Origin of the sequence: Bremerella volcania (genome assembly GCF_007748115.1) — a bacterium.
Taxonomy (GTDB): domain Bacteria; phylum Planctomycetota; class Planctomycetia; order Pirellulales; family Pirellulaceae; genus Bremerella; species Bremerella volcania.
This window is the reverse complement of sequence record NZ_CP036289.1, coordinates 3,862,072-3,919,742: the sequence shown is the minus strand read 5'-3', so window position 1 is coordinate 3,919,742 and position 57,671 is coordinate 3,862,072. Positions and strand designations below refer to the sequence as shown.

Genomic DNA, 57,671 nt, shown 5'->3' with positions numbered 1-57,671 from the left:
TGTTGAAGAAACCGGAATATCGGTGTTTATCCAGTCGCCTTAGTTTTCCTAATCTTTGATTCGGCCCAGGCAACGAGTTCGGGCAGGCGTCCATAAGTCAGCAGGATCGTCGCGGTAGCCATCCCTAAAGCGGCCCCCAGGAAGACGTCACTGGGAAAATGCATGCGGAACGCCACACGTTGAAAACAGGCCAACGCTGCAACCAGAAGGAAATACCAGCGGGCATGGGGATAAAGGAAACAAAGTCCGACGCAAAGTCCGGCGGCGGTTGCCGAGTGCCCTGAGGGGAAGCTCTGCAGGGCCGACTGGCGGAGTTCTTCCTGGGACAGCCAACCCAGGAAAGGGAACCATTGGTAAAAGCTGTCCCAGATCGACAGTGAAAAATCGAATGCATGTGGGCGATATCGGGCAATTCCAAAGAACTTGGCAACATTCGCCATCAGACCAGCACCGAAGGCCGTTCCCAATAGCAGGCCAACTTTCCATCGGTTTGCCAAATCGAGCGCAAATACGGCCAGGACCACCATAATCACACCGGTTCCATGCCCGAAGACTTCCGACAGTGCGACCAACTTCTTTAAGTCACCCTCAATGAAACGAAATTCGTGTGGGGGAGCTGCTAATTGACCGCTGACCGCATGATCGATGAAGAAGGAAAGCATGCCACAGGTGACCAGTGCTCCCGATAGAACGAAGAAGAATCGAGCGGGAAACAACGCTTTCTTTGAGTCCATCAAGCTAGGGGAAGGCGCTGGGCGAGCGTAGGAGCTTTCTTCCTCCTGCGGGGACTCCAGTTCTGCTTTTAGGTGGTATGCGGTCACAGTTCTGTATGTATTCCGATCCGATGGCAAATATCGTGCTATCGCCAAATTAACGCTTTTTGTCCTAATCACCAATGGCAGACTCACGACGGCGAAGTGCCATTGGCTGCGGGGCTTGGCTTCAGGTAAACTGCCCGCTTGACCCGTGTGCAAGCAAAGGAATGCTGCCATGTTCTCCGCGAACAAAAACCTGGGGCTGCTGATTGCCCTCTGCCTGATCGTATTCTTCACCAATCTCGGTGGTCCCAAATTGTGGGATCGCGATGAGCCGCGCAATGCAGGTTGCGCTATGGAGATGATCGAGGCCGCGGATTGGGTCGTTCCGCGATTCAATGACGAACTCCGCACGCACAAACCGGTGCTGCTTTACTGGTTGATGATCGCGTCCTACTCCGTGTTCGGAATCAGCGAGTTTAGTGCCCGCTTCTTCTCCGCGTTTCTCGGAATGCTGACCGTTCTGCTGACTTACGACATGGGCCGACGCCTGTTCAACTCCACCGCAGGTCTATGGGCCGGCGTTTGTCTGGCAACCACACTGATGTTTACGGTCGCTTCGCGCGCGGCGACCCCCGATGCACCGTTGATCTTCTTTGTCACGTTGGGGCTTTGGATCTACGTCCTCTTCAGCTTCTCGGCAGACGAGGAGAGTGCGAACGCTAATCCTGGTTACTATCCGACCCAGTGGTGGCAAGTGGCACTGCTGTATGGAGCGTTGGGCCTGGCAGTCTTGTCGAAGGGCCCGGTCGGACTGATCCTACCGACGGCGATTATCGGCATGTTTCTGCTGATCATGCGATTGCCGCCTGCCCAACCGGCGACAACGTGGCGGCAATGGGGCGTTTCCCTCTTGCGGCCATTCTTTCCGATCCACTTTTTGAAGACCGTTTGGTTCATGCGCCCAATCCTGGCGATCGTGGCCTGTTTGGGCGTAGCGCTACCTTGGTATCTCTGGGTTGCGGCTCGTGACTTTCGTTGGATCGAAGGTTTCTTTTTCGACCACAACCTTAATCGCGCGGTGACCTCGTTTGAAGGACACTCCGGGCCGCCGGTTTACTACCTGGTTGCGATTTGTGTTGGCTTTTTTCCCTGGTCGGTCTTTTTCGCACCGATGCTGTGGGACTTGAGCCAGCAACTGCGAACCGGTACGAAGTCGAAGGCCGCATTGATCTTCTGTTGCTGTTGGGTTGCCGTGTGGATGGGCGCGTTTTCGATCGCTCAGACGAAACTTCCCAGCTATATCACGCCGCTCTACCCTGCTTTGGCATTGATCACTGGTGTGTTTGTTTCGCGTGTGACTGAGAAGCGGACGCAGTTGTCGGCCCGTTGGTTGGACCTCGGGTTCGGCCTGACGACGGTGGTCGGCGTCGTTCTCGTGGTCGCACTAGCGATTCTGGCGGCGAAGTTCATGCCCGGGGAAGAACTGGTCGCGCTGGTCGGTTTGCTTCTGGTCGTCGGCGGAGGTCTGGCCTGGTGGCGAAAATCGCAGCAGAACTATCAGCAAGCATTCCGTGTGTTCGCGGTCACTTCGATGCTGTTTGTCGTCGGATTGTTCTCGGTAATCGCCCAGCGTGTATCGGATCAACAAGAGATCAGCCGGTTGCTGGCCGAGATCCAGGCAGCCGAACCTGGTGCTCGCCTCTGTTCGTTTGGGGTGAGCGAGGCGAGTTGGGTCTTCTATGCCCGGCAGCCGGTGAAGTTTATTCCCGAAGACCAAGGCGATCTTCAGGCCGAATTTGCCGAGGCACCCAATACCGTCGTGTTAACGACGCCTGAGAAGCTCGCCGAATTGCCGCCAGAGCTACGGGGGCAACTGACGGAAGTCGCTCAGGCCCCGTATTTCTTGAAGGATTATCCGCTGATCGCGCTGCGGCCTACGCCTCCGTTTGCTGAATTGGCTGCGAAGAAGCAGGCCCCCAGCCAGCGATGATCAGCCGTTTCGCATGAACCGTTTATAGCGGTTATGCGGGCTCGTCTCCCTTTTCAATCTCCATGGATTTGCTTGCCTTCGAGGGAAAGCTAAGGTTGTGCGTCCCATAGCGACATCCGAAGCTTCATTTCGAAGGACGCGACCATGCGTAAAAACAAGCACTTCATTCTCGTCGTCGAAGACGATCCGCTTTTGGCGGACATCACGGCTTTCCGCTTGGAACTGCTGGGTTTCGAGGTGCATACGGTTGAAAACTCCGAAGCGGCACTTGCGCAGGTTGAAGAGAAGCAAGTCGACTTGGTGATCGTCGATCTGGAATTAGCCGGCATGAAGGGCTTGGACCTGATCCATCAGCTTCAAGTCCACGAAAAGAGTTTTCAGACTCCGGTCTTGGTTTTCTCGACCGATCCCAGCCTCGACGTCGTTCAAAAGGCATTCAAAGCAGGGGCCAAGGATTACCTGGTGACCCCGTATGATCCGGCCGTCTTAGAGCACAAGATCGAACTGCTCTTATCGCCTCAGGCGGTAAGCTAGTCTGACGGACGCATAGACAGAGATTCACGATGGCAGGAAGACTAGGTGACATTCTGGTAGCCCGCGGGCACATCACTCAGGAACAACTCGAATCGGCACTCCGCAGTCAGGGTTCCGAGCGAGGTATGCTGGGGGCCATTCTGCTGCGCCGAGGACTCGTCACGCGTGAACAAGTCGGTTCGGCGCTATCGGAACAGTTTGAAGTCCCCTTCGAGACGATCGTCGCCGAGGCCGTGAATCCGCAACTGGTTCGCCTGTTGCCGGAAGAGTTCTCACGCAGCCGTACGACCGTTCCAGTCGGCTTGGTGAAGCGACGTTTGCAATTGGCAATGGCCGCTCCGGACGACATCGAAACGATTTCCGAAGCCGAACTGATCACCGGCTACCCGATCGATCCGATCGTGAGTTTTACCGCCGACATCCAAGATACGCTCGATCGTGGGTTTGACGACAAGATCGTCGCCCGCCAGACGATCGTTGATATGAAGCTGCAGGAGCTCGAACAGCACGAAGATCAAGACGACCAGGCCGAGGAAATCGCCGCACTCAATGAAGAAGAGTCGGCCCCGGTGGTTCGCTTGGTGAAGTCGATCTTGTCGGGCGCGATCAACTCGGGCTCTAGCGATATTCACCTAGAGCCGCACAAGCCTGAAATGCGAGTTCGCTACCGCGTGGATGGTCAGTTGCAGCAAGTGATGACGATTCCCAATCACATTGAAGAGGCGGTGATTGCCCGTATCAAGGTGATGGGAGACATGGATACAACCGAAACACGCCGGCCTCAAGACGGCCACATCAGCATCGAGGATGGTGGCAAGAGCGTGAACTTTCGTATCAGCACCATCCCTACCGTGCTGGGCGAGAAGGTCGTGATGCGTCTGATTGACGAAAGCTCGAAGGTCTTCCGCATGGACCAACTGGGCTTCAGTGACGTCGATCGGGGACGCCTGCAGGAATTGATCGACAAGCCGCACGGAATGCTCGTGGTCACCGGGCCGACGGGTTCCGGTAAGTCGACGACGCTTTATGCAATGCTCACCGAACTGAACCAGGTCCACCGCAATATCGTCACCGTGGAAGACCCGGTTGAATACCGATTGCCAGGAATCACCCAGGTTCACTCCGACAACGAATTTGGGCTCGGTTTTGCCAACGCGCTCAAATACATCATGCGGCAAGACCCGGACGTGATCATGGTGGGTGAAATCCGCGATCACGAAACGGCGACCACTGCCGTTCAAGCCGCACTTACCGGGCACTTGCTGATCAGTACGCTGCATACCAACGATGCGGTCGGCTCGGTCGCGCGATTGAATGACTTGGGAATCGATCACTTCCGGATTGGTGGATCGCTGTTGGGAAGCGTTGCGCAGCGTCTGCTGCGTACGATTTGTCCTTTCTGTAAAGAGCCAGCCAAGCCGAATCAGACGATGCTCGAGACCATCGCTCGACGCTGTACCATTCCCGCAGATGCGGTGTTCTACCACGGACGTGGCTGTAACAAATGTCTTGGCAGCGGTTACCAGGGACGCGTGCCGGTCTTCGAGATCATGGTCAACACCATGCGGATGGCTGAGGCGATCGATCAGGGAATGCCTCAGGCAAAATTGCGCGAGATGGCTGTCGAGGAAGGAATGACCGATCTTCTGACGGCCGGTATCCGGATGGCCGTTGCTGGTCGTACCACGCTGGAAGAAGCGTACTTCAAGACGATGGGTTAGGCCAAAGCCATGAAAGCAACCACAGTTCGATCAGGCACAGCAAGCTCAGGAATTGGCGGCTTTTTTCACTGGCTGCATTCGATTCAGTTGACGCCGGGGCGTCGACGTAAGGGGGTTTCGCCGCGCCGTCTGGGTGAGGTGTTCTCGCACCTGGCAACGCTGCTGGAAAACGGCGTCACGCTGCCCAAGGCAATCTTGACGATCGCCAACGAATCGACGATGCGTTGGGGACGAAGCTTGCTGATGTCGCTGCATACGGCCATTGAACGCGGCGACAGCTTTTCCAAAGCACTAGCGAGCCAAGAGGGTGTCTTCGACGAAATCCTCATTCAACAGATTCGCATCGGCGAACGTTCTGGCAACGTGCCGCAGGTACTTCGCCGAATCTCGGACAAGTTGGAAACCGATAACGACCTTCGCGGTCGCATCATGAAAAAGCTCAGCTATCCGGCGATCGTTACGCTCGCTGGCAGTGGCGTTTGTACTTTCATGATCTTGTTCATCCTGCCAGTCTTCGAGGAGACCTATCGCAAGTCAAAGATTCCGCTCCCATTGCCGACGCAGGTGCTGGTGAATGTCGGACACTTCGCCACATCGTACGGATGGATCATTCTGCTGGCCGTCATTGGCCTGGCGATTGTTATCCGCCAGTTGCGGAAGAAGCAAGCCTTTGCGATCTCCATGGACCGGAGGATGCTTCGCTTGCCGCTAGTAGGACCTTGGCTGGTGGACATGGCCATGCTTCAGTTTATGGATGCCCTGGGAACGATGCTGGAAAGTGGATTTCACCTGGCCGATGCATTGGCTCAATGCCAGGGAACGGTCAGCAATCGAGCCGTCGATCAGGCCATCGGATCGCTGGGTAAGGCAGTGCGTCGCGGAGAACGGCTAAGTCGCGAAATGGATCGCCATCAACACCTGTTTCCTCCGGTGGTCAGCCAACTTGTTATCGTCGGCGAACAGACAGGCAACCTTGGGCCGGCAAGTCGTCAAATTCGCGACCACCTGAAGAAGGATGTCGAACGCAAGACGGACAACTTCGTTCGCGTCGTCGAGCCGATCACAACCATTATGATGGCTTTGCTGGTGGGAGGGATTTTACTTGCGATTTATATGCCAATGTTTGGAATGTTAGATCTTGTCGAAAAGTAAGCTCGCTCTTGCAACCTACAGTTTTTTGGCGGAAGTGACAGACCAACTGAGTTTGTCGCCAACGTCAAAACTGGAGTGGGCAGCTTGGACAGAATGTTTTCAACCCGTTAGATAGTAAAGACAATGTACCAATCCAAGTTGAATCGTAAGCGTCGTGGGTTCTCCCTGCTAGAACTGTTGGCTGTGGTCGTCATTCTGGGCATCATCGCAGCGATTGTTGTTCCCCGCGTGAGCACCTCGAGTGCGTTGGCAAAACAACGCGTCAACGAGCATAACATTGCGACGCTCAATGCAGCTGTTGAACGCTACTACGTGAACGAAGGTAGCTGGCCATCGGCATTGACCGACTTGGGAACGGACTACTTGCCTGATGGCGTTCCTGCCGTTCCTACCGATAACTCCTTGACCTACACGCTCGACGGCACGACGCATCGCGTTAGCGCACTGTAGGATCGATGACCTGTCTTGATGCATCTCGAAGTGACCGCGCTGCTACCAAGTTGCGGTCACTGGCACGTCGGCATCAAGGTTTCAGTCTGTTGGAACTCTTGGCCGTGGTCATCATTCTCGGACTGTTGGCAGCCATTGGCGCAGCTCGGTTGGCTCCTGGAATTCAAGGAAACGTCGCCAGGGGAACGGATTCCTTTCGCACGTTGATGGCTTTGCGACAAGCCCGTGCTTCGGCCATCGCGACCGGCGACGATCATCGCCTCCGCATGCTCACCACTAGTGGTGTCATTACTGGCTTTCAAATCGAACGTGTGGGCGGATCGACCACGATTGTCGAAGGTCCTCATGCGTTCTCAGGTGAAACGACCATTTTGCAGACCGGCAGCCATGCGACCTTCAACTTCCAAGGGGAAGCCACCGTGACGCCGGTGCTGACGTTCGCCGGCCCTGATCGAACCGACCGCATTACCGTGGTCTCCGCGACCGGTTGGGGGTTGTTGGAAGAACTATAAGCCGGCCAGCTCGTTGGACTTCCGTCCATTTCTTTTTGACGTCCATTCTGGGTGACCTATTCTTACGCGTCCCCATGCGCACGTGGTGCACCGTAATTGGACGAACTCGCCATGAAGAAGTCGAACAACGCCTACAGCCTGTTGGAAGTGGTTATCGCCACATTCCTGATGGGATTAGCGATCATTCCCGCGATGAACTTCATGACGTCGGCCATTCATGCGGGCCAGGAATTGGAGACATGGAACCAGATGAATCTGCTAGCGGTGAGCAAGCTGGAAGAACAGCTATCGATCGCGGCGGCAGATTTTCTGGAAGGATCGGATAGCGGGACGTTTGCCGATCCTGGTTTGGAAGGAATTCGTTACACCGCCACGCGATCGACTTCGGCCGCCAATGGAGGCATTGCCGATCAGCTCATGGTACTGACGGTAACGGTTTGGGACGACGAAAACGGAAACTCGGCAGTCGACAGTGGCGAGCCTCAGGTCTCGTATGCGACCAAGCTGGCCAGTATGACGCTTTATCAAGATGGCACGTAAGACACGTACAATTCGACGCGGCTTTAGCCTGCTGGAACTGCTGGTGGCGGTGACCCTTTTGGTGTCCGCGGTAACCGCAGTCTCGGTGCTGTTGCGTGTGAATTACGATACCTGGCGGCAATATCAGACAGACAACCTGCGGCACGAAGCGGCCGTTGGAGTCTTGCGACATATGGTACGCCAGGTTCGGCAATGCGAAGAGATCACGGCGATTAGTTCAGCCGGCGATCATTCCGGTTCGCTGTCGGCGTTGAAGTCGGATGGCTCAACGGTTGTTTGGGATCACACCGGAACCAACGTTTACTACGGCACGACTACGGCAAATCAGTTGCTGGGAAACCATATCACCGGCTTGACGCTGGTTGGCTATGAAGCGGACGGCACCACCACAACAACGGTTGCCAGCGACGTGCACTGCGTACGAATCACCGTGAGTTATACGCTTCCGGACCGAGCAACGGCCAGTCGTACCCTGACGGCGTATGCCTGGATTCGAGCCTTTTAACAAGTCGCGGTCATACGATGCCCTTACATCAACACAAACCGAACCAGCCAAAGCGTTCTCCGAAACGCGGGTTCGCGCTGTTGTTGGTGCTGGTGGTGATGGTGCTTACTTCGCTCATCCTGGCGGGGATCGGCAATGGTTTAACGACGCAGTTCTCGGCCTATCGCAACACGGCGGACTACGACCAGGCCCTGTATCTCGCCGGAGCCGGGGCGCATCATGCCATAGCAATGCTGGAAGAGGACAACGCGTGGCGCGGCAGCATCAGCAACATTGAGCTGCCAGCGGGAAGCGGCAATCGATATAGCGTTACGGCAGCCGACGGTGACCCGGGCGAAATCGTCATCACGGCGACAGGGGAAGCTGGTGACGTGACGCGGCGTTTAGAGTGTGTCGTCAGTACGAGCGGCTAAAAACTATGGCAGAAAAACGCAACAACAAGAAAATCGACAACCGCCACGTGCTGGCCCTGCAGATTGGTCACACGAAGGTTCGCGCCGTTCTCTATCAATTACGAGAAGGGAGGCCCATCGCTTGCGAGTCGCTTGAAGAAGCGTGGCAAGAAGGTGGAATCAAGATTGCGACCGAAGAGGGCATGCAAGGCCTGCGGAGAGCGCTACGATCGTTGCTTGCCAACGTTCCGCGTACCGTCGACAAAGCCTATGTCGCCCTCTCTGGTGAATTCTGCGTTACCCGAGTGGTGAGTGACACCAACGACAACGTCTCGCACGAAGTACGTGAAATCGAATCGCGCAGCCGCCTTTATCTTTCATTGGGGCACGGTCCAAAGGTTGTTGCCGGGAGCATTGTGCAGCAAGACCCTCGCCATCAACACGCAACGGTCTCGGTGGTTCACCGGCAGACGATCGAGGCGATTCTCGATGTGGCCAAGTCCGCAGGGCTTTCGGTGATCGCGGTTGAGCCAACGGTTATTTCCCTCTGCCGCCTGATGGGGGCGATGGGGCTAGACCGGGAAGCCCCCTCGCTTCTGGTTTGTCCCGGTCAGTCTGGCGTGGAAATCGCTGTCTCGTTTCAGGGCCAGCTTTACCTCGATTACCGGCCCGCAGGGATTACTCGGCAAGAGGAGATCGCAGAGATTCTCGTTCATCATCTCGAGCGTCTGCAACGTTATTGTCGACGCCATGCTCGAGTTCTGAAAAACTCGATTGCTTCGGTCTACTTGACCGGCGAGCAGTATCGAGCGGAGTCGATTCGTGAGCAACTCGGCGATCGCTTGAACATGCCGGTTCAGATTCTGGAAACCATCGCCGCGGAAAGTGAACTGACACCTCTGCTGAGAAGTGTCCCCATTTCACACTATCCAGCCGCAGGCATGGGGTTATTGGCCATTCGCGAGTACGCCACCCCAGGCCCCAACCTGATGGAGCGGCTCAAGTCGGACCACGAAGAGCACTTGCTGCGGCGGGCCGCGAAAGTCCTAGGACCCATCGCGGCGGTGATGTTGTGTGCAGTGATCGCGTGGGGGTACTTGATTGAACAACGCTGGCACGTGCAACAGTTGGAGAGTCAAGCGGCCGAATTGGATCCCATCCACCGCGAGTCTCTGTTGTTACGCGGTGCCATGAGGCGAGGCCGTGAGACGCTAAACGTTCACCAGCAGATTGGTCGCCAACTACGGCAGCCCGATGTCGCTGAGTGGGTGCATGCACTGGGAAGCAAGGTGCCCCAAAACATATGGCTTACCAGTATTTCATTGGACAACGAAGGTGACCTGACGATCGAAGGAAACACCACGACGGAAGCGAGTATTTACACGTATTCCGAAGAGATCGGCCACCTTCCCTTCGTCAATCGAGCAACGGTGGACGGAGCCATCCCCAGCGCAACCAAGGCCGGACCGGCTATCAAGTTTACGATTCACTGCGATATTGACGCCTGGGAAAACTTGGAGGGAAAGAACGATGATAGCGTTTAAAAAGTCGTTTACCCGCCTTCTGAGGCATCCATCCGCGTTTATGGTCGGCATAATCGTAACTTTTGTGGTAGCACTTGTGACGCTTATTCCGGCCGCCGATGAATATTCGGTATTACGAGAACGATCAGGGGAAGCGGTGCGTCGATTGGAATCAGCAACCAACGATCGCGACGAACTTTCACAGATCAAAACCAAACACGCGGAAATTCAGGAGGCACTCAAGACTCATCAAGAGCGTATGATCGACGAAGATGCGGCACATGCCATCCGTTCTTCACTCGTTCATTTTGCTCGCGGATCCAACTGCCATTTGCGACGCGTCGACTTGGGGCCCGTGCGAATTCGCCAGTGGCACGAAAAGGATCATCCCGTTGAGACGGTGACAACCGCCGAGCGTGGGAAGAAGACTGACTTCCGCCTGGAAGTTCGGGAACTTCGACTGACTTTGACAGGCAGCATTGATGAGATTGAAAGTTTTCTAGAGAAGTTCGAGACACTCGATGTGAATCTGAGCCTTCAGGATATGAAACTGAAGTCATTAGATGCAGAAGGTGATCAGATTCAACTCGAACTTGCTCTGCAACTTTTCGGTGTTCGACGGGCAACCAAGGAAGAATCGATGAAGTCCTAAGCAAGAGCCACCGCTCAGCTTGGGATATCATCAGCAAGATTTGGTGAAAGCAACGGAATGTCAAGAAGCCAGGACGGCATAAGACACGCCAAAACACACAGCTTACGTACCGCGCATTGCCGCGGCTTTTACTCTGCGCTGCGCAAGGGGATGTTGTCGTTTGTTCTTGGCCTGTTTCTTGTCATGGCCCCGACCGTCTTGCGGGCAGAAGGTATCAGTCCGCGAATCGAAGCCGCTTTGAAGCAGCGGGGCGATCTCACGCTTCGCGACACCAGCTTGCCTCATGCATTGCAGACGATCAGCGAGATCTGGAACATCAACGTCGTTCTCGGTAGCAAGGTCGAAGGAACCATCAACGGTACGTTTCGCGATGCTCCGCTATACGACATTCTCGATTCGCTTTTGCTACTGAACGGGTACGGATATCGGCCGGTCGGTGATAGCCTGGTCATTGTCCCCCTGACCGAACTGGGCACGTCGAATCCTATGTTTCGATCCGAGACGATCCCGCTCGAGCATGCTAGCGCCGTCGAGATCATCCCGGCCGTTGAATCGCTGAAATCGCGAGGTGGTTCGATTCAGGCGATTGCTTCGGCCAACAGCTTAACCGTCGTGGACTATCCCGATCACCTGGAAATGATTCGAAGTGCCGTCAAGAACATCGATCAGGTCGCAGCCGAGTCAGGGGCCGCGCCCGGTACGCGGGTCATCACCGACGTTTTGAATTACCGTCCAGAATACATCAACGCCAAAAGCCTGCTGGAAGCGATCCAGTCGCTAATCAGCGCCGACGGTCGTGCTGCCATCGTCGAATCGGAAAACCAGGTCGTGGTGATTGATCGTCCGGAAAACCTGCGCATGATCGAAGGGATGCTGCATCGGCTCGACGTTCCCAAGCCTCAGGTACGTATCACTGCGTTGATTTACGATATCGACCTGGACGACATGGAAAGCCTGGGGGTCGACTGGAGTTCGGTGTTTAAGGGACGTCCCGATGCCGATGGCGTTCCTCAGAACCTGTTTGGCCTGGAGTCTGCCATTGCCATACCGGCGGCTGCCGGCGATCCGACCGGCGTCATGACTTTCCAGACTCTCAATAGCAGTTTTGACCTGAAAGCGGTTGTCGATGCGGTGCGGCAAATGGACGACTCACGTCTGCTGGCCGACCCAAACGTCGTCGTCGTCAATCGTGAAAAGGCCATGATTCAGATCGTCACTGAGATTCCCTATCAACAACTCACGCAAACATCGGCTGGTGGCAACATCGGTACGACCGCGTTTCGGGAAGCCGGCGTGATGCTGACGGTCACGCCGCGAATTGCCGCGGATGGGACCATCGAGATGGATGTGGTCCCATCCTTTAGCCGTCTGACAGGCTACAGCGATGGCGCCAATCCCCAGCCAATTATCGACAAGCGAGAGACGAGCACGACTGTTCGCGTGGCCGACGGACAGGTCCTGGTCATCGGTGGATTGCGTCAACGGGTCGACATCAGCAACGACAATGGAATTCCTTATCTGAAGGATATCAAGTACGTCGGCAAGCTGTTTCGCTATCGCCAAACTCAGGTTCGTGAGAGCGAACTGGTGGTCTTTCTAAGAACGGAGATTTTGCCCTGTCCGACCACGGGCTTGAATTGCCGGCACACCGATGCGTACGAGGAAGGGTTCACGAAACTTGACGCCATCCCGGTGGCGTCGCAGTACCCGTGGCCGAAGATGAGCCCTCCGCCTCCGGGGAAACGCCCAACATCCTTTGGACCTGATCCGCGTCGTGGAATGTCTGTCGAAGCAAATATGCCAGGGGTTGAGTCTTCGCCCCAGTGGTTCGACGAGGGACCGATCCAACCGCCTGCCAATCAGGCGGAACCGATGATCCGAGAATCGCACGTGATCCGGCGATTCCCCATGGTTCGCTAGCGGATGCGAAGGGATATCTGTTCGAGGCCACGACGCAAGGTGGCCTCCGATTCGGTCACGCTGAGGACTTCCCATTGATCAATAAAGTCGCCAACGACTGCTTTGTGAAAGTCACCAGCCGTCTCCAGCAGGGCAATGTGCTGAGAATCTCGTTTGGCGATGCCCAGCAGCCGGATGTTAGCCGACTCGGCTTGCTCGGGCGTTAATGTTCGGGCCTTGACCGTCGGTGGGCGAAACGGATTGCGGTAGGTTTGATTTGACTCAGGTGGACTCGTAACGGGTGACGGTTTAGCAGTCGGTGCCACCGCGGAAGTTGCTGCTTCGGCACTCGCTAGATGCTCCATTGACGGCGCCGTCGCTTGCGTCTGGTGTGCCGGTTCCGGCGCGGTCGCGGCAGGGGTAAAACCACAGCCTGGGCTCGCCAGAATCAGCACGCTTGCGGCGATGGCGGCCGATGGATGTCGGGATAGGAAAGTCATGGTCAGGCTTCTTGCAGTCTAAGACGAAAGATCTCTTCGCAAGAATAGGTCGCGGCATGGCATCTTTCGAAGATGCCACAGAAGCAACACGGCAAGTCGCCCGGCAGTGATCGTCACAATCGCCATAACCTGACCTAAGCCAAGGGATCGGCGGCGTTGTCGACCTTGGGAGGGAGAAGCTCTGGCTGGAATCGGGGATCGTTCTCTCGATTGGGTAGGAAGTTGCGAGATCCCAGGAGAAGGTTCAACAGGAAGAGGAACGAGCCCATAATCATCAGAAAAAAGATAAAGATGCCAATCAGCGGCGTCGTCACGAACGAGCGGTCATCGAATCCTTCGTAGAAAAACCAGAAGGGGTTGGTCCAATGATTGAAATTAGGATCTAGCGTCCGATTGGTAAGTACCTGGAAGCCGAGAGGCAGCATGACACCACCCATCAAAAGGATCAGGTGCAGAATTACCGAGACAAAAATATCTGCCCGGAAGATCATATTCAATAGTTGAAGGATTAGCTTGCCCATGCTCAGGTAGCAGATCGTGTAGCCAATCAGCCCGGCGGAATAAATCACGGCAAGCCACGCATCCGCGGTCGATAGCGAGTTGAGGGTGTTCACCCAGGCCACCCCAGAAATAATCAACAGGCCGCTCACCAGAGACGTGACGACGAAAAAATAGCCACGCTCCGGACCAGGCAAAAGCCAGTTTCGCCAGATTCGATCCGCCAGAAGATTGGGAATGGATCGCTTGATGCGTGGTGAAAGCACCGGCGACTCTCCATTGATGAACGCCCCCATGATAAACCAGTGCAGGCACAAGATCGTCGTCAACGTCATGAGGATCGCTTCTTCACGCGGAAATCGGAGTGCAAGATAGCCGAACCAGCCAATGGCGAGAAAGTGCTGAAGAAGGATTCCACGACGAATGCCAGCCGAACGGTTTTCGCTCTCGAACGTGATCTGAGCTGAAGCGACTTCGATGATCAGGTAGAGGTAACTTGCATAGACCGAGAAAAACGCGGCGGTCGCGCTCCAGAAATCGGGGTTGTCGTACTCACGCCAGCTTGCATCTTCATACACGCTGGCGTAGCTGATGATCAGCCCGATAACGAAAAGAAAGATGAACAGCAAGATCACGATTACTGACAAGGCCGACTGCCAGTGACGCTGCCGAGTAATACATGCAAGTACCAACCCCACGCCGGACAGCAGTACCGAGGCGAGAAACGCACAAAGCAGCACATACGCGATGGTGACGATGTCGATCCCGCGCAGCAGATAGGTAAATGCCAGGCACGGAGCAAGCGCCGATAGGTACACCAGCATCTGCACGATCGAGCTGACGAGCTTACCAATGATGATCTGACGTGGGCTGAGCGTCGAAATGGAAAGCAACTCGAACGTTCCGTCTTCCCGCTCGGACGCGAGCGAGCGAAACGCGGAGAAAGGAATGATCACGACAAGGGGGAAAAGCAAAATGTCGAGATAACCAACCATCAGGAAGGGGCCGTCTGGCGAATAGAGAATGCCAGGGTAGCGAAAGTAAATGGCCAGCAGCGACCAGATCCAACTGGTGAGCAGCACCAGGGCAAAGGTCACGGCAAATTGGCGACTCTTAAGGGCTTGTCGTGTTTCCTTGACCAAAATCGGATTGAGGTATTCCCCCAGTGATTCCAACTTCCGATCGAAAGTCCGCCACCAGGAAGGCGTTGCCGCTTCTTGCTGCGTGGCGGGATCCGGGGTGACGTCCATGGTGCTCATTGAACGCGTCCTTTCGTCACATTGAGGAAGACGTCCTCAAGCGTCGAATGTCGTGCTCCGAATTCCGCAATGCGAAATCCTGTTTCGATCATTTCTTTGAGCAAAATGGCCTCTTCGGCTCGTTCCCCAACGTGTGAGAAATGTAGCAACTCGCCATCGGTGACGATCTCGCTGAAGCCTTCCTTTTCGCTAAGCCACTTCGCGAGGCCTTCGGTATTCTCCAAAACGCGGACACGAACACGGCTATGCGAGAGTTGGCCGCGTTGAATGTCGGCGACGCTGCCGGTCGCCAGAAGCTGGCCTTGCTCAATGATTCCCACAACATCGCACATCTCTGCCAACTCGGTCAGAATGTGCGAGCTGACCAAGATGGTCTTTCCATGCTTGGCGAGCCGGGCGATCATTTCCCGCAGTTCAATCCGTGCCCGGGGATCGAGGCCGGCGGCTGGTTCGTCCAGGATCATCACCGCCGGGTCATGGATCATCGATCGTCCCAGGCACAGTCGCTGCTTCATCCCTTTCGACAGTCCGCTAATGGGCTTTTCGGCTAAAACATCAAGCCCGGTGAACTCCATCGTCTTGTCCATCGCCAGGCGGCGTTCCCGGCCGTGTAGTCCATACGACCGGGCGAAGAAGTCAAGGTACTCCCGGCAGTTCACATTGGCATAAACGCCAAACGCATCCGGCATGAAGCCCAATCGCCGGCGAACGCGATCGGGATCGTTGATCACGGAATAGCCATCGATCAAGGCATCGCCAGCGGTCGGCAGATCAAGCGTTGCAAGGATTCGCATGCTGGTAGTTTTGCCGGCACCATTGGGGCCGATGTAGCCGAAAACCTGGCCGGCATAGACCTCGAACGAGACGTCATTGACCGCCTTGGTGCGTCCAAAGAATCGATGCAAACGGCGAAGTTCGATCACAGGCCTACGAGTCGCGATCATCTACCACCTTCCCATGACGACTTCGATGCTCTTTTCGCCCTTCGCAGTCTTCATCCCAAGAGGAGACTCCGGGAAGTGTTCGACGATCGCGATGTAACTGCGTGGCCCCAAAGCCTGGAAAGATCGTGCCATCTGGTTCTGAATTTCCCGTTCCATCAAGGCTTGATTGAACGAGGGATCCATTTGGTAGATCTCCGGCATGCTCGCCGACTGAACGTAGTAATTGGTCCTGTTCGAGGACCGCCGGACGTAACTGCGACGATCAAATCCCTCGGGAATGCCTAGGTTCTTTTCGTTGATCGTACGGCGAAACTCGCTGATTTGCTCCGTAGTGACGGTGGATAGCTGCTTGTCCGCATCGGGAAGAATGTCGTTGGCAAAATATTGAATGCCTTTGTCGTCGAGCAGTAGCAACTGGGAGATCTTGGTCCCCAGCTTGTTCTGGACCGAAACCTGCCCCTCACGCGCAGTAAATGCCAGGTGATGTGCCGTTTCGAAAGGACGAATCGCCAGGAACTGCTGCGTGACTCGTGAACGAAAGTAGCCGCCCTGAAGGATCTGATCGTCCCCCCAAGTCATACGCTTCTCGCCCGTGTGTTCGGTCAACGGGTACTGTTCGTACTCGTACACCGCAGCATCCAGAGGATATTTGAGCCCCGAGGTACTGGCCAGTCCGGCATAGTAGGCCTGACGACTCCAACTGGCTCCATGGCCGGAGGTCTGATCCAGCAGGGTCACGGTGCGTACGCGCGACTTCGTGCTGAGCCCATCCGAGAGAACCGCGTAGGACATTAAAACGGCCGTAACCATCAATGCACCCACCGGGACAGTCACGATCAGAAAATTCAGCCTTCCGATCGACCGTAACACAAAGTAGTTGACCGGGCCGATTAGAATGACGAACAGCGTGATCAGTAGCTCGAACGTGGTGACCGGAGCAACACCAACGCCAGGAATCAGAAACTCCCAGAAGCCTAGATTTTCACGTAGCCGCGACATGCCGTGCCGTTGAAACCAGGCGAGTCGATCTCCCTGAAACGTGGCGAAGATCCGCTGCCAGGATCCCGTTGTGCCCGGAAACGGATCTTCCTCGATGACGACGATCTTGCCAAATCCCTCTTGGCGATGAGCCATTTTTAACGGAGTTCCGACGTTGGTCGCTTTGCCATTGATCCCTTCGTCGGTTTCTACCAATTTCCCTTGGCGAACGGCTAGGGGAACGTAGTTGCCGGCGATTGCGTTCGCGAAGCGATTACGCGGGCCGCGAAACTGCTCGAAGATCCCCAGGTTGCGCAAATCGACTGAGTCGGACGAAACTTGCTTCCATGCTGGCGGACGACTATCCGCGTTGGGGGAAAGTAGATGGTCGACAACGTCCGATCCGTCTTGCCCGGCGTTCCAGACCAGGAGATTGCCGCCGGCCATAAGCCATTGATGCAGAACCGCAAATCGCTCTGGGAACTTGTGGAAGACGGTCTCCAAATCTACTCGTTCCAGCACAATCAGATCGGCGGAGGAAAGCCCCTGCCAGGCTACCGGCATATCGGAAAGTGGCAGGAAGTCGGTTCGCGTGAGAAAGGTCAGCGCCGAAACGGCTTGGTTCGGTGAGCCGGATAGTTGTGACGTGAGCTGTTGGTTGGTTGGCAATGTCTGTTCGTTGAAGAAAACACGTAGATCGGGGATCTCGTCCACTTCTTCGCCGGCATCGCGGCGATTGGCCTGTTCGAGAACCCAGCCAGCTCGATCGTCACGCTTCGGGGCATTGCGGTGAAAAACGATCGTCGCGGGATAGGCTTCGGTGTAGTATCCATTGGTGAACATCGTCATGACCGATGTGGAATCACTGGAAAGCTCTTTCAGTTTCCGGCCATCTTCGCGTGTTTCAACCTGCAGCGTGTACCAGAGAAATTGCTGCGGTACGAGCAGCGTGTGCGTTTCGGCTGCTTTACCTTGCGAAAGCATCAATTCCCTCGTCACGGCGGGAAACGGATTACGGCTGTTGAAGTTGTAGTACTGCGGCTGAAGGGTGACGTTCACGCGGCGATCCGCCGGGGCCGGCAGTCCGTTGGCCGTCGCGACGGTGACTCGCACGGGTCGATACCCGCTTCCATCGATCCAGCGAGTGTCAATATCCAGGTAGAGCCCGCTGACCGGTTTGTCCGGCGCCATCGGCAGCTGAACCCGTTCCCCCGTCTCTGCTTGCAATGAGCGATGCGCTCCCCAGCATGCCGTCAGTAGAAGCAGGATCAAGCATGCCCGGCGGAGGCGATGAACTGTCGAATAGTGAAAAGGCATAGGGTGGGGTATCCCAGGCTGTGGATGGCAGAACTCGTCTAATCACTCTCGATATTCTTGGGGGGAATAATCTGAGGAGCCGGCACATCGGTCGCGAAGGGGGATTGCCCTTTGTCAGGCGTTAACGATTGAGCAATTTCCATGAAGGCATATCCGAGCAGGCCCAGAAGCATATGAATCGCGACCCACAGCAAGGCAGCGAACACGACAAGCGAGACTGCCTTGGCCCAGTCGGCACCCATGAATGCCTGGCGTACCGTTAACGAGCCCACTGCCGCGAGGGTGATCAGAAGAAACAGCTTGGCAATCGAAAAGCGTTGGATCATGCACCTATTGTCTCCGTGGGTAAGCCATTTGCAAGCAATTTGCCATTACTCCCTTCGTCTCTCGTACGCGAATCTTGCGCACCTTTCGGACAAACTTCGGAAGAACTTTTGCGCGGGGTGGCAAACCCTTGCCTCAAGCCGATAATTGAAGGGATATTCACGCAAGCGATGGGTAGGCCGATGGACCAGCAATCTCGAGAGTACTTCGATCTTCACCTGGAATCGGTCCTGGCGAACCTGCCGGAGTCGATTGCCACGCTATTGGACAGGGTTCCGATGATCGTCGAGGACTATCCGTCCGATGCGCTCGTGCGAAAACTTGGCCTTCGTAGTCGCCAACAACTGTGTGGTCTTTACACGGGAATTCCGCTCACCAATCGATCGATCGAGGGGCCCCCGGTCCCTTCGGATGCCATTCAGATCTTTCGAGAAGGGATTCTGTCACAAACACGCTACGTCAACGGACAGATCACGGCCGTCGGTCTCCGCGAGCAGATTCGGATTACCATTCTACACGAGTTGGGGCATCATTTTGGCATGACCGAGGAAGACCTGGATGAGCTTGGCTATGGCTAACAGGGGGCGATCCTTTTCCGTGGTTTAAGTGTCCCTGCGGTGACCGATAGACCCAATGCAGTGCATCGGGTAGTTTGATGAAGGGAAGACGAAACATCGGGGGACCATCATCGTGTTAAACATCAAAGTCGCGGCCGCAGTTCTCAATCAGACGCCCTTGGATTGGGAGGGGAACGCCAGGAACATCCTTCAGGCCCTCGAAAAGGCCAGAGCGGAAGGGGCCTCGGTGGTCTGTCTGCCCGAGCTTTGCATTACCGGCTACGGCTGTGAAGATGCTTTCCTATCCGCCGGCATGCGGCGCATGGCCTGGGATAAGCTGCAAGAGCTTATCCCAGCGACCGAAGGCCTGGTAGCGTGCTTCGGGCTGCCGATATCGTATCGCGGGCTTGTCTTCAACGTCGCTGCGATCGCGGCCAATGGCCAGCTACTGGGGATGGTACCCAAGAAGAACCTGGCCGGCGATGGCATCCACTACGAACCACGCTGGTTCAAACCGTGGCCCACGGGAAAACGGTCGTTCTACGAGGAAGGGGATCTGAAGATTCCCCTGGGAGACCTCGTGTTCAATTTTGATGGCGTTATGATGGGCCTGGAAATCTGCGAAGATGCCTGGGTCGCCAGCCGACCAGGAGGCCGTTTGGCCGAACTGGGGGTCGACCTGATCTTGAACCCCAGTGCCAGCCATTTCGCGTTTGAAAAACAAGAGGTCCGTCGACGGTTCGTGCTGGAAGGATCGCGAGCGTTTCATTCCGCCTACGTCTATGCGAACCTTTTGGGAAATGAATCGGGAAGAGCAATCTACGATGGGGGCGCCATGGTTGCTTCCAGTGGAAGGTTACTAGCCGAAGCACCTCGCTTCAGTTTCCAAGATTCGGTCGTGACCACGGCGGTGGTCGACGTCGATGTGAATCGGATGAACCGCGCCAAGAGTGATGCGTTTGTCTTGAACTTCGACGCGGCCCGCGACCAGGTGGTAGAATCCGATTTCGCTTTGCCGCACTGCGACCCGGAAGTCCGCTCTCTTTCGCTGGATGCCTGGGAAAGCTCGGACTACCTGAAGGAAGAAGAATTCACGCGCGCTGTGACGCTCGGGCTGTTCGACTACCTCCGCAAAAGCCGCTCGCAAGGTTTCGTCGTTTCGCTTTCGGGTGGAGCCGATTCGGCGGCTGTGACGACTTTGTGTGCCTACATGGTTCAGTTCGCCTTGAAGGACCTGGGCATCGAGCGTTTTGTCAAAAAGCTGAGTTACATCGATGGTCTTGAAGGAGAATTGGACGTCAGCGAAGTCAATCGGACGCTGCTGACGTGCGTCTATCAGGCCACCCGCAACAGCGGCGAGGTGACGTTCAATGCGGCTAAGGAAGTCGCAGAGACCGTAGGCGCCAATTTTCATCGGATCGACGTCGATGACCTCGTGCAGCGATACATGGAACTCGGCGCGGAAGTGCTCGGTCGTCCCCTCACTTGGGAGCAGGACGACATCGCGCTGCAGAATATCCAGGCACGAACGCGTTCCCCCAGCATCTGGCTGGTGGCCAATCTGAAAAACGCTCTGCTGCTTTCGACCAGCAACCGCTCGGAGGCCGCCGTCGGCTATGCCACCATGGATGGCGATACCAGCGGAGGCCTATGTCCGATCTCAGGGATCGATAAAGCCTTTCTGCGCGAATGGCTGATTTGGATGGAACAAGAAGGCCCGGTGGGCGTGGGCTGTTTGCCCGCTTTGGAATTGATCAACCAGCAACAACCGACCGCCGAGCTTCGGCCAGCGGATCAAAAACAGACCGACGAAGCCGACCTGATGCCGTACACCGTGCTCGACACGATCGAACGCCTGGCCATTCGCGACAAACAGACGGCGATCGAAGTCTTCGCGCAGCTCCGACAGCGTTATCCGGTCTACACGCTAAGAGAACTAGGAGGCTTCATCCAGCGCTTCTTCCAGCTTTGGAGCCGCAACCAATGGAAGCGGGAACGCTACGCTCCTGGCTTTCATTTGGATGACGAAAACCTCGATCCAAAGACGTGGTGCCGGTTCCCGATTCTCTCTGGCGGATTCCGCGTCGAGCTGCAAATCATGTGGGACCGCATCAACGAACTGGAGCCTGAGCAGCCAGACGCAGAAGGCTAACGTAGCTTAAAACTGTTTGCCATTAGCGGCCGGCTCGGGAAGGGGAGCAGGCGGCGGGATCGGTTCGGGAAGCTCTTCCGCCTTCGGTGTGATCATGGGCGAAGAAGTCTTGGGCTTCTCTTCGCTTTCCTTCTTCTTCGAGCCGCCGAAAGCGCCTCCCAAGTCAAACAGGTTGAAGCCTGGCAGCTTCAGGCCTTGCTGCGGCTTTTCGTTTTGCATGTCGATCTGAGCGTGAAACTCGATCAGGCTTTCGTCGACATTCAGCCGGGCCTCCAGTCCGCGGAACCAATCCATGACGTTGGCCTGAAAATCCTTGCCATCTTCGTTCCAGGCGGTCGATACCCAGCGCCCAACGCCATCGTCATTTACCTGGTAAACGAATTCACCATTCAGTGGATCGATGAATTCAAGATTCAGAAGTTGATCGGAAAACGCTTTGGCCTGGCTTTCAGGGATTCCCAGTTGGTTGTGGACCTCCTGAAAGAAGGCCGCGTTGGCAAGGCTGCCGCGCTTGGCAATCGATTGCGCCAAACCGTTGGCCAACGGGGTGATCTGAGCGTCGGAGATGTCTCCCACGTGAATGCGTACCTGGGCCGGGTACGAGTCTTCGACAATCGCCAGGTTCGGTGTCACGTCGGCCAGGATCTCCGGGTGGAAGGAAAGGGTCGAGAATCCGTTGTATTCACGACGTAAAAGTCCAAACGGCAGTTGGGAGTAACCGTAGATGTCTGGTGCCGCTGCCGGGCCGATGAAAGGAATCTGATCGATCAAGCCGGGCTTCGGGAAGGCCGTCAAATAGCCAGGCGTCGCTTGAATCATCCGTAGCGTGTTGAAGAATCCCTGATTGGTGAACTGCTCGAGCGGGAAGGGCAGGTCTTGGACAGCCACCGCATAATGCGTGACGCCGCCGCTGAAGCGTCCGTCCAGCACCGCTTGAAACGCGACGACGTCTTGAGGCGTCGTCGCGATGTGAGTTGGCAGCGGCGGGCCAAGGAAGGAAAGGAACTGGCCGAAATTCGAACGCTGAAACGGCGAGACGCGAGCATCAATCGCAATCCGTTCCAGCCCTTCGTCATTGAGTTTGAATCGGTTGATGCCGACGAGAATCGGATTCATCTGCCGCCACTCGGTCATGTGAAATTGACGTAGACGATTGAAGTCGGCCGTTTCCTGAGGGGTCATGCCGACGATGTCCATGTCAGGGATCGGCACGAAATGGCCTCGCCCACCCCGGATCGAATCTCCCAGAGTATCGTTGGCAATAATCGTGTGACTGCCGTCGGCACGCTGGCCGAAGTTTGGTGGCAGGAAGCGGGCCGCGATCAAACCTTCGACCGAGGTATCTTCGTAACCTTCGTTGGTCGCCGCGGCGGTTGCCATCTGCTGTAGTTCCATCTCGATGACGCTTTGCAACCGGCGACGAATCTCGACGCGATACTGCGGAGAGTACAAGCCGCGGAAGAATTGCGACGAGAGATAAACGAAGACGGTATCGTCTCGACTGACCGGCATCAGACCGCGGGCGTACTGAAACTCACGCGAGTTCGCCAGGCTGGTCGTACTATCTTCAAGCGTCAGGAAACGCTGAACGATGGCCCGGGACGTCGTCACGAGATGGAAGTCCCCGCGAGTGACGTAAAACGACCGCAGCGTATTGTCAGGCGTCGAAAGAAACGATACCTCTTGGCCGGCGATCTGCACGGTTTCCAGCTTGGCGCCATCACGCTCGAACTGCTTCAATGCATTCTGGCGATTCCTGTTGATGTCGTTGGCCAGCAGCGGACTTTGTTTGGCATGAAACAACATGCCCAGTGCCGCACCTTCGCGGGTATAGGTATCGCGACCAATCAGGGCGACGTCCTGCACGACCTTATCGCCGAAGATCTCCGCGAGTTCCGACTGCTTGAGCGCCAGTTGCCGCTGCACGACCTCATTCAAATGAAACGCAACCCGGCGATTGGAAATCATCCGCGAAAGGTCACCGCCGTTACGCTCGAGCAGCTTATTGAGCCACAGGTAATTGTTGAGCGAGCCGAAGCGAACGTAGAAGCATTCCTCGGGAACGTAACGCGCGATCGGCTCGATCTCGACGTCTGGATTCGGACGCGGCGTGGCGAGGGGAGCCCATTGAATCGGAGGCACAACCGGCCCGAGTTCACCCTGCGGAGCCAATTCGTTGTTCATGATTGCCTTGAGCATGGCATCATGAACCTTTTCGGTCCCCATCAACAAGTTCAGCGATTGGCTCGGCTCGAGCGCCGATCGATCTGCCAATCCCTTTTCGCTCAAGGGTGGTGGAGCCAGGCCAGTCCGATCCGACAGCATCATCGTCAGGTAGGTCTCCAGCACCGGGGGGTGATCGCTCGAATCGGTCCGCTGACGGGCGACTTCGTTATAGGTTCGCCACCACTGATTGGTCATGCTTCGATAAGGTCCGTCACGATACGGACGCGGAACGACCTGAAAAGTTTGCGGCGTCGGCGTCTCGACGGTCACGTCCAGTGGCGAACTTCCGCGAAAAAGAAAGTAGACCTCCAACTCTTGCGGTGGCGTTATCGTATCGGCACCTATCAGAGACTGCAGCAGCGGCAGAAATCGACGCGGCTTGAAGACGGGGTAGAAGATGCGTCCGTCTGGATCCGAGATCGAGAACGCCTCGCTATCGATCGGATCGCCGAAGTCGGCGCGCGGAAACGAAACGACCAATCGGCCCACACCCCAAGGCTCGCCGGCGATGGCGCTAACTTGTTGTGCGAAGCTGTTCTGCGTGACAACCGTCATCAGTAGAAGGGTTCCACAAATCACGATCCGTCGGTTCCAGCAAGCCATCGAATGGTTCTCCAAATCTTGAATTTCTCAGTTTGTTCATGGTTTGCCCATCGCGCAAACCTGTCAAGAGAAAGTCTTCTGGCTATTTAAGCGGTTTCAGTCCCAGCGCTTCTCGTTGACGATTCAGCAATGTGAACGCTGCCGGCTCATTCTTCAGTAATTTGACCAGTTGACTAGTCGAGCAGCCTAGTCGCGCGGCCGCGGCCGATGCATCCCAACCCTCGGCGTATAGTATAGTTATGGCCTCTGCCAGGATTGCTGGGAAGTCGTCGTGGGTCGGATTGACCGCGACTTTTCCACTACGCACCCGTGATCGCCAGAGTTCGCTGGGCGTTGTGGACAGATCGATTTCGTCGATCACGTGAATTGCCAGGTTAACTCGCAAGCGAAAGATGGCAACCTGGCGGTTGGCTTCCTGGCTACGCCGCTCGTTTCCTTCGCCAGACTGGCCGGTGACGGGATCGTGAACGATGACCGCCGTTTCGACCTTATTGCGATGCTGACCGCCCGGACCGCCGCGGCGAAGTCGCTTGATTTCGCAGCGCTTCAAAAGCTGCTCGACCGGCCAGGCAGCCGGGTGATCGATTCCACTTGGCATATCGCAGCTACTTGACAATGCTGATCGACTGGCCGTTTTCCTCGGCACCCAGCGAAAGGATGAACGGCACCGCGTACGATGCCCAGTCATTTGGCTTGATCGCGCTGGAGGCCCCGTCGGCAAAGCACTTCTCAAGCATCTCGGTATGGATCATGCCAGGCCCCAAGGGAATCGCGGCCATGCCGGCCGGTAGCTCTTGGGCGAGCGACTTGGTCAATCCTTCGATGGCGTATTTCGTCGCGCAGTAGGGGCCGACCTCGGGGGAGGTCGAGCGACCCCAGCCGGAACTGAAGTTGATGATCACCCCTTCGCCGCGCTCGACCATCGCCGGTACGAATGCTTTGATAATGTGGAAGACCCCTTGGATGTTAATGTCGATCATCTGCGAGAACTCGTCCACCGGGACTCGCCACAGCGGATTGTTCTCGTTGATAATGGCCGCGTTGTTGATCAACAGGTCAGGCACGCCGAAGTGCTCGTTGATCGACTTGGCCCACTGTTTCACATCGTGCCAGTTGGTAACATCCACCACGTCAAAACGATGAGGGTCGCCGTACTCTTCGTTCAGATGATCGATCTTGTCGGCCGATCGTCCGCAGCCACAGACCTGGTGTCCCGCGGCGATAAATCCATCGGCCATCGCTCGGCCGAGCCCCTTGGTGACGCCGGTAAGGACGATTTTCCGGACGGACATGGTAGATTCCTCAAAGCGGATTCGCGAAACGACGCACTGAGCGTCATTACAATGGCCCAGAGGAAAAGACGCAACCATGGCAGAGGATACCGCGCGGTACGAGCCGGCTCTACCGTTTCCGCCGTACGCCTACGTTCCGGGCCTGTTTTCTCGGCCTGAAGCGGCATTTGAGGGAAACACGCCGGAGCAATCGTTTCGGTATGGGGTCGATCTATTTAATCACGGTTTTTACTGGGAAGCCCACGAAGCGTGGGAGTCTGCCTGGATCGCCCACGGCAGAGCAGGGGAGCAGGCCGACCTGCTTAAAGGGCTGATTCACCTGGCGGCCTGCGGTGTGAAAGCACGGCAACGGTCCCTTCACGGAATCGAAGCTCATGCGGGAAAAGCGATCGTGCTTTTCGAGAACGTCGGCGAAGACCTCGGCATGACTTCGCTAAGGTCACTTACCGAGCAGGTGAAGAAAGTCCGGGAGACTCCCAGTCGTTACCTGCGTGAATTGCAGGAGAACGTGGTTATCGTGTTCGACTTCCGAATCGAATTGTCGCGAGGTTAATTCTCGGTGTGCGCCACCGCTTCGATCTTCGGGGTCAGCCCGCGGCGATACTCGCGAGGCAGGTAATCCCGCTCGACAAGTTCCGGATCGTGTTGCGTCCAAGTCTCGCGCATGTTCTTACCAACCACGCTGCGCAGGACGTCGCCGTCGCGCCAGGTTGTGGTATAGGCCCCGTCGCTCCATCGCTTGCGGGGAACTTGCCAAGAGCTCTTCAGCAGACGCCATGCAGTCACATGGAACCGGGCATCGCTTTGCGACCATTCATAGAAGATGACCTGGTCGAAGATCAAGCGGCCTTGGGAATCGTAGTAGTGGTTCACTTCGATCAGGTCGACCTGATCCTGGACCACTGGCGTTGAGGGCGAAGCCCCCAGAATCATCCACAAAGCAGCTACCGAAAAAGTAACACCACTCATATTGGCCTCCCTAACGGTCCATCGTCTAAGGGGATTTTCGTGGCAGAGTAGGGTGTATCTATATTCGAATTTCGGATAGAGCAATGTCGATTGATCAGAAATTATGAATTCCTGCTGAAAACCACAGGAAAAACGAGAGAACAGGTGCTAGCGAGCACCCCTATCGGCGGATGTACTGCGAGAAGTTCTCGTCGTCGCGGTACCGCTCGGCTAGCTGATTGATCTTCGACTCGGATCGCAACTGCTCAAACGGCACGCTCGTGTCCAGCAAGCCGAGCGAATAGGCGTACTCGTCGCTGTAGCCCGGCAAAAGAATGCGCATGTCGTATGGGACGCTCTTGGGCGCGATCTTGTTGACGTGCGACACGATATTGGTGGTGCAGTTATTGGTCACCGTGTTGTAGAACTCAGGCTCGGCAGCAAGTTTATTGGCACGCTTGATCACGTCGAGGAACAACTCTTGTGCCTGTTCCGGCTTTGCGACCGTACGATAGAGATAGACGTCGCTCTTGTAGTAGTTCGAGCTGAGATTGATCACGTCGCGTTCATCTCCGATGACGTACATCAATTCGTATTGGTTGAAGAAGCCTTTCCAGGCCGAATACTCTTCATTCGCTTCCTTGCGGATTTCCACCGAGGAAACCAGGTATTGGCCATCCGACAGGCCGAAACTGAGCATCGTATGGGCGACGCTGGGCGTGTCTTTAAAGGGCACTACCACGAAGTCGACCGTTTGAATATCGCTCAGGCGGATATCCTTGTCGTAGTACTGCACCACGTAATTGTCCGCCGTGGCATAGCGACAGTTGCGAACGTTATGGATCTTGATATGGTCGCCGTTGACTTCACTGATGGGAAGTTTGGCTTGATCGGGCGCCCAGTTGCGATTGTTCGTCGCAACGATCGCCTTGCAGCCGGTCGAGAATACCCCCAGGCACAGCATCCCTAAAACCATCCAAAGATGGCCATGCGCAGTTCGACGCTGCTGGGAAAACGAGTTCACCGGGGGAGTCATTGGGGGGAATCAGGTTACGACTTTCGCGCCGCAACTTATAGATTCCTAGTGCTGGCAACGCAACGCCAATCGATGGCCGTGCTAGCGAGGACGTGAATTCGACCAATGCGAAATGGATCGCTAGATAAGGCCAAAGTGTCGGCAGCCGGCCAAAACGCCGCTGGTGGCGGTCTTCTCGGCCAGGTAAAGCCGATCGAGCTGCATGCGTGCTTCGTAGTGCTGATGGACCGTTTCCATCAATTCAGCGGACGCATTACCCACCACAATCGTGCGGTAGCCAGCGGTCATCGCGGCCAGGTCGTTGCCGGAGTCGCCTGAGAAGACGAGCTGCCGGTTGTCCATCCCGGCGTGATCGGTCCACCACTGCAGCGCGTGCGCCTTCGATACGTCGGTCGGCAGCAGGTCGATCAACCCATCTCCGTTGAATGGATCGACGCTACTGATCAAGCTGTAAGGCAGACGACGATGCGTCAATTGATCGAGCACCGCGTCGTGGACTTCATGCAGCCTTTTGGCATCGCAGTAGAAGCTGAGCTTGAATGGTCCCTGCTTCTCTTCTTCCTGTACCCTGAGCGACTCAAGCGATGCGAACTCTTCTCGTAGTCGTGAAGTGGACACTTCACCAACGATGCTTTGCAGATGATCGACATAAGGCTGTGCGATTTGAAACGAGTCGTCATCGGTACGCTGATAGATCGAAGTCCCCACATCACAGATGACCCAATCAGGCGTGGGCAAGGCGTAACGCTCGATCGCATCTTGAACCGACTCTAAGTGTCTACCCGTGACGAAAGTGAGCGTGACGTTGTTTTCACGCAATGCCCTTTCAAGCTGAATCAAATCGCCCTTGTTTTCGGCGTTGTCTTTCAGGGGAATGAGCGTGCCGTCTAAGTCGGTAGCCAGGACCTTGCTCACGTGATGAACCTTCATGCGATTTGAGTTTGTGACCGGAGAATGCTAAAACAATGTTACTCAATTACTAAACGATCCGTCTAACCGATCGATACAGATACGTGACTGATTCGACAGCAAGTCGCTCGCCGTTAATTCTTGGGGAAGTGCTATTCGACCATTTTCCGGACGGCCGGCAGGTTCTCGGTGGCGCTCCTTTTAATGTTGCCTGGAATGTCCATGGAATGGGACTGAATCCCTGCATGGTATCGGCTATTGGCAAAGATGACCCCGGTCAGCAGGTGCTCAAGGCCATGCAGACCTGGGGCATGTCGGCCGAGCAAATCCAAACGGTTGAAGACAAGCCGACCGGGGCGGTGGAAGTGACCTTGAAAGGGGGCGAGCCTGTCTTCGACATTTTAAAAGATCGGGCGTGGGACTACATTCAGCCCCCAGCGATTAAAGACTATTCCAACTATTCGTATCTCTATTACGGAAGTCTCGCGTATCGTAGCGAGCGTACCGCGGCGACCATTCGCCAGATCATTGAAGAGAGCAAATTGCCGCGTTTCGTCGACCTGAATGTCCGGCCTCCTTGGTTCGACACATCCTGGGTGAGTCAGCTGGTCGACGGTGCGGATTGGCTGAAATTAAACCACGACGAACTCCACCGGCTCACTCAAATGCCTTGCGATACCAGGGATGACGTTCGCAAAGCGGTCGATAAACTTCGTACGGCGCACAAAGTCGCCAATTTTTGCATCACATCTGGCTCGAAGGGTGCCTATCTTGCCACAAGTGACGGCGATGGCATTGAAATTGCAGTCACTCCACCCCATCCTCTGGTCGACACGGTCGGCGCTGGGGATGGATTTGCGTCAGTCCTTCTCGCTGGATTGATATCGGGCCGCCCACTGCGACAGGTTGGCGAAGCGGCGTCCCGATTCGCAGGGAAAGTATGCGAGAACCATGGAGCGACTTGCCAAGACAAGACGTTCTATGAAAACGTCTTCGATTAAGGAGCGTTTGTGATACTTCAAGCTTTCCCAATACCAACAACCTCAAAGAATGACTCTCTATGAAGATCGCTCTGTTAAGCTTACATGGCTTAATCCGCGCGAAAGATGCCGAACTCGGTCGCGACGCGGATACGGGCGGCCAGGTCAAGTATGTCCTGGAATTGGCCGCGGAATTGGCCAAGCAGCCCGGTGTGACCGAAGTTGAACTTCTCACGCGGCAAATCATCGATGATCGCGTCTCCGACGATTACGCCCAAGTCGAAGAACCGATTTGCGAGAATGCCAAGATCGTGCGGATTCCGTTCGGTCCAAAGCGTTACATCCGCAAGGAATCACTCTGGCCGTACATCGAATTCTTCGTCGATCAAACGCTCGCTCACTTTCGCCGCGCCGGTTTGCCGGACCTCATCCATGGTCATTATGCCGACGCAGGTCTGGCCGGCGCGCAGCTGGCTCGGTTGCTTCATATCCCGTTCGTTTTCACCGGGCACTCGCTCGGCCGCGTGAAGCAGGAACGGCTGTTTGCCAAAGGAAAGTCGATCGAAGATCTCGAACGCCGCTACAAGTTGGCCCAGCGAATCGAAGCCGAAGAAGTCGCTTTGGAAACCGCTTCCATGGTGGTGGCCAGCACCAATCAGGAAGTCGAGCTACAGTACGAGAAGTACGAGAACTATCAGCCCGATCGGATGGAGGTCATCCCTCCCGGCGTGAACCTGCAGTCGTTCTCGCCGCCGAAATCGAAGGACGATGATTACCCGATCGGTCCGCAGATCGAACGCTTTCTGCGAGACCCGAGCAAGCCGCCGCTGATTGCCATGGCTCGTCCCGACGAGCGAAAGAACCTGGAAATGCTCGTCCGTGTTTACGGCGAGAGCGAGCGTCTGCAGCAGCTTTCCAACCTGGTGCTGATCATGGGAACGCGCGAGAATCTGAAGGATCTCGCTCCGGCCCAGCGCCGCATCGTTGAGCAGATTCTTGGGAAAATCGACGACTACGATCTTTACGGCTGCGTTTCGTACCCCAAGATGCATACGCCAAGCGACGTTCCAGACATTTATCGCTGGGGTGCCCAACGTCGCGGCGTCTTCGTGAACCCCGCGCTCACCGAGCCATTCGGTTTGACTCTGCTGGAAGCGGCCGCGGCGGGGCTGCCGATTGTTGCGACCAACGATGGCGGTCCCCGCGATATCGTGGCGAATTGTCACAACGGTTTGCTGGTCGATCCATTGGATCCCGAAGCGATCGAGAAGTCGCTGCTGCGCATGCTGACCGAACCGCAGCAATGGGATGATTGGTGCGAGAAAGGAATGGCGGGTGCCAAGAAGCATTATTCCTGGGCCAATCATGCCAAACGGTACTGGCGAGACGTCAACGATATCCTCGACCATTCGGCCAAGCCGGTTCTCGCAGGCCATTCCAAAGTGCGGCGGATGCCAAACTTCGATCGGCTCATCATCACCGACTTGGACAATACGCTCACAGGTGACGAAGAGGGGCTCCGCGAATTTCTCGATACGATTCGCGAGCACGACTACATTGGTTTTGGCATTTCGACCGGGCGTCGTCTCGACAGCGCGATGGAGCTGATCGAAGAGATGAACTTGCCACGGCCTGATTTGATCTGCGCTGGCGTGGGCACGGAACTTTACTACGGCGAATACCTTACTAGCGATCGAACCTGGCGAAAACAGATTGGTCTGCACTGGACGCCTGATGCGATACGTGTTCTGTTTGAAGGAGTGGATGGAGTCTACGTGCAGAAGGACTCGCAGCAGTCCGAGTTCAAGATCAGCTTCGATCTCGACACGAGCGTTGCTCCGAGTATCCCACAAATCAAGCGAATGCTGCGAGAAGCGGGAATTCGCGCTCGCGTGGTGTTTTCGCGAAACATGTACCTTGACATCCTGCCCAATCGTGGGGGGCCCGGCGTCGCGGTGCGGCATGTCCTCTACAAATGGGGCTTTTCGCCGGAAAAAGTGCTAGTGGCTGGCGATAGCGGTAACGACGAGGGGATGCTCAAGGGGCGCACACTTGGAGTGGTTGTAGGGAATTACAGTCCTGAACTCGAGAAGCTGCGGGACTGGCCGCGAATCTATTTCGCGGAAGGCCATCATGCACGAGGTATCCTGGAGGGAATCAACTACTATCAGTTTTTAGACAACATCACGATACCCAATGATCGGCACGAGTAGGAATGGACAGCCTGACCAACTGCAAGCCGAGGCAGAGATTTCGCTCAAGCGACTTCTGCCGCGTCTCGAAGCATTCTGGTCAGAGGACGACGTGGCCAGCGGCCTTGCGCGTGATTTTACGCAGCGCCTCGTTGCCCAGTGGCCGCGGTTGTTTCGCTTGCTCTTCACGCTGTATCACAATCGGTACGATTTCTTCTATCACCTGGAAGAGATCATGTTCACGGCGGCACGCGGGTGGAAACAACGCAGCCCCGAACTGCGCGAGCAAGACGACCACCGCTTGAACGATCCGACCTGGTTTCAGTCGGAACACATGGTCGGCGGCGCGCTCTACGTCGATCTCTTTTCCGAAAATCTCAGCAAGCTGCGCGAGTGCATTCCGTATTTCAAAGATCTTGGCCTGACTTACGTTCACTTGATGCCGCTGTTCGCGGTGCGGCCAGGCGACAATGACGGCGGCTACGCGATCAGCAACTACCGCAGCGTCGATCCCCGCTTGGGCACGATCGACGACCTTCGCCAGTTGGCCGACGAGTTCCGCGAAGCAGGCGTCTGCTTGTGTCTCGATTTCGTCTTCAATCACACGTCGGACGATCACTATTGGGCACAGCATGCCCAGGCCGGCGACATCGAATATCAGCAGTATTATTACTGCTTCCCCGATCGCACCGTTCCCGATCAGTACGAACGCACCCTGCGCGAGATCTTCCCGACGGTTCGCCGCGGTAACTTCACCTGGCATGACGGGATGCAGAAGTGGGTCTGGACGACCTTCAACAGCTTTCAGTGGGATCTGAACTACGGTAACCCGGCGGTCTTTCGGGCGATGCTGGAGGAGATGCTTTTCATCGCCAACACCGGCGTGGACATCCTGCGCCTGGATGCAGTGGCATTCATCTGGAAGCAGATGGGCACCAACTGCGAGAACCGCCCGGAAGCTCACCTTTTGATTCAAGCATTCAACTGCCTGGCTGGGATCGCCGCTCCGGGGCTGGTCTTCAAGTCGGAAGCGATCGTTCATCCCGACGAGGTGGTGAAGTACATCGGGGCGGAAGAATGCCAGATATCGTATAACCCGACCCTCATGGCACTTTTGTGGGAATCGCTCGCGACGCGAAGCACTCGCTTGCTGAAGAAGTCGCTGAGCCATCGTCATCGCCTGCCGCACGGAACTTCGTGGGTCAACTACCTGCGCTGCCACGACGATATTGGCTGGACGTTCGACGACGAAGACGCCGCCCAACTGGGAATTAACGGCTATGATCATCGACAATTCTTGAACAACTTTTACACAGGGCAATTCCCGGGCTCATTTGCCCGTGGGGTCCCTTTTCAGCACAACCCAACGACCGGCGATATGCGGATTTCGGGGACGCTCGCCTCGCTGGCCGGCCTGGAACAAGCTATCGAGTTCCACGACCCGAAGCTGATCGAGATGTCGGTCCGCCGCATGTGCCTGTTGTATGGCATCACGCTCAGCATTGGGGGCATTCCCCTTTTGTATCTGGGGGAAGAGTGGGGCATGCTCAATGATTATGATTTCGTGAAGGATCCAGCCAAAGCAGGCGATACGCGTTGGATCCATCGTCCCAAGATGAAGTGGGAGTATCTGCAAAACTTCCAGCAGGAAGTCGACGAACAGAACGGTTCGATTCGCGGGAAGATCTTCCGTTCGATCCAGAAGCTGATTTCGCTGCGTAAGAACATGCCATCGCTGGCCGGGCAGCAGATGGATCTGGTTCCTGTCGATAATCCCCATGTTCTGGGGTTTGTGAGGCACTTCGAGGGGAACCGGACCCTGATCCTGGCCAATTTCACCGAAGAAGAGCAGCGCGTTCCGGCCAATAACGTCCGAACGGGGGGGCTTGGTCGTTTCTTTCAGGATTTGATCAGCGAGCAAGAAATCGCGACGCATGAAGATCTTGTGTTGCAGCCGTACGGGCTCTTGTGGCTGGAACGAATCTAAGACCAAAAACCTCAAGATTTGGCTCAGAATTAGGCCCTATGTGCACAAATTTTTAGCACCTCCGGCCGAAACCTTTGCTAAGTGGTAGGTTTCTAGCAATGATCGTTGATTGGCGCGTGATTTGCGTTTGTACGTAGACGGATCGTGCCGATTAAAACGCCGGTGGCTGATTTTCGTGCGTTGTTCCCCTGATGACCGTGTGGGGGCCGGATGTTGGCCCAGGCGGTTTGGCATTTCTCTCCCGCGATTCGACTATCTTTGAGGCTTCCATGGCGATTCTTACGGCGCTCCATCACTCGACGAAATACAAATACGATCGCAAGATCGGTGTCGGGGCTCAAACCATTCGGCTACGTCCCGCTCCCCATTGTCGAACGCCCATCCATAGCTACTCCCTGCGAATTAGTCCCAAACCACACTTCCTGAACTGGCAGCAGGATCCCCACGGAAACTTCGCTGCCCGCGTCGTCTTTCCGGAACCGGTTGACCATTTCCATGTCGACGTCGATCTGATTGCCGAAATGACGGTTATCAACCCGTTCGACTTCTTCCTCGAACCGGACGCGGAAGAGTTCCCGATCGTCTACAAGGAACCTCTCAAGACCGATCTGGCTCCGTTCCTCGAGCAGGAACCGCACGGCCCGCTGTTGACGGAGTACCTGCAAGGGGTCGACGTCACGCCGCGGCGAATCGTTGACTTCCTGGTCGATATCAACCAGCGGCTGCAAAAAGACATCGCCTACACGGTACGTATGGAACATGGTGTCCAGACGCCTGAAGAAACGCTCCAGAAGCGTCTCGGGTCGTGCCGCGACTCGGCCTGGCTGTTGGTGCAGATGCTGCGTCACTTCGGGCTCGCCGCTCGGTTTGCCTCGGGTTACATCTGCCAGTTGACGCCGGACATCAAATCGCTCGATGGTCCATCGGGGCCGGAACAAGACTTTACCGATCTGCACGCATGGACCGAAGTCTTCCTGCCAGGTGCCGGCTGGGTAGGACTCGACCCAACCTCGGGTCTCTTCGCTGGCGAAGGTCACATTCCGCTGGCGTGTACGCCGTCGCCACTTACTGCCGCCCCTGTCTCCGGTAGTCACGAAAAGGCCGAAGTCGAGTTTGACTTCGAGATGAAGATCACGCGTTTCCACGAAGACCCGCGTGTGACCAAGCCGTATACCGATGAAGAATGGGAAGAGATTCAAGCCCTCGGCCATGAAGTCGACAAGCATCTCCAGCGCGTCGGCATTACGATGACGATGGGCGGCGAGCCGACGTTCGTATCCATCGACGACATGGAAGGGGACGAGTGGAACACGGCTGCCGTGGGGCCAACCAAGCGTGGCCTGGCCGACAAACTGATGCGTAAGCTGTTCAAACGATTTGGCGAAGGGGGCTTCCTGCACTACGGTCAGGGCAAGTGGTACCCTGGCGAATCGCTCCCACGTTGGGCGTTCCGCTGTTACTGGCGATACGACGGCGAACCGATCTGGAAAGATCCGTCGCTGCTTGCCGAAGACGGCATGAACTACGGCCACGATACCGATCTGGCCATGCAGTTCACCCGTCGCCTGGCCGAGCAACTGGGTGTCGAGCCGAACCACGCCAACTATGCCTACGAAGACGCGTTCTACTACACCTGGATGGAACGCCGGCTGCCGGTGAACGTCGACATCCACGATTCCAAGCTGGAAGACGAGGAAGAACGCACGCGAATCGCCAAGGTCTTCGAGCAGGGGATCACCTCGCCGGTCGGCGTCGTTCTGCCGGTGCGATACCTCTGGTGGGCAGCCCAGCCCGGCTGGGAAAGTGGTGAATGGCACGTCCGCAGCGATGAGTTGTTCCTCATCCCCGGCGACTCGGCGATGGGGTTGCGATTGCCGCTGAAGTCGTTGATTTACGAAACCGAAGGTCAGGCCGCGGCGCTCTTCCCACTAGACCCGATGGCGGAAACCACGCCGCTTCCTTCCTATGCCGAATTCATGGCACGCCGAACTCCGGCGATGGTGGGCGGGGACTCCGGCAAGCCATGGTCGATGAAGACCACCGGTGGTGACTCGTACCGAAGCTCGTCACGTCCGCAAGGGATGAGTGGACAAAGTCTGGAATCCGACGGGTTCTTTGGCCCTGGCGATTGGGGGGACAACGGTGGTCCCAACCCGATGAATCAGTTGGTCCGTACGGCTCTGTGCGTCGAGCCGCGTAACGGGTGTCTGCATGTTTTCATGCCCCCAGTCGATCGCATGGAAGGCTACCTGGAACTGCTGACCGCGGTGGAAACAGTTGCCACCGAATTCAGCTCGCCGGTGATCATCGAAGGCTATTTGCCACCACACGACGATCGCGTCAATCACCTGAGCGTCACGCCGGATCCTGGCGTGATCGAAGTGAACGTCCACCCGGCCAACAGTTGGCAGGAACTGGTCGACATTACGACCGGCGTTTACGAAGACGCCCACCATACTCGTCTGGGGACCGAAAAGTTCAATCGCGATGGTACGCACACCGGCACGGGTGGCGGTAACCACGTGGTGTTGGGCGGACCGACCCCAACCCAAAGTCCGTTTCTACAGCGACCCGATATTTTGCGTAGCCTGATCGGGTACTGGCACAATCATCCATCGCTTTCTTATCTGTTCAGTGGCAACTTTATCGGCCCCACCAGTCAGGCCCCACGCGTCGATGAAGGACGCCGAGATGCCATCTACGAACTGAAGATTGCGTTCGAGCAGATCCCCGATAAGGGGCAGTTTTCTCCCTGGCTGGTCGACCGGGTTTTCCGAAACTTGCTGGTGGATATCACCGGGAACACCCACCGGGCCGAATTCTGCATCGACAAGCTGTTTTCGCCTGATAACAGCTCGGGGCGGCGCGGTTTGCTCGAATTCCGTGCTTTTGAAATGCCGCCGCACGCCCGGATGAGCCTCACCCAACAGCTTCTGTTGCGGTCGTTGATGGCCCGCTTCGCCGAGCATCCGTACAACATGCCGCTGGTCGATTGGGATACGAGCCTGCACGATCGGTTCATGCTGCCTCACTTCAACTACGAAGACTTCGAAGACGTCATCGAGGAAACGAGGGATGCCGGATTCGAGCTGGAATCGTATTGGTTCCTCCCTCACTTTGAGTTCAAATTCCCAAAAATCGGGGAGTTTTCGCATCGAGGCGTGCAGGTCGAGCTGCGTAAAGCGATCGAACCTTGGTATGTCCTGGGGGAAGAGTCGGGGCAAGGGTTTACGGCCCGTTACGTCGACTCTTCGCTGGAACGGATGCAGGTCAAAGTTCGCGGAGCGATCCCGGGGCGGCACTTTGTGATGTGCAACGGACGAAAAGTCCCGCTTCACCCGACAGGAACCGAGCAGGAATTCGTCGCTGGCGTGCGGTATCGGGCCTGGCAGCCCCCGAGTTGCCTGCATCCTACGATTCCGGTCGACGAGCCCCTGACGATCGACCTGTATGATTCCTGGTTCCAAAGAAGCCTCGGAGGTTGTCGGTATCACGTAGGACATCCAGGGGGGAATAATCCTGAAGCTTTCCCTGTGAATGCCATGGAGGCAGAGTCCCGTCGTGGGGGTAGATTCGAGAAAATGGGGCACACGCCCGGCTACGTTGAACTGCCGCCAGACGAATGCTCCAGCGAATTCCCCTTCACGCTCGATTTGAGACGGGGTAAAACCAAGCATCTGTAACCCCACGCAGGGATTGCGTAACACCTCATTTTGGACAACCCGAGGTCTCGGTGACCAGAATTCCCGCACAAAATGATGCGTCCGCCGATCTATTTGCCCCGTATAAGCCGATTCCCGACGTATACGACGAACTGCACGATGGTGCGCACATACGCCCCCATTGGCAAAGTTTCGTCCAAGGCGTTCGAGAAATTGGTGCCGGCGAGTTCCAGCGTCGCTGGCAGCAAATGCAAAAACTGCTCGATCGCACCGGCATGGCCTATGTCGGTGCAGGCATCGGAAGTCCGGGCCAGGATCGCCGAGCACGTCCCTGGGAGCTCGACCCGCTGCCGGTGCTACTACCCAGCAGCGAATGGGAACATATTTCTCTCGGGCTGAAACAACGCGGCAAGTTGATGCAGTTGATTCTGCAGGATCTTTACGGTCCGCAGGACTTGATGCGTAGTGGCGTGCTGCCGGAAGAAGTCCTGTTTCGGCATCCCGGCTACTACCGCTGCTTTCATGGGCAGAACCCGCCGGGGAACAATTACCTTTATTTCTACGCGGCCGACCTTTCTCGTTCCCCGGACGGAAGCTGGTGGGTGCAAGGGGATCGGAGCGAGTCCCCCTCCGGCAGCGGCTTTGCCCTGGAGAATCGCATCATCCAATCCCGGATGACACCAAGCCTTTTCCACAAAGAGAACGTCCAGCGCCTCGCCGGCTACTTCATGAAAGTGAAGGAGGCCGTACTGCGTGCTTGCTCTCGGGTCACCAATCCCCGCGTGGTGATCCTCAGCAATGGATCCGAAAACCCGAACTACTTCGAAGACGCTTACCTCGCCCGCTATCTCGGTTACACGTTGGTCGAACCAGCCGACCTGGCGGTCCGTGGCAATCGCGTCATGCTAAAGACATTGGGAGGGCTGCTGCCGGTCGACGTCATCATTCGACGCCCTAACAGCGACCAGTGCGATCCCCTCGAGATCAGCCACTCGACTGGCGGAATTCCTGAACTGCTGCAGGTCTGCCGGATGAAGAATGTCGTCGTGCTCAATCCGCTTGGTTCGGGCATCGTCGAGTCGCCAATCTTCATGACCTTCATGCCCCAGCTTTGTCAGCACCTGCTGGGTGAACCGTTGATCCTGCCAGGCGTTGCCACCTGGCGGTGCGGCGAGCCTGATTCGCTGGCCTACGTGATCGAGAATATCGAGAAGCTCGTCATCAAACCTGCCTACCGACGCCGCGGCACTCGATCAGGCATCTATCGCGTGCAGAAAGATGGCGACCAGGAAAAGCTGATTCGCATGATTCAGACCGATCCGGACATGTTCGTCGCGCAAGAGCAGGTGATGCGATCGACAAGCCCCGTCTATTCCCGGAAGTCGCTTACGCCCGCCCACATTGCCCTACGAAGCTTCGCAGTACTGGGACAAAACGAGTTCGAGACGATGCCAGGCGGGTTGGTGCGGCTCAGTGGCGAACTTCAGCCGCTCGAGGCCTCGTTGCAAGTGGGCGAACGCAGCAAGGACGCATGGGTGTTGTCGGCGACGCCGATCGCTCGCGTGAGCCTGCTGAAGCAACCCGATCATGGCGTCGAGCTGAAGCGTACCGGCGGAGAACTCCCCAGCCGCATCGCGGAAAACCTGTACTGGTTGGGACGCAATCTAGAGCGTGCCGATGTGACGGCACGCATCCTGCGGACGACCATCTCTCGGTTGACCAGTGAAGAACAACTCGATGAGATGCCGGAGGTGATCATCCTGATCCGCACGATGGCCGAGATGGGCATTATCGAGACCGGCTACGGGGTCGAAGAGATGCGAAAGCAATTGCCTCCGATCGAGCTTAACCTGGCGGCCAACATCTTTGACGAACAGAACTCGATGAGCCTGCGTTCGATCGTGACCCAGATCTTCCGCCTGACGTCGCGCAGCCGTGACCGTGTCTCGGCCGATAGCTGGCGGGTGTTGCACCGGGTCGACCAAGGCTTTCAGCCCCCCAGCGACGGCTACTGGGATTTGTCCGACTGTTTGGCACTGCTTGACGATCTGATCCTCGACCTGGCAGCATTCTCAGGGATCATTTCCGAAAGCATCACGCGAACCCAGGTCTACCACTTCCTGGACATGGGCAGGCGCATGGAACGGGCCACGCAAAGCTCGCGGCTGATGCGAAACTGCCTGGTGCTTCCCTCCGGCGATTTGTCCGCCATCTTGGAAGCGCTGTTGGAAATCTCGGACAGTCTAATCACCTACCGTTCGCGTTACTTGGAAGAAATGCACCTGGGAGCCGTGCTCGATCTGCTGGTGACCGACGAAACCAACCCGCGTTCGATCGCGCGGCAGTTGGCTCAACTGCTGGAGCACGTCAACGATCTGCCCAACGTGGCCAACCATGCAGGTTACACGGTCGAGCAGCGTCTGGCGATGTCGCTTCTGCATGAAGTGCGGATGTTTGACGTGACGCGCGTGCGGGCTCCGGATGCGTTGTCGGCCGGTGAAACGCTGCATATGCTGTTGCAGGAGATCGAATCCCTGCTGCCGAAGCTGTCGGACGTCGTCTCTCAACGTTATCTTGTTCACTCGATGCCCCAGTCACACCTGGTCGAGATCCGCCCCTAGTTGATGAAGCTTTGACCAACCGTGCGATATCAAGTCGAACACAAGACGGCTTACCATTACTCCGAACCAGCCTCGGTAGCCCATAACCTATTGCACTTGCGTGTCCCCACGACGCATCGCCAAAGCGTCGAGGACTTCGCCCTGACGGTCGAACCCAAGCCAAGATCGGTCGTCTCGCGAACCGATTACTTCGGCAACCAGGTTCACTACTTCGCGCTGAGCGAACCGCACAGCGGAATGACCATCACCGCGACGAGCCGCGTCGTCGTGAAAACCCCCGTGCCGATCACCATCTCGCCGGCGTGGGAAGAACTCGCCGCGATGGCCAAGCGTCGCGACTTTCCCTTGGAGGTTCGCCAGTTCCTGTTCCCTTCGCGGCACATTCGCCTGCTACCCATCCTGGGCGAATACGGTAAAGCCGCCTTTACCCGCAATCGTTCGATTGTCGAAGCGGCTAAGGACCTAACGACGCGGATCTATACCGACTACAAGTACGACTCCGGTGCGACTAACATCTTTACGCCGCTCGAAGACGTCGTGCGTCAGCGTCACGGCGTATGCCAGGACTTCTCCCACGTGGGGATCGGTGCCCTGAGATGTCTTGGGCTGCCGGCTCGTTACGTCAGCGGATATTTGCGAACCGAACCGCCACCTGGAAAGCCCCGGCTGGTCGGTGCGGATGCCTCCCATGCCTGGTTTTCGGTGTTCTGCGGAACGGAACTCGGTTGGGTTGATTTCGATCCGACGAACAACGTGATGGTCGGCACCGATCACATCACGCTGGCTCACGGGCGTGACTTTGAAGACGTTTCGCCCATTCAAGGAGTCGTCATGGGCGGGGGCACGCGCACCATGCAGGTCGGCGTCGACGTGATGCCGCTGGATGTCAAAACAAACGGTACGCCACCTGGTCCCACGGGTACCCAGCAACAACAGCAACAAAAGAGCCCCAATAAGTAGATGGGGTGACCCAGCGAGAAATCTCTGGGCCACCTTGCGATCTCGAGGGCCGTTTACGCGGCTTGTAGGCTAAAGAACGTTGTGCCGATCGACTCGCCGACGAGGTTCAATCGTTTCTGGAAGTCGTCGATGAATTCGTGCAAGCCACGGGCGATGATGTCGGTGGCGCTGGTGAACGCGAACTCCGCGCGTAATTGCCCGAGCCGCTGTTCCGGCAGATTGGTGAACCCTTCGATGTCGCTGCCGGTAATGGCGTGAAGCGATTCGTTGGCTCGCGTGAGGCAGTGTAGCACGGCCCGCGGGAATTCCTTGTCGAGCATGATGAAGTCGACCACGTTTTGCGGCACAATGCGACCGAACCGCTGCCGATACATTTCGTAGGCGCTGGCCGAGCGAAGCAGGGCACCCCACTGCAGGTCGTCGAATGCGCTTCCCACGTGCTGTGGGCTGGGCAGCAGGATGTAATACTTGACGTCCAAGATGCGAGACATCTTGTCGGCACGCTCCAGGAAGCGTCCCAGCTGACAGAAGTGCCATCCTTCGCCATGGGTCATGGTGGCATCGGTCACGCCGCTGAACTGCTGCCCGGAATTACGAACCGCTTCGTAAAAGTCAGGCAGGTCGTCCAGAATGCCTTCGGCGTCCCCCACATCTTTCACCATCAAGTAGAAGCGGTTGATGTGCTCCCACATTTCGGCCGAGATGCGTTCACGGATGCTTCGCGCATTCTCGCGAGCGTTGATCAAGCAGGAAAGAATCGAGTTGGGGTTGTTCCGATCGAACGTCAGGAACTCGATCACATTTCGCTTGCTGGCTTCGCCGTAAATCTCGGAGAACTTTTCGTCATCTCCGGTGGTCGTCACCAGAGGCATCCACTGTTGGTTGCCGGCTGTCGACAGATCCATGCTGATGTTCAAGTTCACCGCGATGAAACGGGCTACCGCCTCAGCACGTTCGATGTAACGGCTGGTCCAATAGATGGAGTCGGCTACGCGACTTAACATGAAGAACCTTTCAATCCCTACACGACCCAGGTGTCTTTACTTCCGCCCCCCTGGGATGAGTTGACCACGAGCGAACCCTTACGCAGGGCCACGCGCGTCAGTCCGCCGGGTAATACATAGATGTCTCGTCCATAGATGATAAACGGTCGCAGATCGACGTGCCTCCCCTCCAAATGGTCATCGATAATGACCGGAGCCCGCGATAGGGCGAGGGTTGGCTGCGCGATGTAATTGCGCGGATTGGCCTTAATCAGTTCGACGAACTTCTGGTGTTCTTCCTTCGACGAACGGGGACCAATCAGCATCCCGTAGCCGCCTGATTCGTTGGCCGGCTTCACCACCATGTCGGCAATGTTCTTGATGACATGGTCTCGCTGAGCGTCATCCCAACAAACGTACGTCGGCACGTTCGGCAGGATGGCGTCTTCGCTCAGGTAGTACTTGATCATGTCCGGAACATAGGCGTAGATCACCTTGTCGTCGGCGATGCCGGTACCTGGCGCGTTGGCCAAGGCGACGTTTCCGGCACGGTAGGCGTCGATGATTCCGGGAACACCCAGCATCGAGTCCTTGCGAAAGACGTGCGGGTCGATGAAGTCGTCGTCGATGCGGCGGTAGATGACGTCCACGGCCATCAAGCCCTTGGTCGTACGGGCATAAACGCGTCGATCACGAACCACCAGGTCTCGCCCTTCCACCAGGTCGACCCCCATCTGCTGGGCGAGGAACGAGTGTTCAAAGTAGGCCGAGTTGTAAATACCAGGCGACAGGACCGCGACCACCGGCTTTTCGATATGATCCGGGGCCAGCGAGTTCAAAGCGTCTAACAGCTGGCTGCAGTAATCGTCGACCGGGCGGACGAACTGGGCCTCGAACAAGCCGGGGAACGTCTGCTTCATCAACTGACGGTTCTGAAGCACGTACGAGACGCCGGATGGACAACGCAGGTTGTCTTCCAGCACGTAGAACTCGCCATCCGAGTCGCGGACCAGGTCGGTGCCGGTGATGTGGCACCAGATGCCGTTGGGTGGCTTCATTCCCACGCATTGAGGCCGGAAACTGCTGGCCGACTTGACGACATGTTCAGGGATGATGCCGTCCTTAAGAATCTTCTGTTCGTTGTAGATGTCGTCGATGAACATGTTCAGCGCGATGATGCGCTGCTTCAGTCCTTTCGACATCCACGACCACTGCTCGCCTTGGATGATGCGGGGAAGAATGTCGAACGGAATGATGCGTTCGGTACCTTGCTCTTCGCCGTAGACGTTAAACGTGATCCCTAAACGAATCATCGACCGCTCGGCGGCCGTCTTTCGTTTGCGAAGGTCGTTGGAGGTTAACTCTTGGATGTGTTCGTATAAGAGTTGGCAGTTTGTCCGCGGGGAACCGCCAGGTGAAAACATTTCGTCGTAGAACTCGCCAACATCGTAATTGGCGGTGAGGTTGGGCTCGGAAATTCCTGCAGACTGTGTTTGCCCTTGCACGTCATTCTTCTCCTAATGAGAAATCTAGTGGGGCCAGATGAAACCGCCGGGGAGGAAAGGTCGTCGTGATGTGACGAGTCGAAGTGTTGCCTGAGTCCTCCCAAAGGGACAGGTAATAAAGGAGCACTTGCCGTGCCAATGGGGAAGAAAGAGGGTCCCGCGTCAAACTATAAAGTGTTGCCAGGCAGTGCTTTGCGTTGAAATGAGCCGGCCCGAATAATATGCCGTTGCTGCTTAACATGCCTATTAAATGTGCAAGGGTAAGGGAAACTGAATTGACATTAATGTTGTTCACCCGACCGGCGGATTCGTTCGCCGGGCGAACACGGCCTTGTTAAAATATGGCTCTGCCCAACTGTTTCCCACCAACAAAGAGCTTGTTCCATGCCATTATCGTACCGCTTCCTGGTCCCGCTGTTGTTGACTCTGCTACTGGCGTTCGCTTCGATATCTCTCGCGGACCCCATCCATCCTTCCGCGAACCTGCCGCAAACGCAGCCCTGGGACTTAGCAAAACTATCCGAGGCGCCCAAGTTTGCCTGGGTCGATGCCGACTCGCCGGTGCGCTCGCTGACGTTCACTGGGGAGGAATTCGAGGGACACGCAACCCGCGTCTTCGCTTATTATGCGACACCTGGAAGCATATTGGGAGATGCATCACTCGATAAAGATTTGCCGGCCGTCGTATGCATTCATGGTGGTGGGGGAACTGCGTTCCGCGAGTGGGCCGAGTTGTGGGCGAAACGTGGGTACGCGGCCATTGCGATGGACCTGGCTGGCTCGCGTCCGATTGAAGGCAAAAACCCTCACGATCAAAAGAATCGCACGCGACTCGCCAATGGTGGACCCTATCATGGCGACGAGCACAAGTTTGGCCATATCGACGATGACCTACATCAACAATGGCAATACCATGCGGTCGCGAACGTGATACTTGCGCATTCTTTGATCCGAAGTTTTCCCGAGATTAACAAAGAACGCACAGGCGTGACCGGCATCAGTTGGGGTGGTTACCTGACGTGCATCGTGGCAGGCGTCGACTCGCGCTTTCATGCCGCGGTGCCTGTTTACGGATGTGGCTATCTGGCCGAGAACAGCACATGGTTGGATCGCTTTGCCCGGATGACGCCAGAGCAAAAACAGCGTTGGGTTACGCTGTGGGACCCGAAGCAATACCTGCCAGCCGTTTCGATGCCTATTCTGTTCGTCAACGGAACGAATGATTTCGCGTATCCGCTGGATAGCTACATGAAGAGCTATCAGGCGGTTCCTGACGATGTGCACAAGCAGCTTTCCATCACCGTCAAGATGTCGCACGGCCACCCCGCCGGCTGGAACCCGCCACAAATCGGCCACTTCATGGATCAGTGGCTCAAGCAAGGCGAACCGCTACCAAGGGTCGGCCACCCGAAGATCCAAGGAGACCAGGTCGAACTGGGATACGATACGGCCAGCGTTGCCAAAGCGGCCATTCACTGGACGGTCGATGACAAGGCGGTCAATGCCCATGACTGGAAAACGGCGGAAGGGGTCGTGAAGGAAGATGTCATTCTCGCACCCAAACCCCCTACCGATGCCAGGCTCTGGTACATGACCGTCACCACCGAGGACGGCAGCCTGGTAAGCACCGAGATCATCTTCGCCGATCAAGTCAGCCAGTTCGACTGAACCAACGCTTCCGCGCTGACGATCTTGGGGCACTTCCAGTTGTTCCGCTGCATCCAGTCAAAGAATTGAGACTCGACGGCAATGTGGTAGTTGCGGATGTAGTAAAGCACGTCGCCTGACCAGCACCACTCGCCGTCGCTGTAAACGTCCGGCGGGCCGATCATCACGCTATCGTCCATCAAACGGTCGTATGCGTCGCTGTTGGCTTCAAACAGCATGGTGCCTTCGCTGAGATACTGGAGCACCAGGTCCTCTTCGTCGAGAGGTCCCATCATTTGCAGTTCTCGCAAGTCTTGCAAAGCCTCGCGTCGACTGCTCTCCTCGAAAAATCCGAATCGCTTCAACATGGGTCACGTTCCTCCACACCACCCATGGCAAGCCGAATCCGAGCTTCAGCCGGGTGACGATTAGATGAGAAAAGGAAGTCACCGGAAGGCAGCCATCGTCTGAGACTGCCGAACCTGTGGAATCACGAATCCCTCCAATGTTGTCCCGCAAATCGCTGCCACTTCTTCCGAGGACACCATCCGTGGCCCTCTTTTGGGAAGTTTAGCAAAGGACGAATCGAGAAGGCAAAGGAAATTTTTCATGAAAATGAATTCAATCCCGCGCTCATGGTACCTTATGACGCCACGGAAAATACCATAAACAAAATTGCAGATATGCATGTCGGCTTGGCTGGGAAGAATTGCCAACCATACGAATCCATGGATGCGTCCGCGGCATCGGAAGTAAGTATTGGTAGGAATAACATTTGCACGCGTTAGACCCATCGGCATTGCGAACCAATAATGGCAGACGTCCTTCGACAGGGGCATGCCTAAGGAGAGGGCAGGAAAATGGCAATCGATCCAATCTGCGGAATGACCGTCGACGAGTCGACACCCTGGCAAACGACCCGGGATGAGCAAACGTTCTACTTCTGCTGCGAGCATTGCCTGAAGAAGTTCGAGGTCGGCGGGGCGAGCGAAAGCTCGCCGATGCAACTGGTGACCCTCGGCGAGGCCCCGCCCAAGCATGATTGTTGCCATGGTCACCAAGGGCATTCCGCCAACCAGAAGTCGTCGGCCAAGTACATTTGTCCGATGTGCGAAGGGGTGGAAAGCGACGTCCCTGGCGACTGCCCAAAATGTGGCATGGCGCTGGAGCGAAATCAGCCTGCGGCCCCGCAGACCAAGACTATCTATACCTGCCCGATGCATCCGGAGGTCCAGCAAGATCACCCCGGCAGTTGCCCCAAGTGCGGCATGGACCTCGAGCCACAGACCGTCACGGCCGACGAGGAAGAGGACGATCCGGAACTCATGTGGATGACCATCCGTTTCTGGGTCGCTGCCGTGCTCACCGTGCCTGTCTTTGCATTGGCCATGCTGCCGATGATGGGCATCGAACTGGGCGTGCCGGCGGAAGTTTCGCGTTGGATTCAATTGAGCCTGGCGACCCCGGTCGTCGTTTGGTGCGGCTGGCCATTTTTCGTGCGCGGGGCGAAGTCGCTGGTGACGATGAATCTGAACATGTTCACGCTCATCTCGTTGGGTGTCGCGGCGGCGTACCTGTACAGCCTCATCGCGACAATTTTCCCGGCGGCGATTCCCGAAGCCTTTCAGCATGCAGGTGAGGTGCCGGTCTACTTCGAGGCCGCGGCGATGATCGTCACGCTTGTTCTGCTGGGACAGGTAATCGAACTGCGAGCCCGTAAGAAGACCGGCAGTGCGATTCGCGAACTGATCAACCTGGCCCCTCCCACCGCTCGTATCATCCAGGATGGCCAGGAACGTGAAGTCCCACTGAGCGAAGTGCGCCAGGGGTACGAGCTGAAAGTGGTTCCCGGCGACAAGATCCCCGTCGATGGCGAAGTGCTCTCCGGCAGTTCGACCGTCGACGAGTCGATGCTGACCGGCGAAGCCGACCCGGTGCGAAAGCAACAAGGAGACAACGTCATCGGCGGTACCGTCAACCAAGGGGGCACCCTTCGTATCCAAGCGACCAACGTCGGCGAGGACTCGGTCCTCTCGCAAATCGTGCAGATGGTCGGCCAGGCCCAACGTAGCCGTGCTCCGATTCAGCGGTTGGCCGACACGGTCTCAGGTTACTTCGTGCCGGCCATCGTCGGCATCGCGATCGTCACTTTTATTGTGTGGGCGCTATGGTCCCCGGAAGAGCCGAAGCTGGCGTATGCACTGCTCAACGCGGTCGCCGTGCTGATCGTCGCGTGCCCGTGTGCTTTGGGCCTGGCCACGCCGATGTCGATCATGGTGGGGGTCGGCCGAGGAGCCAAGGCGGGCGTCTTGGTCAAAGAAGCCGCCGGACTCGAAACGCTGCAGCAGGTCGATACGGTCGTGGTCGATAAGACCGGCACGCTCACCGAAGGAAAGCCGAAGCTGACCGAACTGGAGCCTGCCGAGGGATTCTCCGAAGACGAACTGCTCAAGTACGCCGCCGCCGTCGAACAAAACAGCGAACACCCGATTGCTCACTCAATCGTTGCCGCAGCAATCCAGCGCGACATGGGTCTGCCAGAGGCGACCGACTTCGACTCGACGACAGGGGAGGGGGTTCAGGCCGTAGTCGAAGGGAAGAAGATCGTATGCGGCAAGCCATCACTTCTTAAGGATCACGGCATCGAGTTCGACGCCTCCGGTTCGCCGGAGGGAACGAAGGTCTACCTGGGGGTCGACGGGAAGTATGCCGGCGCGTTGATCGTCAGTGATCCGCTGAAGGAAACCACCGCGGGAGCGATCCAGTCGCTGCACGAGATGGGAATTCGCGTGATCATGATGACCGGCGACAACGCCCAGGTAGCCGGGGCGATCGCCAAGAAGCTCAATATCGACGACTACCAGGCCGACCTTTCGCCGCAAGACAAACACGATCGCATCCAGAAACTGCGTGACGAAGGAGCCAAGGTTGCCATGGCCGGCGATGGAATCAACGACGCCCCGGCCTTAGCCGCCGCCGACGTGGGGATCGCCATGGGTACCGGCACCGACGTGGCGATCGAAAACGCGGCGATCACCTTGATGGGCGGCGACCTGGAAGGGGTCGTGAAAGCGTTTCGCCTGAGCCGCCGCGTCATGCGAAACATCCGGCAAAACCTCTTCTTCGCCTTGGCCTACAATAGCCTGGGCGTGCCGATCGCGGCCGGCATCCTGGTTCCGCTGTTTGGGATGCACGCGCTATTGAATCCGATGTTCGCCGCCGCCGCGATGAGCTTCAGCTCGGTCAGCGTGATCGGCAATGCGCTGCGCCTGCGAGCGACGAACCTGACCGAGTAAACCAGGCCTAGTTGCTTTTGCGGGCAATAAACTGCGTGACGTAGGCGTTGCCGGTATGGAACGAGCCTTCGGTGACGTCTCGTTCCCGTTCCGCCTCGTGCAGCGGCGGCAGGCCTTGGAAGTGGCCGCGCAGGTCCTCCAGCGTGACCAGCATGTCGACATCCTTCGGCCCGCCGGTTCCGTACTCCAGTTGCCGCGGGTGGTACGACTCAAGCAGAAAGATGCCCCCTTCCTTCAGCGAAGCGATCGCCTTCTGATAGATGTTCTTTCGCGAGGCGGAATCGACATGGGCGAAGATCGAAACGATTGCGTCCCAGCGGTTCTCGCCGTAGTCGTAGTCGTTTAAATCGCCGAGGGTGTACTGAAGCGTTACGCCGTGCTCGGCCGCCAGTCGCTCGGCCTTGGCCTTGCCTTCCGTCGAAAGGTCGACGGCGTGAACCTCGTGCCCTTGCTGACACAGAAACAACGCATTGCGACCTTCCCCTTCGGCAATGCAAAGGATTTTGGCATTCTTGGGAAAGTGCTGGATCGATGCCTTCAAGAAGGTATTCGGGGCCGTTCCGTAAATGTACTCGTCGCGTCCAAATCGCTCGTTCCAAAACTCTTGAACGTCTTCGCTCATCGTCGGGAGTTCCTTGTTGGTTTTTTAGGCAGGGACCTCTGAGACCCACGTGCGGATCAGCAGGGCCTGGAAGGTAAGCGTCGGGGAAACGAAACCACTTTCGATCAAGAGCGACTTCATCTCGTCTTCCGACAACAAGGCGACCTCGCGCCCCAGGTGATCGGTCTTCGTCTCCAGTCCCACCCACTGGTGCAGCGAGACCCAGTGCCGCACGAGTTGCTCGTATTGTGCGCTGGTCATATCGGTCGCCAGGTCGGAATTGACCACGAGCCCGCCAGGCCGCACACGCCGTGCGATCTCGGCGAAGTAGCGATTTCGCTGTTCGCGATCGACCAGAAAGTGCGAAACGAGCATGCTTGTCGCGGCGTCGAACGGCTCGGTCTGCGGCAAGCTGTCGAGGTATCCCTCGTGAAACGTACATCGCTGCGTGATTGCCTGGGCTTCGGCATTCCGGCGACAGACTTGCATCATCCCCGGCGCCGGTTCGACGACGGTAAATTGCCAATTCGGAAAAGCGGCTGCTAATGCCAGAAGCTCTGCTCCCGTGCCAGCACCCACACACAACAGCCGAGCCTGGGGGCCAAGCGTTGAAAGGATGCCCTTCAGCAAGAGGTGCTGCGCATCGTTGATAGCCGCCATGCCGGCCCAGCGCTGGTCGTAGCCGGCGGCTTTTTCCTGATCGAAGAATTTCGATGGGTCTGCTTGCGTCATGCATCCTCCAGGGGACATTTACGAAGTTAGTCCCCGGTAAGATGCCGTTTCGAATCGTTGGTTACAGCGAATTCTCAGGATTAGCGAATTCCGTTGTGACCGGGACGATCCAGTAGGCCAACTCCATTGCCTGCGTTCGACGCTTTGTAGGCCGTCATCAAAGCGTCGGTCAAGTCGGGATGCACCGGGTCAGGGCCGCGGACCGCGTTGGCCACCTTCCAGGCCGCTTGCCAAGTCGCTTTCGCTTCAAACTCATGACTCCATCCGCTCGGCCAAGTTCCCCCATAGAACTTTTGCAGATAAAGCATCTGCACGACGTACGCGAAACATTCCTCGTCAAGCTGATACGAGCGGACGCCAAAACTATGCCGATAGTCAAAGCTGGCATGCACGGCTTCATGCACGATGTGACTTCGGTCGATCGGATCGCTCGGTAGCAGCTTGATGATGATTTGATCGCTACCTGGAAGGTATTCTGCCGCATGCAAGTGCGTGGGATCAAGCTTCGCCGTGATCCGCTTGGTATTGAGCAAGTAACCGATCTTGCCAAAGTCGTGTCCACTGATCGATAGCTTGTATGCGAACAGCGATAGGTTCAGCGTTTTGACGGTGGCGGAGTTTATGGTGCTGCGGACCCGTTCCCAGGCATCATCATCCGCGGTTGTTGGTGGTTTCCAGCCGGCCGGCGGAATATAGATGTACTGCCTTATCGTGCAAGGCGCGCCGAAGTCGTAGTTCTTGCCATCTTTCGACTTCCTGCGGCAACCCAGAATGTGATGCAGACACCAGTTCACCTCGTCGGGATTACGCGTTCCGAAGTTGAAGACAATCAAATCCCATGGATCGGTTCGCCCATGGACCGCGGACAAGATCCACCAGTCGTCGTCTTCAGTCACTTCAACTCGCTTCGCGTACCCCTTGGGTGGCCAGACTGGTCGAACCAGCGGCTCGCGTAACTTCACGCCCATTGTCCCCGTTCCTTTGCATGATTGAGGTTTCTCTGCCCACTACCGTTGTCGATGCAAACTAGATTGAGTTGCCTTGTTTTCGCAAAATGTATCGAAGTGTCGTGGCGAAGTGACTCTGGCAGGTGCTTCGCGGGCGTGGTAGTTTAGTGTCTCGATGGGGGGCAATTTTGTTGAGAAGGGTGGATGGAAAAGCTACCGGTTATGGATCCGAACGTAGACGACTATATTCGCAATCACTCAAACTGGCAGAAGGAACTCACGCTGCTGCGCAAGCTTGTTCTCGAGACGGAACTCACGGAAGCCTGGAAGTGGCAGGCTCCCTGCTACACGCTTAACAACAAGAACGTCGTCATGATCGCGGCATTCAAAAATGACTGCGTGCTGAGCTTCTTCAAGGGACCACTATTGAACGATCCGGAAAACCTGTTGGTCGCGCCCGGCGAAAACAGTCGCACGTTCCGCGTGGTGCGATTCACCGATGCCCGTCAAATCACAAAGCTGAAATCGAAGCTCAAGTTCCTCATCCAGCAGGCCATTGAAGCCGAACGGTCCGGCAAGCAGGTCGAAACCAAGCAGGGCCCCGACGAGTTTCCCGTCGAACTGCAGACCAAGCTCAAGGAAGATCCGCGGCTCAAGAAGGCGTTCGAAGCACTGACGCCAGGGCGCCAGCGGGCCTACGTGATGCACTTCGCCGCCGCGAAACAGTCGAAGACCCGCACCGCGAGAATCGAAAAGTTCGCCCCGCGAATCCTTGATGGCAAAGGAATGAACGATTGCGTCTGCGGTTTGACCCAAAAGCCCCCCGGCTGCGACGGCTCGCACAACCAGAAGTAGGGCAGGGGCGAACTATCCAGTTCACCCAGCAGTAGCGACTCAGCTGTTGGCACTTTCTGATTCGAGATAGTGGCGCAAACCACCGTCGAAGACGATCCGCCATCCTTCAACCGGCGAGTCTCCTCCGAGAATCCCAAACCGATCATCTCGAATCTTCACCAGCGTGCCGTCTGCCTGGGCTGAGAGAGTTACCCGCAGCGCCGTGGTCGCAGGACCGCCAAATGGCGGCAACAAATGCCCTGCCAAAACCAATTCTCGCCCGGCGTCCACGCCGATGACGGTATACCACACCAGACCTTCGCCGTCGCCAAAATCCTCGAACGCCCGACCTCCCAGCACCGGCTCGATAACAAAACGCTGCGTCCGATCGGACGTGACGAAATCCATCGGCCACCAGGCAGAAGACTCGGAGGAAATCGCCTACCAAACCCGCTCAGGCCTTGTAGCGATGACCACTTCAAGTTCGTACGAACCGCTGGTTACTTGTTGATTGGACATCGGGTGGGTTTCCTTTGCCGAATGACTGCAATCACTGAAGGCGGGTGTTGACTTTGATATGGACCACGGCTGCAACCGCCATTCCGGTACATGGCTTGGTTTGCTGCATTCTTCCCTGAATGTGTCTTAGCTGCGACTAACCGATTGTAAGTTCAGGGATCGAATCCTTCGGTGCAGTTGAAACAAGCAAGCTATGGCAATAGATGAGATGGGCAAGAAACCAGGATTTAACGTCAGGATCAAAGTTGATCTTCGTCAAGTTGTTCTCGAACAGCCTAATTTCTCGCTCTAACTCGTCAATCATGGGCCAACCTATAAAGTATACGGGATCTGTCATGCCCAATTCAGCAAGATGGGATAATCCTATCGATTTCCAGATTGGAAGTGACCAAAATGCTTTACTTGTTTGTTGAGTTCCGAACAGAAAGTATGGTGCTCGAACCTCAATTGCGGTTTCATCGCTGGCATCGGTCAATCGGAAGCCAATATAGATTTCCCGGCTCATTGAAGACCTGTTGATTTCCTTGGGTTGTAGCAGCGAACGTCACCGATCACGAGGCGGCTACGATGATTTGTCCATTTTTAAACCGCCCCCGCCGACTCGAATGCATCATTATGTTACCCGGCGATTCATGCATGTCGAAACATGAATCCACCGACCGCAACGCTGGATTGATCACGGATATCGATTATGCCGTGTTCTATAGAGAATGATCCACCATGCTCGATGATCTCAAGTAAAATAGCGTATGGGGATTCCAAATGGCGTGTCTTGGGACACTTTCTAAAACGCATGTCCATTCGAGCAACAATTCTATGTTGACCATTGGGAATGGACTTTAGTTCCTCGATGTCAGAATCAGGGAGTTTGAATTCAGGGTCAACTTCTACGAGGTCGAAGAACCCACGCAGTTCCTGTCCGAGATCAACTCCGGCCAAACGCCATCGGTCGCGGAAACGCTTACCCGCATCAACAAAATCATCGCGTTTCCATTGAGGACTGTACATCGGAATTCTTGAGCCGGATAACGACCGCCGGCCTGATGAACTTGTTACTACCCAGATAAATTCCACGTAATTCACTTGATACCGCATCCCTAGGGGCCAGTACAAGCATCTCACCGCCAGGCCGCATTTGTCAGCTTCAAATGCAAAACGAGAAGACCAACCACGGATGGCACGGATGAACACGGATCGGAAAGCTTGAGAACGGGTGCCACTGCCGCCCCCGGCAGTGCGACGTTGGTACCCGTTCTCGATTCATTCCCATCCGTGCCATCCGTGGTCAAAAAATTTTTCCCGCGCGCACTATCTCACTGAAGCGCTAGTCCTCTAAATTGCACGTACACCCGATGAAGCATCACGCTTCCGGGTGCCGTGCCCGCGTTCGCGTGGGCACGCAAACCTTCAACACTCGAAAACGTCATGTCCCATTCCCACGCCTCACAACCTGAAAAACACGGAGATGGCTCAACCGGCCACGCTCCGCAGGTTGCCGTGCGCGAGGGGAATCGGCTTCTGTGCCCCTGCTGTGGAGAAGTGTTGATGGTCTTGCAGGAAGAGCCGGCCAACGAGTCGCAGCCCAAGAAATTCTGGCCGCCGAAGATGGCCCCTCCGAAACGAACGCCTCGGCCGCAATCGGCCACGCTCAACGAAATCATTCGGCGGCAAGAGGCCCAGGAGGAAGCCGCGTTTCAGGCTGCGATGGCAAAGGACGTTTCCCGCGAAGAGCCGCCTGACGAAGCGTTCGACCCCGATCGACCGCACTACCGGGCCGACAGTATCGTGGTCGAAATCGATCCGGAGATTGACGCCTACGAGTTCCCCGAAATCGATCCTCCCCTGGTGCCAAACGGCCTAACGCCCAAACGTTCGCGAAGTGATTCAGGCGAATACCGCGAGCCCCGCGAACGCGACGCCGTGACGCGATACGAGGAACGAAAACGCTACCGGCTGAGGCAGCCGCTACGCGAGCCCCTCACCTACGAAGCCGCCCGATTGTACGCGTGGATGTTCTACCGCATGAAAAAACTCAACCTGCAGTTGATCGAGGAGATCAACGCGAAACAGGCCGAGATCGATGCGCTGGAGCTTGAACTCAACGCACCGGTGAAAGAGGCTTCCAGCGAAGAACAATCCGAAAGCGAAACGCCGCCTCAAGTAGTCTCTCGAGTCGAAACCCAGAAGATCATCACGCCCACGCGACGCGAACGTGTGCTTCGCGTGATCGAAAAGCGTGTCCACGCGGACATGGCGTCCGCGATGGAAACACAGCAAGTCGAAACGGCTAACGAACGCGGGCCGCCGTGATTGTGTCAGCCCCTAGGGGGCGGCGTAAGAAACTGCGTAAGATTCGTTCCGAGACTATCGCGAACGTCGGCCGCGCATGCGCTTTCAGGCCGGCGGGGATAACCCCTCACCCTGGCCCTCTCCCCTCAGGGGCGAGGGGACAAGAATGCGTGCGCTGATCAAATTGCTTCCCGCAGCGGCATGGTTTGGCGGGCGGCTTGTTCCATCTGCGTTAGGACCCCGCGCCAGTTGCCGGGGTTGCCTGGCGTGATGCGTCCCAGTACTCGGGCTGCGCTGGCTCCGGTCAAGTCGGGCAGATTGCCACTGACCTGATCGACATGCAGCGCCGCAAAAATCGCCGCAATCGATGCTCCTACGGCGCCCGAGATCCAGCCGCGCTGAACGTCGGTCGTCACGGTTGCACCGGGAAATTTGTCGGCGATTTGCTGCACCAGCTTTTCGCGGCGGGCACCACGTCCCAGCACGATGATCTCGGCAAATTCGGGTGAAGGGGGGAAGTGTTCGGCGATTTGCCGATGAATCGATTCGGCCCAATAAGACTCCATCGTTTGATTTAGCGTGACGCTCGAACCAAGCAACTCCGGTATCTCTTCCAAGATGCTTTCGATCACATTTTTGATTTGGTGGGGCGAGTCCGCCGTGACCTGTTCAACTTCAAGTTGCTGGAGCAAATCACCCAGTGCCGCGGGACTTACCGCGACCGTGGCTACCTTCTGATCGCAAAGGCTTTGCAGCGGTTGCAGTAGCGCGAAGCCGGGGCCGAGTTGCCGGTAGGCGATCGGAGGTATCGGGCGATTCTTGCGGCGAGCCGGCAGGTAGAACAGTTCGATCGAGTGATCCAGCCGCACGACCACCTTCGGCCGGGCACTGATGGAATCGACCGCTTGCGTCAGCAGCAGCCACATCGGAAGCACGTCCAGACCGAGCGCGCTGCCACCTTTGGCGATGTCGCGCTGCTCGAAGTGGTCCATCACGGTCAGGCCGGTCGCTTCGGCCAGTATCGCCGGATCGCCGATCGAAATGGCCGAGCCTGTTTGCTTCCAGAATTCGCGGCCGCAAACGGGACCGCGCTGCCCGATGGCGATGACCTTTTCCGCCGAGACGCCACACGAGTTGAGCAGCCGTTCGACGTTGACCACTTGCAGTTCCGAGACCAACCGCGAGACCATGCCGGGCAGTTGGCTGCCGGTGGTGAGTCCGGCGCCCCCTTGCTCGAGCATTGACCGTACATCGGCCGGCGTACGAACGTTCAACTGGTGAATGACGTCAAAGCATCCGTTGAGCCCGCGATGGTCGACTTTGAGAATCGCGGCACTGACAAAGCGCAGACAGGGAGTCATGGCAGTGCCGACGAAGTAGCGGCGCGCATGTTCCGAGAAACTCGAGAATCCGAGAGTCTGCGAGGGCATCCCTATCCCAGCGAATGAGAGGTTATGAGTTTTGAAGAAAAAGAGGGGAAGCAGCAGCCATTGGCCTGCGGCTGCTGCTCTCCCTTGCTGAACGTGCGATCCTGGCTGCCGTTAGGCAGCTGCCACGCGGACGCCGCCAGACTTGACGGCGACGACGCCTTCGACGAACTCTTCAAAAATGCGCTGATCCAGGGCCGAAGCCGACTCGGCTTCCGGATGGAACTGCGTACCGATGGCAAACCAATCTTCGTGAATCGATTCGATGGCTTCGATCACGCCGTCTGGGCTGCGTGCCGAAACGGTGAAGCCAGGAGCCAACTCGTCGATGGCCATGTGATGGCTGCTGTTCACGCGAACTTCGCCATCGCCGAAGATTTTTTCCATCAGGGTGCCAGGGACCACGTCGAGTCCATGGCGGTGATGCTTGTCGATCGTGTCGTGATGCGGCAATGCCCCCGGCAGGTCTTCGGGAATGTGCATGAACAAGTTGCCACCCATGGCAACGTTGAGCAATTGCATACCGACCCCAATACCGAACACCGGCAGTCGCATCTGGGCGATCAATTTCATCATCGAACGGTCGGCTTCTTCACGACGCGGCTCCATCATGCGGATGGAAGCGTGACGCATGAACCCGTCCCGATTAGGATCCAAATCCGGACCACCAATCATCACCACGCCGTCCAGCCGCTGCAGAACAGCCTGCTGGTCTTCCGGGGTGGCAACCGGTGGGAGGACCACGGGAATCCCGCCTGCCGAAATCACTGCATCAAAGTATCCGGCAGAGATAAAGGAGAACGCTGGCCGATCATGGGTAGCATTCCGAAAGTTGGCATTCAAACCGATAACAGGTTTGGTAAACATCTGGGGACTCCTCGGGCGCGTCATGCGCTCAAAAAACGAAGATCTTCCCAAGGCTTGTTTGATCAACCAACTTCGGCTTGATCCAGAATGAAGAATTTGCGACAAGTGCTTGGCTGGTACGAAGTTCGTCCAAAACTTTCGTTGGTAAGCAGCCGATAATGAAACGTGTAGTCCGACACGCAGCTATTGGCTTGCCCACCAAGCAATCGCAGATACCCGTCCTGGGTTTGCTAAAGCGATGACCTCCCTATCATGTGCCTTGATCAGATCGTAACGTTCCGAGACGTACTCAGATCAATAACAAGATGCGAAGAGTCTACCGATCCGTTAAAGCTTGCCAAGCTTTTTCCATATCTTGTGCTTTAGTGCGCTGATAGCTGCCACATCTTCCAGCTGTCACTGCCTTCATCTAGACTTCATGCTGTGAGAATGAATTCTTCAAATGATACCGGTCGGTTCTCTCCTTGCCCCAAACCCGGTATGATATCGGCTTTACGGAAAGTTCTTCTCCGCTGTCAGAGTCGGCATGAAATACCAAAATGTCTGCATCGAAGGGCTAGGCTATTGCCTGCCGGATGAAATCGTTACTTCGGCTGAGATTGAGCAGCGATTAGCTCCCTTGTACGAGCGTTTACGGCTTCCAGAAGGGCGACTGGAACTGATGACCGGAATTTCGCAGCGGCGATTTTTCCCCGACGTGGTCCAGCCTGGGGACGTCAGTATCCATTCGGCTCGTAACGTAATGGCCGCCACAGGGATCGATCCGGCCGACGTCGGGGCCCTGATTCACGGTTCGGTCTGTCGCGATTTCCTCGAGCCAGCCACCGCTTGCCGCGTGCATCACGCGTTGAGCCTGCCGCAAGACTGCGTCGTGTACGACGTTAGCAATGCCTGCCTGGGCATTTTGAACGGGGCGATTCAAATCGCCAACATGATCGAGCTGGGCCAGATCAAAGCAGGCATCGTCGTCGGGACCGAGAGTGGCCGACACCTGGTCGACAACACGATCGAAACGCTGAACAACAGCGAGAACCTCAGCCGCAACGACATCAAGCTGGCCGTCGCCTCGCTGACGATCGGTTCGGCCAGCTGCGCGATGCTGCTGTGCCATAAAGAACTGAGCCGCACCGGCAATCAGATGATCGCCGCCAGCGCCCGGGCTCACACGCAGCATCACGACCTTTGCCATAGCATCGCCGGGAAGAACGAAACGGGCGTCGGCAACCCGTTGATGCAGACCGACTCAGAAAAGCTGATGGCCGAAGGGATCGCCACGGGCGCGGCCACGTTCGCCGACTTCCAGGCGGAAACAGGCTGGTCGCCCGATCAAATCGATCGCTCGATCTGCCACCAGGTCGGCCTGACGCATCGCAAGCTGGTGCTCGAAAAGCTCGGCCTGCCGATCGAGAACGACTTCGCCACGGTGCAGTGGCTGGGCAACACCGGCGCGG

At 56.6% G+C, this 57,671-nt stretch carries 49 protein-coding genes (1 of these 49 running past the window's edge); 26 read left to right on the top strand and 23 right to left on the bottom strand.

Features of this window, described 5'->3' with window-relative positions; all coding sequences use genetic code 11:
- Positions 1–26 precede the first annotated feature (26 nt).
- Positions 27–908 (bottom strand): phosphatase PAP2 family protein, encoded by an 882-nt coding sequence (locus Pan97_RS15560; RefSeq protein ID WP_165698785.1) that lies wholly within the window; start codon positions 906–908, stop codon positions 27–29.
- An 82-nt stretch (positions 909–990) separates the two neighbouring features.
- On the opposite strand from Pan97_RS15560, the gene Pan97_RS15555 reads away from it, so the two are divergent.
- The 12 genes from Pan97_RS15555 (at position 991) to Pan97_RS15500 (ending at position 12,649) form a co-directional block, all read left to right on the top strand.
- Positions 991–2,748 (top strand): ArnT family glycosyltransferase, encoded by a 1,758-nt coding sequence (locus tag Pan97_RS15555; RefSeq protein ID WP_144974075.1) that lies wholly within the window; start codon positions 991–993, stop codon positions 2,746–2,748.
- Positions 2,749–2,892: 144 nt separating this feature from the next.
- Entirely contained in the window at positions 2,893–3,282 is a 390-nt protein-coding gene (locus Pan97_RS15550) for a response regulator (RefSeq protein ID WP_144974073.1), read from the top strand.
- A 29-nt stretch (positions 3,283–3,311) separates the two neighbouring features.
- The gene (locus Pan97_RS15545; protein ID WP_144974071.1) at positions 3,312–5,003 is read left to right on the top strand and encodes a GspE/PulE family protein; all 1,692 of its coding nucleotides are present in this window, start codon (positions 3,312–3,314) and stop codon (positions 5,001–5,003) included.
- Positions 5,004–5,012: 9 nt separating this feature from the next.
- Positions 5,013–6,155 carry a type II secretion system F family protein gene (locus tag Pan97_RS15540; protein ID WP_144974069.1) on the top strand — a complete coding sequence of 381 codons (1,143 nt, stop codon included), beginning with the start codon at positions 5,013–5,015 and terminating at the stop codon, positions 6,153–6,155.
- Positions 6,156–6,278: 123 nt separating this feature from the next.
- A complete protein-coding gene (locus Pan97_RS15535) occupies positions 6,279–6,605 on the top strand; it encodes a competence type IV pilus major pilin ComGC (RefSeq protein ID WP_144974067.1) in 327 nt (108 codons plus the stop codon).
- 5 nt (positions 6,606–6,610) lie between these two features.
- Positions 6,611–7,117, top strand: a complete 507-nt coding sequence (locus tag Pan97_RS15530) for a pilus assembly FimT family protein (protein WP_144974065.1) — start codon at positions 6,611–6,613, stop codon at positions 7,115–7,117.
- A 111-nt stretch (positions 7,118–7,228) separates the two neighbouring features.
- Positions 7,229–7,657 (top strand): type IV pilus modification PilV family protein, encoded by a 429-nt coding sequence (locus Pan97_RS15525; RefSeq protein ID WP_144974064.1) that lies wholly within the window; start codon positions 7,229–7,231, stop codon positions 7,655–7,657.
- The gene (locus tag Pan97_RS15520; protein ID WP_144974062.1) at positions 7,647–8,162 is read left to right on the top strand and encodes a PilW family protein; all 516 of its coding nucleotides are present in this window, start codon (positions 7,647–7,649) and stop codon (positions 8,160–8,162) included. The genes Pan97_RS15525 and Pan97_RS15520 overlap by 11 nt, the downstream gene beginning before the upstream one ends.
- Positions 8,163–8,179: 17 nt before the next feature.
- A complete protein-coding gene (locus tag Pan97_RS15515) occupies positions 8,180–8,575 on the top strand; it encodes a hypothetical protein (RefSeq protein WP_144974060.1) in 396 nt (131 codons plus the stop codon).
- Between the two features lie 5 nt (positions 8,576–8,580).
- Entirely contained in the window at positions 8,581–10,098 is a 1,518-nt protein-coding gene (locus Pan97_RS15510; RefSeq protein WP_144974058.1) for a PilN domain-containing protein, read from the top strand.
- Entirely contained in the window at positions 10,052–10,729 is a 678-nt protein-coding gene (locus Pan97_RS15505) for a hypothetical protein (RefSeq protein WP_144974056.1), read from the top strand. The genes Pan97_RS15510 and Pan97_RS15505 overlap by 47 nt, the downstream gene beginning before the upstream one ends.
- A 57-nt stretch (positions 10,730–10,786) precedes the next feature.
- A complete protein-coding gene (locus Pan97_RS15500; RefSeq protein WP_144974054.1) occupies positions 10,787–12,649 on the top strand; it encodes a secretin N-terminal domain-containing protein in 1,863 nt (620 codons plus the stop codon).
- Here the strand turns inward: Pan97_RS15500 and Pan97_RS15495 are convergent.
- From Pan97_RS15495 to Pan97_RS15475, 5 genes are all read right to left on the bottom strand, one after another.
- Positions 12,646–13,128, bottom strand: coding sequence for a hypothetical protein (locus Pan97_RS15495; RefSeq protein ID WP_144974052.1), 483 nt, complete (start codon positions 13,126–13,128; stop codon positions 12,646–12,648). The genes Pan97_RS15500 and Pan97_RS15495 overlap by 4 nt on opposite strands.
- Positions 13,129–13,262: 134 nt before the next feature.
- Complete coding sequence (locus Pan97_RS15490) at positions 13,263–14,885, bottom strand: ABC transporter permease (RefSeq protein ID WP_144974051.1); 1,623 nt, start codon at positions 14,883–14,885, stop codon at positions 13,263–13,265.
- Positions 14,882–15,829, bottom strand: coding sequence for an ABC transporter ATP-binding protein (locus Pan97_RS15485; RefSeq protein ID WP_144974049.1), 948 nt, complete (start codon positions 15,827–15,829; stop codon positions 14,882–14,884). Before Pan97_RS15485 ends, Pan97_RS15490 begins: the two co-directional genes overlap by 4 nt.
- On the bottom strand, positions 15,830–17,998 hold the full coding sequence (locus Pan97_RS15480; RefSeq protein WP_144974047.1) for a hypothetical protein: 2,169 nt from the start codon (positions 17,996–17,998) through the stop codon (positions 15,830–15,832).
- Positions 17,999–18,162: 164 nt separating this feature from the next.
- Positions 18,163–18,450 (bottom strand): hypothetical protein, encoded by a 288-nt coding sequence (locus tag Pan97_RS15475; RefSeq protein WP_144974045.1) that lies wholly within the window; start codon positions 18,448–18,450, stop codon positions 18,163–18,165.
- Between the two features lie 180 nt (positions 18,451–18,630).
- Here Pan97_RS15475 and Pan97_RS15470 point away from each other — a divergent pair, with 180 nt between their 5' ends.
- Both Pan97_RS15470 and nadE read left to right on the top strand, forming a co-directional pair.
- On the top strand, positions 18,631–19,026 hold the full coding sequence (locus Pan97_RS15470; protein WP_165698784.1) for a metallopeptidase family protein: 396 nt from the start codon (positions 18,631–18,633) through the stop codon (positions 19,024–19,026).
- Positions 19,027–19,138: 112 nt separating this feature from the next.
- Positions 19,139–21,157 (top strand): NAD(+) synthase, encoded by a 2,019-nt coding sequence (gene nadE, locus Pan97_RS15465; RefSeq protein ID WP_144974041.1) that lies wholly within the window; start codon positions 19,139–19,141, stop codon positions 21,155–21,157.
- A 6-nt stretch (positions 21,158–21,163) separates the two neighbouring features.
- Here the strand turns inward: nadE and Pan97_RS15460 are convergent, their stop codons facing one another.
- From Pan97_RS15460 to Pan97_RS15450, 3 genes are all read right to left on the bottom strand, one after another.
- A complete protein-coding gene (locus Pan97_RS15460) occupies positions 21,164–23,986 on the bottom strand; it encodes a hypothetical protein (RefSeq protein WP_144974039.1) in 2,823 nt (940 codons plus the stop codon).
- A gap of 82 nt (positions 23,987–24,068) precedes the next feature.
- Positions 24,069–24,584 carry a peptide chain release factor family protein gene (locus Pan97_RS15455; RefSeq protein ID WP_144974037.1) on the bottom strand — a complete coding sequence of 172 codons (516 nt, stop codon included), beginning with the start codon at positions 24,582–24,584 and terminating at the stop codon, positions 24,069–24,071.
- Between the two features lie 7 nt (positions 24,585–24,591).
- Positions 24,592–25,278 carry an SDR family oxidoreductase gene (locus Pan97_RS15450; RefSeq protein WP_144974035.1) on the bottom strand — a complete coding sequence of 229 codons (687 nt, stop codon included), beginning with the start codon at positions 25,276–25,278 and terminating at the stop codon, positions 24,592–24,594.
- Positions 25,279–25,354: 76 nt separating this feature from the next.
- On the opposite strand from Pan97_RS15450, the gene Pan97_RS15445 reads away from it, so the two are divergent.
- Positions 25,355–25,831, top strand: coding sequence for a DUF309 domain-containing protein (locus Pan97_RS15445; protein WP_144974033.1), 477 nt, complete (start codon positions 25,355–25,357; stop codon positions 25,829–25,831).
- On the opposite strand, the gene Pan97_RS15440 is transcribed toward Pan97_RS15445, so the two are convergent.
- The 3 genes from Pan97_RS15440 to Pan97_RS15430 form a co-directional block, all read right to left on the bottom strand.
- A complete protein-coding gene (locus Pan97_RS15440) occupies positions 25,828–26,247 on the bottom strand; it encodes a hypothetical protein (protein ID WP_144974031.1) in 420 nt (139 codons plus the stop codon). The genes Pan97_RS15445 and Pan97_RS15440 overlap by 4 nt on opposite strands.
- A 160-nt stretch (positions 26,248–26,407) precedes the next feature.
- On the bottom strand, positions 26,408–27,250 hold the full coding sequence (locus Pan97_RS15435; RefSeq protein ID WP_196782114.1) for an Lnb N-terminal periplasmic domain-containing protein: 843 nt from the start codon (positions 27,248–27,250) through the stop codon (positions 26,408–26,410).
- Positions 27,251–27,382: 132 nt separating this feature from the next.
- On the bottom strand, positions 27,383–28,177 hold the full coding sequence (locus Pan97_RS15430; RefSeq protein ID WP_165698783.1) for an HAD-IIB family hydrolase: 795 nt from the start codon (positions 28,175–28,177) through the stop codon (positions 27,383–27,385).
- 98 nt (positions 28,178–28,275) lie between these two features.
- On the opposite strand from Pan97_RS15430, the gene Pan97_RS15425 reads away from it, so the two are divergent.
- The 6 genes from Pan97_RS15425 (at position 28,276) to Pan97_RS15400 (ending at position 40,573) form a co-directional block, all read left to right on the top strand.
- Entirely contained in the window at positions 28,276–29,172 is an 897-nt protein-coding gene (locus Pan97_RS15425; RefSeq protein ID WP_165698782.1) for a PfkB family carbohydrate kinase, read from the top strand.
- Positions 29,173–29,231: 59 nt separating this feature from the next.
- Positions 29,232–31,364 carry an HAD-IIB family hydrolase gene (locus Pan97_RS15420; protein ID WP_144974026.1) on the top strand — a complete coding sequence of 711 codons (2,133 nt, stop codon included), beginning with the start codon at positions 29,232–29,234 and terminating at the stop codon, positions 31,362–31,364.
- Positions 31,348–33,330, top strand: a complete 1,983-nt coding sequence (locus tag Pan97_RS15415; RefSeq protein ID WP_144974024.1) for an alpha-amylase family glycosyl hydrolase — start codon at positions 31,348–31,350, stop codon at positions 33,328–33,330. The genes Pan97_RS15420 and Pan97_RS15415 overlap by 17 nt, the downstream gene beginning before the upstream one ends.
- Before the next feature lie 269 nt (positions 33,331–33,599).
- The gene (locus Pan97_RS15410; protein WP_144974022.1) at positions 33,600–37,013 is read left to right on the top strand and encodes a transglutaminase family protein; all 3,414 of its coding nucleotides are present in this window, start codon (positions 33,600–33,602) and stop codon (positions 37,011–37,013) included.
- A 50-nt stretch (positions 37,014–37,063) separates the two neighbouring features.
- Positions 37,064–39,613, top strand: coding sequence for a circularly permuted type 2 ATP-grasp protein (locus Pan97_RS15405; protein WP_144974020.1), 2,550 nt, complete (start codon positions 37,064–37,066; stop codon positions 39,611–39,613).
- Between the two features lie 21 nt (positions 39,614–39,634).
- Positions 39,635–40,573, top strand: coding sequence for a transglutaminase family protein (locus Pan97_RS15400; RefSeq protein ID WP_144974018.1), 939 nt, complete (start codon positions 39,635–39,637; stop codon positions 40,571–40,573).
- A gap of 53 nt (positions 40,574–40,626) precedes the next feature.
- On the opposite strand, the gene Pan97_RS15395 is transcribed toward Pan97_RS15400, so the two are convergent.
- Together Pan97_RS15395 and Pan97_RS15390 are read right to left on the bottom strand one after the other, a co-directional pair.
- Entirely contained in the window at positions 40,627–41,577 is a 951-nt protein-coding gene (locus tag Pan97_RS15395) for an alpha-E domain-containing protein (protein ID WP_144974016.1), read from the bottom strand.
- A 17-nt stretch (positions 41,578–41,594) separates the two neighbouring features.
- Positions 41,595–42,980 (bottom strand): circularly permuted type 2 ATP-grasp protein, encoded by a 1,386-nt coding sequence (locus Pan97_RS15390; protein ID WP_144978448.1) that lies wholly within the window; start codon positions 42,978–42,980, stop codon positions 41,595–41,597.
- 465 nt (positions 42,981–43,445) lie between these two features.
- On the opposite strand from Pan97_RS15390, the gene Pan97_RS15385 reads away from it, so the two are divergent.
- Positions 43,446–44,729 carry an alpha/beta hydrolase family protein gene (locus tag Pan97_RS15385; RefSeq protein ID WP_144974014.1) on the top strand — a complete coding sequence of 428 codons (1,284 nt, stop codon included), beginning with the start codon at positions 43,446–43,448 and terminating at the stop codon, positions 44,727–44,729.
- Here the strand turns inward: Pan97_RS15385 and Pan97_RS15380 are convergent.
- Entirely contained in the window at positions 44,708–45,076 is a 369-nt protein-coding gene (locus Pan97_RS15380; protein WP_144974012.1) for a hypothetical protein, read from the bottom strand. The two genes, Pan97_RS15385 and Pan97_RS15380, sit on opposite strands and share 22 nt — an antisense overlap.
- A gap of 492 nt (positions 45,077–45,568) precedes the next feature.
- Here Pan97_RS15380 and Pan97_RS15375 point away from each other — a divergent pair, with 492 nt between their 5' ends.
- Complete coding sequence (locus Pan97_RS15375; protein WP_144974010.1) at positions 45,569–48,004, top strand: heavy metal translocating P-type ATPase; 2,436 nt, start codon at positions 45,569–45,571, stop codon at positions 48,002–48,004.
- A 7-nt stretch (positions 48,005–48,011) separates the two neighbouring features.
- On the opposite strand, the gene Pan97_RS15370 is transcribed toward Pan97_RS15375, so the two are convergent.
- From Pan97_RS15370 to Pan97_RS15360, 3 genes are all read right to left on the bottom strand, one after another.
- Positions 48,012–48,626: a class I SAM-dependent methyltransferase gene (locus tag Pan97_RS15370; RefSeq protein ID WP_144974008.1), complete on the bottom strand. Its 615-nt coding sequence runs from the start codon at positions 48,624–48,626 to the stop codon at positions 48,012–48,014.
- A gap of 24 nt (positions 48,627–48,650) precedes the next feature.
- Complete coding sequence (locus Pan97_RS15365; RefSeq protein ID WP_165698781.1) at positions 48,651–49,337, bottom strand: class I SAM-dependent methyltransferase; 687 nt, start codon at positions 49,335–49,337, stop codon at positions 48,651–48,653.
- A gap of 80 nt (positions 49,338–49,417) precedes the next feature.
- A complete protein-coding gene (locus Pan97_RS15360) occupies positions 49,418–50,305 on the bottom strand; it encodes a hypothetical protein (RefSeq protein ID WP_144974004.1) in 888 nt (295 codons plus the stop codon).
- Positions 50,306–50,506: 201 nt separating this feature from the next.
- Here Pan97_RS15360 and Pan97_RS15355 point away from each other — a divergent pair, with 201 nt between their 5' ends.
- On the top strand, positions 50,507–51,139 hold the full coding sequence (locus tag Pan97_RS15355) for a YdeI/OmpD-associated family protein (protein WP_144974002.1): 633 nt from the start codon (positions 50,507–50,509) through the stop codon (positions 51,137–51,139).
- A 39-nt stretch (positions 51,140–51,178) separates the two neighbouring features.
- Here the strand turns inward: Pan97_RS15355 and Pan97_RS15350 are convergent, their stop codons facing one another.
- The 3 genes from Pan97_RS15350 to Pan97_RS15340 all read right to left on the bottom strand — a co-directional run bounded on the left by Pan97_RS15350 (position 51,179) and on the right by Pan97_RS15340 (position 52,645).
- Positions 51,179–51,526: an SRPBCC family protein gene (locus tag Pan97_RS15350; protein ID WP_144974000.1), complete on the bottom strand. Its 348-nt coding sequence runs from the start codon at positions 51,524–51,526 to the stop codon at positions 51,179–51,181.
- A 247-nt stretch (positions 51,527–51,773) separates the two neighbouring features.
- On the bottom strand, positions 51,774–52,142 hold the full coding sequence (locus Pan97_RS15345) for a hypothetical protein (protein WP_144973998.1): 369 nt from the start codon (positions 52,140–52,142) through the stop codon (positions 51,774–51,776).
- A gap of 125 nt (positions 52,143–52,267) precedes the next feature.
- On the bottom strand, positions 52,268–52,645 hold the full coding sequence (locus Pan97_RS15340) for a hypothetical protein (RefSeq protein ID WP_144973996.1): 378 nt from the start codon (positions 52,643–52,645) through the stop codon (positions 52,268–52,270).
- Between the two features lie 417 nt (positions 52,646–53,062).
- Between Pan97_RS15340 and Pan97_RS15335 the strand changes: the two genes are divergently transcribed.
- On the top strand, positions 53,063–53,947 hold the full coding sequence (locus Pan97_RS15335) for a hypothetical protein (RefSeq protein ID WP_144973994.1): 885 nt from the start codon (positions 53,063–53,065) through the stop codon (positions 53,945–53,947).
- Positions 53,948–54,105: 158 nt separating this feature from the next.
- On the opposite strand, the gene Pan97_RS15330 is transcribed toward Pan97_RS15335, so the two are convergent.
- Positions 54,106–55,287: an anhydro-N-acetylmuramic acid kinase gene (locus Pan97_RS15330; protein WP_165698780.1), complete on the bottom strand. Its 1,182-nt coding sequence runs from the start codon at positions 55,285–55,287 to the stop codon at positions 54,106–54,108.
- 180 nt (positions 55,288–55,467) lie between these two features.
- A complete protein-coding gene (locus Pan97_RS15325; RefSeq protein ID WP_144973991.1) occupies positions 55,468–56,220 on the bottom strand; it encodes a gamma-glutamyl-gamma-aminobutyrate hydrolase family protein in 753 nt (250 codons plus the stop codon).
- 526 nt (positions 56,221–56,746) lie between these two features.
- Between Pan97_RS15325 and Pan97_RS15320 the strand changes: the two genes are divergently transcribed.
- Positions 56,747–57,671, top strand: partial view of a 3-oxoacyl-ACP synthase III gene (locus Pan97_RS15320; RefSeq protein ID WP_144973989.1) — the 5' portion only. 194 nt of this gene lie beyond the right edge of the window; the window shows 925 of its 1,119 coding nt (coding positions 1–925); its start codon is at positions 56,747–56,749; its stop codon lies off the right edge, out of view.

What these genes read in the sequence shown, in the direction of transcription:
- Pan97_RS15555 (WP_144974075.1), top strand. Translation starts at nt 991, where the DNA reads ATGTTCTCCGCGAACAAAAACCTGGGGCTGCTGATTGCCCTCTGCCTG.
- Pan97_RS15550 (WP_144974073.1), top strand. Translation starts at nt 2,893, where the DNA reads ATGCGTAAAAACAAGCACTTCATTCTCGTCGTCGAAGACGATCCGCTT.
- Pan97_RS15545 (WP_144974071.1), top strand. Translation starts at nt 3,312, where the DNA reads ATGGCAGGAAGACTAGGTGACATTCTGGTAGCCCGCGGGCACATCACT.
- Pan97_RS15540 (WP_144974069.1), top strand. Translation starts at nt 5,013, where the DNA reads ATGAAAGCAACCACAGTTCGATCAGGCACAGCAAGCTCAGGAATTGGC.
- Pan97_RS15535 (WP_144974067.1), top strand. Translation starts at nt 6,279, where the DNA reads ATGTACCAATCCAAGTTGAATCGTAAGCGTCGTGGGTTCTCCCTGCTA.
- Pan97_RS15530 (WP_144974065.1), top strand. Translation starts at nt 6,611, where the DNA reads ATGACCTGTCTTGATGCATCTCGAAGTGACCGCGCTGCTACCAAGTTG.
- Pan97_RS15525 (WP_144974064.1), top strand. Translation starts at nt 7,229, where the DNA reads ATGAAGAAGTCGAACAACGCCTACAGCCTGTTGGAAGTGGTTATCGCC.
- Pan97_RS15520 (WP_144974062.1), top strand. Translation starts at nt 7,647, where the DNA reads ATGGCACGTAAGACACGTACAATTCGACGCGGCTTTAGCCTGCTGGAA.
- Pan97_RS15515 (WP_144974060.1), top strand. Translation starts at nt 8,180, where the DNA reads ATGCCCTTACATCAACACAAACCGAACCAGCCAAAGCGTTCTCCGAAA.
- Pan97_RS15510 (WP_144974058.1), top strand. Translation starts at nt 8,581, where the DNA reads ATGGCAGAAAAACGCAACAACAAGAAAATCGACAACCGCCACGTGCTG.
- Pan97_RS15500 (WP_144974054.1), top strand. Translation starts at nt 10,787, where the DNA reads ATGTCAAGAAGCCAGGACGGCATAAGACACGCCAAAACACACAGCTTA.
- Pan97_RS15495 (WP_144974052.1), bottom strand. Translation starts at nt 13,128, where the DNA reads ATGACTTTCCTATCCCGACATCCATCGGCCGCCATCGCCGCAAGCGTG.
- Pan97_RS15490 (WP_144974051.1), bottom strand. Translation starts at nt 14,885, where the DNA reads ATGAGCACCATGGACGTCACCCCGGATCCCGCCACGCAGCAAGAAGCG.
- Pan97_RS15485 (WP_144974049.1), bottom strand. Translation starts at nt 15,829, where the DNA reads ATGATCGCGACTCGTAGGCCTGTGATCGAACTTCGCCGTTTGCATCGA.
- Pan97_RS15480 (WP_144974047.1), bottom strand. Translation starts at nt 17,998, where the DNA reads ATGGCGCCGGACAAACCGGTCAGCGGGCTCTACCTGGATATTGACACT.
- Pan97_RS15475 (WP_144974045.1), bottom strand. Translation starts at nt 18,450, where the DNA reads ATGATCCAACGCTTTTCGATTGCCAAGCTGTTTCTTCTGATCACCCTC.
- Pan97_RS15470 (WP_165698784.1), top strand. Translation starts at nt 18,631, where the DNA reads ATGGACCAGCAATCTCGAGAGTACTTCGATCTTCACCTGGAATCGGTC.
- Pan97_RS15460 (WP_144974039.1), bottom strand. Translation starts at nt 23,986, where the DNA reads ATGGCTTGCTGGAACCGACGGATCGTGATTTGTGGAACCCTTCTACTG.
- Pan97_RS15455 (WP_144974037.1), bottom strand. Translation starts at nt 24,584, where the DNA reads ATGCCAAGTGGAATCGATCACCCGGCTGCCTGGCCGGTCGAGCAGCTT.
- Pan97_RS15450 (WP_144974035.1), bottom strand. Translation starts at nt 25,278, where the DNA reads ATGTCCGTCCGGAAAATCGTCCTTACCGGCGTCACCAAGGGGCTCGGC.
- Pan97_RS15445 (WP_144974033.1), top strand. Translation starts at nt 25,355, where the DNA reads ATGGCAGAGGATACCGCGCGGTACGAGCCGGCTCTACCGTTTCCGCCG.
- Pan97_RS15440 (WP_144974031.1), bottom strand. Translation starts at nt 26,247, where the DNA reads ATGAGTGGTGTTACTTTTTCGGTAGCTGCTTTGTGGATGATTCTGGGG.
- Pan97_RS15420 (WP_144974026.1), top strand. Translation starts at nt 29,232, where the DNA reads ATGAAGATCGCTCTGTTAAGCTTACATGGCTTAATCCGCGCGAAAGAT.
- Pan97_RS15415 (WP_144974024.1), top strand. Translation starts at nt 31,348, where the DNA reads ATGATCGGCACGAGTAGGAATGGACAGCCTGACCAACTGCAAGCCGAG.
- Pan97_RS15410 (WP_144974022.1), top strand. Translation starts at nt 33,600, where the DNA reads ATGGCGATTCTTACGGCGCTCCATCACTCGACGAAATACAAATACGAT.
- Pan97_RS15395 (WP_144974016.1), bottom strand. Translation starts at nt 41,577, where the DNA reads ATGTTAAGTCGCGTAGCCGACTCCATCTATTGGACCAGCCGTTACATC.
- Pan97_RS15390 (WP_144978448.1), bottom strand. Translation starts at nt 42,980, where the DNA reads ATGTTTTCACCTGGCGGTTCCCCGCGGACAAACTGCCAACTCTTATAC.
- Pan97_RS15385 (WP_144974014.1), top strand. Translation starts at nt 43,446, where the DNA reads ATGCCATTATCGTACCGCTTCCTGGTCCCGCTGTTGTTGACTCTGCTA.
- Pan97_RS15380 (WP_144974012.1), bottom strand. Translation starts at nt 45,076, where the DNA reads ATGTTGAAGCGATTCGGATTTTTCGAGGAGAGCAGTCGACGCGAGGCT.
- Pan97_RS15375 (WP_144974010.1), top strand. Translation starts at nt 45,569, where the DNA reads ATGGCAATCGATCCAATCTGCGGAATGACCGTCGACGAGTCGACACCC.
- Pan97_RS15370 (WP_144974008.1), bottom strand. Translation starts at nt 48,626, where the DNA reads ATGAGCGAAGACGTTCAAGAGTTTTGGAACGAGCGATTTGGACGCGAC.
- Pan97_RS15365 (WP_165698781.1), bottom strand. Translation starts at nt 49,337, where the DNA reads ATGACGCAAGCAGACCCATCGAAATTCTTCGATCAGGAAAAAGCCGCC.
- Pan97_RS15360 (WP_144974004.1), bottom strand. Translation starts at nt 50,305, where the DNA reads ATGGGCGTGAAGTTACGCGAGCCGCTGGTTCGACCAGTCTGGCCACCC.
- Pan97_RS15355 (WP_144974002.1), top strand. Translation starts at nt 50,507, where the DNA reads ATGGATCCGAACGTAGACGACTATATTCGCAATCACTCAAACTGGCAG.
- Pan97_RS15350 (WP_144974000.1), bottom strand. Translation starts at nt 51,526, where the DNA reads ATGGATTTCGTCACGTCCGATCGGACGCAGCGTTTTGTTATCGAGCCG.
- Pan97_RS15345 (WP_144973998.1), bottom strand. Translation starts at nt 52,142, where the DNA reads ATGAGCCGGGAAATCTATATTGGCTTCCGATTGACCGATGCCAGCGAT.
- Pan97_RS15340 (WP_144973996.1), bottom strand. Translation starts at nt 52,645, where the DNA reads ATGTACAGTCCTCAATGGAAACGCGATGATTTTGTTGATGCGGGTAAG.
- Pan97_RS15335 (WP_144973994.1), top strand. Translation starts at nt 53,063, where the DNA reads ATGTCCCATTCCCACGCCTCACAACCTGAAAAACACGGAGATGGCTCA.
- Pan97_RS15330 (WP_165698780.1), bottom strand. Translation starts at nt 55,287, where the DNA reads ATGACTCCCTGTCTGCGCTTTGTCAGTGCCGCGATTCTCAAAGTCGAC.
- Pan97_RS15325 (WP_144973991.1), bottom strand. Translation starts at nt 56,220, where the DNA reads ATGTTTACCAAACCTGTTATCGGTTTGAATGCCAACTTTCGGAATGCT.